Below are 56289 nucleotides of genomic sequence, written 5' to 3'. Positions count from 1 at the left end.
TCAGGCTGACATCGCCGAGTGTGAGCGGGCCACTGACTTCGATTTCCTGGGTGATCCCACCGCGTTCGAATTCCCACCGGTACATCGCGCCGCTGGGGAAGCGGTGGCGGATGCACGGCAGGCCATGCAAGTCCTCGGGTTTGTGTGGTGCGACATGCCGTTCGAAGAATGCCGGTGAGCCCACGACCACCGAGCGCATGTTCGGCCCGATGGGCAGTGAAACCATGTCGGCTTCCAGGCGATTGCCAAAGCGTACCCCCGCGTCAAAACCGCCGGCGACCACGTCCACCAAGGCGTCGCTCTCGACGATCTCCAGGCGGATATCCGGGTACGCCTGCAGGAACTGGCTGACAATCGGCAGCAACACCAACTCACACGCCTGTCGACCTGCGGTAATGCGCAGGTTGCCTGAGGGCTTGTCGCGAAAGTTGTTGAGGTCTTCCAGTGCATCGTCGATGTCACGAAAGGCCGGTTTCAGCCGGGCGTAAAGTCGTTCCCCGGCGTCAGTCAAGGCCACGCTGCGGGTGGTGCGGTTGAACAGCCGTACGCCCAGGCGATTCTCCAGGGCGCGCAATGAGTGACTCAAGGCTGAGGGCGTGAGACCGAGTTCCACTGCCGCACGACTGAAGTTCAGGTGCCGGGCGATGCACAGGAAAATCGACAGGTCGGCGGTGGAGGGGGATTTCATTTGTGAGCGCCTTTCACTAAGACATGCAAAATTGCTGGGATTATCACATCAGTAGCACGCGCTTAAAGTCGCATCAACTCATCGAGAAGGCCCGGCAATGTCGCACGGGTCGCTGACAGGAGGAGTTGAAATGCGTACCTGGTTCATTACTGGCGCTTCCCGTGGTTTTGGCACCCTCATCGCAGAACACGCCTTGCGTGCCGGCGACGCCGTTATCGCCACTGCCCGCAATCCACAAGACATCACTGATCGCCTGGGTGATTACCCGAACCTGCTCGCCGTGCGGCTGGACGTCACTCGCGAGGAAGAGGCGCATCAGGCTGTCGCAGAAGGCATCAAGCGTTTCGGGCGCATTGACGTGCTGATCAACAACGCCGGTTTCGGTGTGCTGGGCGCGGTGGAAGAAACCAGTGCCAGCGAAACGGAGCGTCTGTTCGCCACCAACGTGTTCGGTGTACTCAATGTCACCCGCGCCGTACTGCCGCACATGCGGCGCCAGCGTAGTGGTCATGTCATCAACATCTCATCGATCGGCGGCTATCAGGCCTACATGGGCTGGGGTGTCTACGGCTCCACCAAGTTTGCGGTGGAGGGCATTACCGAAGCGCTGCATCAGGAACTGGCGCCCTTGGGCATCCATGCGACGGTTGTCGAGCCCGGGTTCTTCCGCACCGACTTCCTGGACGAGCAGTCGCTGATCAAGACCGCCCTGGAACTGCCGGACTACGAGGAAACCGTCGGCAAGATGCGCCAGTTTGCCGAAGGCGCCAACCATGCGCAGCCTGGCGATCCGGTGAAGTTTGCCGAAGCGATGCTCGCGCTGGTCAACGCCCCAGAGCCACCACAACGCCTGGCGCTGGGCAGCGACACCGTGGCCCGAATCGAGGCGAAAAACCGCTTTGTGCAGGCGGAACTGACCGAATGGAAAGCGCTGGCGCTGTCCACCGACTTCAAGGTCTGACGTGGCGGCCCAACGCTGGTTTCAACAGGTGCGTAAAAACCGGGCGAGTCCCGGTTTTTGCGTTTGTGCAGATAAGCTCACGCCGCTCTTTATTCCATGACCGGTGCCGGCTCTTTCTGTGTCTGGGGGCTTGGGGCTTTGATAATCAGCAACAATGGCATGACCGCCAGTGACAACAGCATCAGCAGCTTGAAGTCGTCCACGTAGGCGATCCAGCTGGCTTGCACGTTGACCAGGGCGTCCAGGGTGGCGCGGCCGGAGGCGGCCATCGGGTCCAGGTAACTCTTGATCGACCCTGCGTCGAAGGCCCGGTTGAAAGGCGTGACGTAGGCACCTATCTGCTCATGGTTAGCCTGGATGTTCTGGGTGAGCAGCACGGTCACGATGGAGATCCCGACGCTGGAACCGACATTTCGCGACAGGCTGTAAAGCCCGGTGCCTTCGGCGCGCAAGGAGGCGGGCAGGGTCGCGAAGGCAACCGTGGTCAGTGGCACAAACAGCATGCCCAGGCTGGTGCCCTGGATGAAGCCCACCCAGATGACGGTTTGCATCGACACATCAGGCGTCCAGCCGGTCATCAACCCCATCGACAGCGCTGACAATCCCAGGCCCGTCAGCAGTAACAGGCGGGTATCGACTTTGCCCAACAGTCGGCCGGCGAGGAACATGGTCAGCATCGTGCCCAAGCCTCGCGGGCCCATCACCATGCCGGCGGTCAGCACCGGATAGCCCATCAGGGTTTGCAGGTAAGGCGTCATCAGCGCCAGTGAGGCCAGGTAGGTAATACCGACGATGAAAATGAAGATGACGCTGATCGAAAAATTGCGATCCTTGAACAGCTTGGGACTGATAAAGGGGGTGTCTGTGGTGAAGGTGTGGACCAGGAACACATACAAGGCGACAGCGGCCACGATCGCTTCGACCAGGATTTCACCGGAAGCGAACCAGCCCAGTTGCTCACCCCGGTCGAGGAACAGTTGCAGGGCCATGATCGCCACGCTCAGCGAGCCGAAGCCGAGCCAGTCCAGGCGGGTCGTGGTGTCGGTGGTCGTTTCGCTGACGTAATAGACGATCCCGGCCAGCGCCAGCATTCCGATGGGCAAATTGATGAAGAACACCCAGCGCCAACTGAAGTGCTCAGTCAGCCAGCCACCGAGCATCGGCCCCAGCACGGGGCCGACCATGACCGACACACCGAACAGCGCCATGGCCGAACCGCGCTCCTTGAGGCTGTAGATGTCCAGCAGAATGCCTTGGGACAGAGGCACCAGCGCCGCGCCCGCCAGGCCCTGCAGCAGGCGGGCGAGAACGATTTCTTCCAGCGACTGCGCCAGGCCGCAAAGGATCGACGAGACCACAAAACCGATAATCGCCCACAGCAGCACGCGTTTGCGCCCGAAGCGTCGGGCCAGAAAGGCAGACGGCGGCGTCATGATTGCAGCGGCGACGATGTAGGACGTCAGCACCCAGTTGATCTGGTCGGAACTGGCCGAGATGCTGCCTTGCATGTAGGGCAGGGCGACGTTTGCAATGGTAGTGTCGAGCGCTTGCATGATCACGGCCAGCACGACGCACGCGGTGATCATCCCGCGATGGGCCACGGGTTCGGTCGCTGCCGGGTCATTCATGGGCCAGAGCCGGGGCAGAGACCTTGTCCGCCAGCAGCCCCGAGAACAGGTGCGGCAGGCCACGGGCCGAGCCAGTGTCGATTTCTGCCTGCACGCTCATGCCGGTGCGCAGCGGCGGTTTTTCTCCGGCGTCATCGATGCTGATGCGCACGGGAATCCGTTGCACGACCTTGACCCAGTTGCCCGTGGTGTTTTGCGCGGGCAGCAACGAGAAGCTCGAACCCGACGCCGGGCTGATGCTGTCGACGGTGCCGTGCCACTGCACGCCGGGGTAGCTGTCGACGCTGATCTGGACGGACTGGCCGGGTTTCATGTGGGTCAGTTCGGTTTCCTTCGGCGACGCCGCGACCCACAGGTGGTCGGCCGACACCAGGCTGATGCCCGATTGTGGTGGTTGCAGGTACGAGCCGACTTGCAGCGAATCGACGTTGGTCACGACTCCGTCAAACGCAGCCCTGACCACCGAGTTGTTCAGGTTGCGCTGTGCTTCGTCGACGGCGGCCTGGGCAACCAGATACGTGGACTGTTGTTCGACGGGGGTTGCGATATTTCCACCGAGTTGCGCCAGCACCATTTGTGCAGTGGCCTTGGCCACGGTGATTTTTTGCCGGGTGCTGTCCAGCGCATGCCTGGCATCGTCGTAGTTGGTTCTGGAAACCGCGGATACGCTGAGCAGGGTTTGCTGACGCTGGAAGCTGGCCTGGTAGTAGGCAAGGTCGATTTGCGCCTGGTCGATTTCGGCCTGCGCCTGCTTGTAATTGGCCTGGAGATTGAGGATCTGGTTACGCACATTGCTCAGTTGCGCCCTGGCACTGGCCAACGCAATCTCAAAGGGTTCGGGCTTGAGGGTGAACAGGACCTGGCCCTTGACCACCCGCTGGTTGTCCTTTACATCAACCGAGGCGACAAGCCCCGAGACATCGGTGGAGACGCCGACATGGTCGGCTTGTATGTAGGCATTGTCGGTGGAAATGATCTGCCCGCCCGTTACATACAGATAGCCGCCGACCACCAGCACGATGGGGAGCAAGGCGAAGAGCGTGGTGCGCACGAGTTGCCGTCTCTCAATCATGACGATGCTCCTGTTCTTCAACGGGAAGATTGCAGGCTTCGATCAGGTTGGACCTCATCCGCTTCATCATCTGCAGTAGCAGTTGTTCCTCCTCGGCAGAGAATCCGCGCGTGGCTTCCTGACGGGTAACCCGGCCCATGTCCCGCATGAGTTGCAGCAGCGGATGAGCCTGCTCCGTCAAGAACAGCAGGGACAGGCGTCGATCCGTGGGGTGCCGACGTCGCTCGACCAAACCGCGCTCGGCCATTTTGTCCAGCAGACGCACGAGGGTGATCGATTCCAGCTCCAGCAGATCCGCGAGCCCTTTTTGATGGATACCTTCATGGGTCGACAGCATGGCCAGCACTTGCCACTGCGACCGGGTGAGGCCGACATGCCGCGCGCGCTGCTCAAACCGCTTGCGCATCAGCCGGGCGCTGTCATGCAGGGCAAAACCAAGGGTCAATGGGTCGGTCATGTTGAAATCTGCTGCTGATGAGTTAACTCATCATAGTTGAGCTTGTAATTAGTGAGCTATCTATATTTGCAAAATAATTGAGGTGAATCGATTCTCTCGACGGAGCCAGGGTGGCTGGCAGTGAGCGGCATCTTTCAGTACTCCGTGAGCGTGCCTTTCGAAGTGCCTTACGGCCGGTAAACCCGACCTCAGAGCAGGCTCCACGACACCCCGACGTACATCGCCATGCCTTCTCCGGGTGTGGATCGTGCCGCGTCCAGCCCTTTGTCGTCGTAGCCCGGCGTGACGGTGGCGGCATAGTGCTTGTCGGTCAGGTTGCGCAGGTCCAGCCAGGTCTGCCAGTCGCCCTTGGGGGCGTTGTAGCCCAGGGTCGCACCGAATATGGCGTAGGGATCGGCGTAGTAGCTGTTGGCGTAGTCGACGGCCACTTTGGACGCCCATTGCGTGTTGAGTGTGGCGAAAAAGCCTTGTGGCCAGTCGTAGCGCAGTTCGCCCTGGTAATAGTGCATCGGCAGGCCCGGCAGGCGGTTGTCGCCAAAGCGGTCATCGTCGCGATAGTGGAAGTCACTGAAGGTATAGCTCTGGCGCAGGCTCAATTGGCCGCCATCATCCGGTGACCAGAGCGGGCTCAGCAGGCTGGCTTCCACGCCCTGGTGCACGGTGGGGCTGGCGTTGAGCTCGTAGGGCGTGGTGGCATTGGCATCCGGCAACACCGAAAGCAATTCATGGCGCACCTGGGCGTAGTACCAGGCCAGGCTCCATTGCCCCAAGGTGCTGTCACCGCGGCCACCGATTTCCAGGGTGGTGGCGGTCTGGTTTTGCAGCTTCACCGGATCGCGCTGGGCTCCGGTGGCGACGCCGCTGCCTGCAGGGAGTCGAATGTTGGAGCTATAGATCAGCGACCAGGGGTGTGGCGCCTCGACCGAGCGGCTGAGATTGCCGAACAGTTGCAGGTCAGGTGTCAATTGATAGCGCAGGCCCACGCGCGGGGCGTAGTCCCAGTCGTGCAGGCTGGTCTTGCCACCTTCCTGCGGGTAGGTGACGTCGCTTTCACGGCGGGTGTAGATCGCAGCGAGGCCGGTGGTCAGCCACAGGTCGTCGGCGATCTCCAGGTCATTGCCGGCATGCAGGACGGTGTCCGAGCCCTGATAGGTGAAGTTGCGAATCGGCGTGCCCGGCGCGTAACCGGCAGTGTTGCCGGTGGGGATGCGCACGAACTCGCTGGCGCCGGCATTGGGCAGGTGTCTGGTCACGCGCAGGCCCAGCGTGCTTTGGCTTTGCAGACCCCAGAGCGTGTCGCGACGCTTGTAGTCGAAGGTGCCGCTGACGTCGGTGTATGCCACCTTCAGGCGATTTGGTCCCTCGCTCAAGTCCATGGGATAGTCGTGGTAGACCAGGCCGGTCTGGATGCTCGAATCGTCATCGATGTACCAGGTGGTCTTGTTGCCGATAAACGTGCTGCCCGGCTCGTCGCGGCGGTCATCCCGCGCCACGTAGGCGGGGTTGGCCGCCCGAGGGTCGTGCTCGATGGAGTGCTTGGTCACGCGTCCCGCGAGCTCGTTGTCGGTCTGGCGGTGGCGCAGGTAGAAGCGTGTTTCCAGGTCGGGATTGAGGCGATAACCGAAGTTGGCGATGACGCCTTGGCTCTCGCTGGCCGTATGGTCCTGGTAGCCGTCGGCGTTTGCCTCGGTCATGGCCACGTAGTAATCGAAGTCGCCGAGCACTTGCCCGGAACTGACCTGGCGCTGGAGGTAGCCGTGGCTGCCGGTCGCGTAGCGCACCTGCAACAACGGTGAGTCGTAGCCAGTGTGGCTGACGTAATCGATGGCACCGCCCAGGGCCAGTGCGCCCCGGTCGAATCCGTTGGCGCCGCGCAGCACTTCCACATGGTCGAGCCACAGCGGTTCCAGCAATTCATAGGGCGTGCCGCCAAGGCCGGTCAGAGGCAGACCGTCGAGCATGGCGTACAGTCCCGAGGCGTGGGCACCCGGTGCACGGTTGATGCCCGATCCGCGGATCGAAATCTTCACCCCTTCGTTACCCGCCGACTGGGCATGGATCCCGGGCTGGTAAGCCAGCACATCCTGGTTGCTGGCCACGCGCCCCTGCAGCGGGCGGCGCAGGTCGACCACATTGGTACCGCCGGGCACCTGGGCCAGCCGCGCCTTGGCGGCCTCGATCGTCTGGTCTTCGTCGCTCCGGTCCTCAGCCCCGATCAGCACTTGTCCCAGTTCCAGGCTCTGAGCCTCGGTCATGGCCGGACAAACAAGGGCCAGGCCCAGCAAGGCAGCGGGCAAGGATTCAGGCGAGGGCATTGGGGAAACTCCAGACATACGGCAACGGGCAATGAACAGTGCGACGCATGAAAGGACGAAGGAAACACATGGCAATCGCAGGAATCATTCCGGGCTATGCCGGCCTGACAACGCAGCAGATTCATGAAAAGGGGGAGGGAGCAGGAGGCCGCATTCTTGCTGCGGTGATTCGGGACGTGAAGCAGCCCTTCGCGAAAGGCTGCTTACTATTGTGGATTCAACGGGGTGATTCAACGAATTGGATTCTTGTAACCAGGATCCCGGCTAAACCCACACAGCGGCACCTTGGGTGCAGCATTTGAAGCTTGAGGCCGCACATTTCCGACGGCCTCGGGACTTGCTACACGGATCAGCTATTGCTGTGATCGGCGGCCTTGGCTTTGCTTTCGGCTACAGCGGCTTCAGCTTTCTGCTTCTGGGCAACCTGGAAGGCTTCCATCGAGACTTTCCGGGCCGACTCCATGCGAGTGAAGGTACGATCACCGCCACCTGTGGCCATTGCCAGGGAAGAAGCGGTCAGGGCGGCGACTACGAAGAGAACTTTCATGGATTTCATTTGGGTTTCCTCAAATTGAGAGTTGGTAAATAACTAGAATTTGTAAATAACGAATAGCGGTATGTATCTGCTAACGCAGAACCTGCCTGTTCAACCTGGCTTTACCATCAAGCCAGGGCGGCGTGTCGTGCGCTCCAGGTGTCTTGTTCCAGACGTCCTTCGCTGCCTTTGTTTTTTGCATAGGCGGTGAGCAGTACCATCGTCGCGAATCCACCGACGATGAGAACCGGATAGGCTGCCAGCAACTCGACCAGCGAGTATTTCCAGGCCAGCGGACGACCAACACCCAGCATGGCGGCATAGAACCACGACACCGCAGAGAGCGCACCGGAGAACAGCGCCAGCATGCGCAGGTTGAAGGAAAGATTAAGTAACGAACCGGCTTTTTTCAGCGCCGGCAATACAGCGCTATGCAACACGAAGCCGTTAAAGGTCAACAGTACAACGATCCCGATCTTGGCTTGCAGTTTTGGATTGAGGAAATACTCCATCCCCTTGCCGGCATAATCGATCCCGACAATACCAATGCCCGTAATCCAAAGGGCCCAAAGTGCAAGTACTACGGTTTTTTGCAGGCTTTCCATGTGTGCGTCATCATGGTGACCTGACGCATCTCCCTTCAGGAGTTGCTTGACCATTGCGACGTCACTGGTCAATACCAGGCCGATTGCCACACAGCAGGCGATAAGGTGGAAATACACAACGCCCAAACGAACATATTCCACGGCTGGCGAAGAAAGAAAACTAAGATCCATGGTTGCCTCTTTGTTTTAATAGTGAATCAACATGACGCTCGGCACGGATTAATTGGAATTTTCCGTTGCGGATGGCAGTCAATATCCACTCATTACTATTAATTAATCTTGCGGCGTTACGCGGCCAAGATAAATGTGAGTTTCACGAATGAACTATTAGTTAGTCATTCGACACTTCCATTTTTAGGTAACAAAAAACCCCAATCGCACTTGGTGCATATGAGGTTTAACTTCCGCTTCTGGGGGTCAGGTGAGGGTCAGAGCCGGTGTCACCTGCTGCGTATTCTGAACGGAAAAACCCGTCTCCGTTCATTTTTTGATCAGTTTTACTGACCAACGGCAGTGTCCATGGCTGATTGTACATTGCCATCTTTGGCGACGCGGCCCGCGTCGTTACTGGCTTTTCGACGAGTCGGAAGGTAGTCGATAGCACCGCCGATTTTTTCGTCTTTTTTTCCGGATTGCATGGGGAAAATCGGAGAGGTATGACCAAATCAGCCATGAAAAACCCCTTGGTCTGGTTAACCAACCAGTTAAAAGCACTGCCATTTTCCCCTCGAAAAAGCACATTTTCGGCATGGCCACAGTGGATGATTTTATATTGTGACCGGCAGCAATCGACCAATGGTCAGACATTCGCCTGGCTTTACCCGATGATGCACCGTTGTTGCCCCCTATTGAACATTGCGCTGCTCAAGCATTCCGTTCGATTGAAAAACTGAGTTGGCTGGCGGCCGCCGCTACGATGACTGTCGATCGTCATGACAGGTCAAGAATCGGACCCGCCACGAGGGCGGGTCCAAAGGGGGTCAGAGTTTCGGCAATTGCCCGATGCGGCCCATCATCTCGGTCACGATCTGCAAGTCCAGCAGGAACTGCCCGGTGGTCTTGAACTCGTTGTCGTTGTGACCGGTGTATTTGACGTCCGGCATGGCCAGGCCGAATTGCACGCCATTCGGCAGTTCGTGCACCGATGTGGCGCCGGCGGAGGTGCCGAACTTGTGTTCCATGCCGAGGTTTTCGCTGGCCGCCGCGAGCAGGGCCTTGACCCATTCACCCTCGGGGTTGCGGTACATCGGTTCAGCAATCGACAGGTCGAAGGCCGGTGCGATCCCGGTCTTCTTGCTCCAGGCGTCCAGCTTTCCGGCGATTTCGGATTTGAGTGCTTCAGGTGACTTGCCCTTCGGCACGCGCAGGTTCACCGCGAGCTTGAAGGCTTTGTCATTCATCCCGACATAGGTCAGGGAAGTGGTCAGCGGGCCCATGAACTCATCGGAAAAGCCGACACCCAATTTGCCACCCAGGTAATCCAGCCCCCAGTTGTCGGCGGCGTAGCGGGCAGCATCAGTGATCTGGTTGTGCTTGAGCGCCACCTTGCCGTCGAGGCTATTGATGAAGTCGAGCATCCTGGCCACCGGGTTCACGCCGGACTCGGGTTCGGAGGAGTGCGCGGACACGCCGGTGACCGTCAGTTTGACGTCCTTGCCGTCGACCTTGGCAGCCACCTCGAAGTTGCCGCCGTTGCGCTTGGCATACTCGGTGCCGGCCTTTTGCAGACTGGCGGCCAGTTCGGCGGGCTTGTCGGTCACCAGGGTCGCAACCGATGTCGACGGAATCTGGTTGGTGGCCAGGCCGCCGGTCATTGCGGTGATTTCCGCGCCCCGGCCTTGGGCGTTGCGCTTGGCGAAGCTGGCCATGACGGTGCCGTAGCCTTTCTCGGCGATCACCACCGGGTAGCCACCATCCAGCGCCAGGTTGTAGTCGGGGGTCGGGTTACGTTCGAAGTAGTAGGGGATGGCGTCGCCCGTTGTTTCTTCGGTGGTGTCGACCAGCAGCTTGAAGTTCCTGGCCAGCGGCAGTTTCTCTTCCTTGATGATCTTCATGGCGTAGAGCGCCACCACGATGCCGTTCTTGTCATCCTCGGTCCCGCGGCCATACATGCGATCGCCGACCAGGGTGACCTTGAATGGATCGAGGCGGGTGCCGTCCTGCAGCACCCAGTTCTCTGGCGTCACTGGCACCACATCGGCATGGGCGTGAATGCCCACGACTTCATCGCCGGTGCCTTCGAGGGAGATCTCATAGACGCGGTTGTCGATGTTGCGAAAATTCAGGTTGAACGCCTGGGCGAGGCCCTTGATCTTCTCGGCAATCCTGATGAATTCGGGGTTGTCGTGCTGGGCAACGCCGTCCACGCGCACGGTCGCAATGGCCACCAGCTCCTTCAGGGTTTCGGTGGCTGCGCTGCCGTATTTCACCCGGGCATAGAGGCCAAGCAAACGATGGATCTGGTTTTGCTGCTCGGCGGTAAGCGACTTGTTGTCGAGGAACGCACGGATGGCCGGACCGAGGTCGTCGGTTGTGGCTATATCGCTCTTGGCCAAACCTTCCAGGAACTGCCTGAAATCCTTGACCGACGCATCACTGAAGGACTTCAGGATGAGTGCGCTCTGTTGTGGCGTGATGTTGGCGTGGGCAGCGGTGGTGAACGATGAAAGGCTGGCGAGCATGAGAGTGGTCGCAGCCAGGTGCTTGAGTGAAAAATCCATTGCTGGGGGCATTCCTTTGCAGGTGGTTTGTAAGAAATATCTGATCGTTTGATCAGAAACATTTGCAAACTAACACCACAAGCGTGTGAAACGGGAGCCCCTGAAGTGGGATCTGTCGCACAGAAATGCAAAAGCGGCGCAGAAACGAAAAACCGCTCTATCAATGCTTACATTCCGAGAACGTCACTTTGCAGGTACCCGGCGTGCCGCCGGATCGGCCGGAATAGCGTATGCAATTATCCAGGGATTTCTGGCGAGCGATGTCCAAAGTGTCACCCCAGGCGAGGCCACCCTCGCCGACGGTGGGGAGTGCCTTTGCAAAGCAGACCGAGCCGATGTTTGCGGCTGGAGTTGGAGCTTGAGCCGTAACCGTAGCCGTGCTGGCTTTGCCTGAACATCCGGCCAGCAGCGCCAGATTGGCGGCGAGCAGGGAAAACAGGATCCATGACGAGCGTCGGCGCGCAGTTTGTCCTGTCATCCCGGTTCCCCCTGTCTCAAGAGGCGTGTTCAAGTTTGTGTCTATTCAGATTAGGCCCCTGTCAGGACATCATCCAACCTCGGCTGGTTTTTTCCTCAATCAAAAGAGTCATGTGTTTTTTAGCATTGGTCCTGTCCGATTGGCTCTATAGACCACTGAACATACTGATGATCACGGCATTGACCAGGTCAATGAAAAAGCCACACACCAGCGGCACGATCAGGAAGGCCTGGTGGGCCGCACCGTACTTTTGCGTCACGGTCGACATGTTGACGATGGCGGTCGCCGTGGATCCGAGGGCAATCCCGCCGAATCCGGAAGCAATCACGCTGGCTTCGTAATCGCGCCCCATGCAGCGGAAGACCACAAAATACGTATAGAGGACCGTCAGCAGAATCTGCAGGGTCAATGCGCACAGAATGAACATCAACGCGCCGCTGAGTTGCCATAGCTGAAGCCCCATCAGGGCCATGGTCAAAAACATGCCCAGACAGATATCGGAGATCAGCGACAGGCCCAGGCTGGCGCCGCTCCAGGTTTTCAGTCGTTGATCGCCCACAAAGGCGAGAACGAGGTGGTGAATGACGATGCCCGCGAACAGGCAACTGACAAATTTCGGCAAGGTGACGCCGGCTTCGACCAGCAGCAGGTTGAGCCCATAGCCGAGCATCAGGGTCAGGTTGAGCCACATCCAGGCCCAGAGCACGTCGTAATAGTCCAGTGGTTTGCTCGGTTGTTGCTCGAGAATGCCGACTTCCAGGTCCGCATCCCGCGACGGCGTCAGTTGATAGCGACGTATCAGTCGGTTGGCGATAGGGCCGCCGATGACGCATGCGGCAATCAGGCCGACGGTGTTGCTGGCGATGCCCAGCTCGTGCGCGTTACCGATGCCCAGTTTATCGACGAAAAGCGGTGCCCAGGCCAGGGTGGTGCCGACCCCGCCCGTGAGGGAAATGGAGCCCACCATCAAGCCGGCCTTGGGATCGAGCCCAAAAGCCTCGGCCACACCCATGCCCAGCGAGTTCTGCAGGAGAATGAACACCGCGGCGAGCAGCAGCAGGATCAGCAGCGGGCGCCCACCCTTGAGCAGTTGGCGCATGTCCGATTTCAAGCCAATGCCGGCAAAGAAATAGAGCAGCAGGGTGTCGCGAACTTGCAGATCGAATTCGATCTGGATATTCAGGCCGAAGTAAAGCAGGGACGTAACCGCCGCACAGACGAAGCCGCCGACGACCGACTCGGGGATGCAGTATTGACGGAGAAAGGCGTTGTGCTGGACGAGGGTTTTACCGAGGAAAAGCAGGAGGATGGCAAGGGTAAAACTCACGAGGCCGTGAACTTGCAAGAGCTGTGAAGTCATTTAAGGCCTGCCTAAAAACTGGAAAATCATTATCAGGATTCGGTCAGTCAATGTTTGGACCTGTATCAATGAATCGGTCGATACAGCAAATGCCAGCCTAGATTTTCCAGATGGCTGTCCGATTATCAGCTACGTCTGCGCGCCAGGAGTGAGGACAGCCTAGCCTAAATGGGAAAACCCGGCTGCGTTGGCATAGGCCGCCATAACGCTCCCAATGGCCAATCAAATATCTGACTTTAGCCGCTCGATCAGACTTGTAGGAGCGAGCTTGCTCGCGATGGACTCAAGAGCGCTGCGTTTAGTCAGTAATCACGCGGCATCGTTAACGACCATCGCGAGCAAGCTCGCTCCTACAGTAAGTAGATTGTTATCAATGTACGGCCGGAAATATGTTGACCTGACTGTTTCGTACCAACAGACTTTCGTTCTCTTGTGTATTTCCAATAGGTCTGTTTGATGCGTAAATCATTTTCCGTCGTAGCGTTAAGTTTTCTTGTATCGCAGTACTCCCTTGCCGGCGAAGCCACCAACACGGCGGTCGGTGGCGGTCTCGGCGGCGCCCTTGGAAGCGTGGTCGGCCAAGCCATGGGAGGTAGCACGGGCGCCGCGATCGGAGCCGGTGTAGGCGGCGCGGCTGGGGGCGCAATGACGGCGAAGAGCGGCAAGAAGACTGAATCGGCTATTGGTGGTGGTCTCGGTGCAGCGGGCGGTCAGGTCATCGGCAACAGTGTCGGCGGTTCCACTGGTGGCTTGATCGGCGCCGGACTGGGCGGCGCAGCAGGTGGTGCTATCGGCAACAATATGGCCGATGACGATGACCACCACAATTCCGACTACAAACATAAGAACAAGAATAAATATAAGCACAAACACAAGCATGACGACTGATTGCCGGTACTGAGATAGAGCTATCGAGACAGTTGTTTCAAAAGGGGGCGAGCATAACGCTCCCCCTGATTGCCGCCAACAGCGCAGGCCGGCGACCCGGCTACATTCATCTTCCACAGCAATGACCATCTCCATGTGTAAACACCGTCGTATTGCGATTGGTGCAGCACATGTTGATGAAAGCTTATCTTGAAAACGCAAATGCTAATTTGTATCATTAGTTTTCAAAATCAGCGAAGCAGGGAACGCAGCGCCCAAACAATAATAAGGTCAAGGCAATGCTCAAAATGCTTCTCGTATACGGTCATCTGCTCGCTACGTGTATTGCCCTGGGGAGGGTGTTGCAGGCGGATCACAAGCTTTGGAGTTGGCGCAAGGAAACACTGGATCAGGTGCGGCTTGAGTACGTTGAAGAAACTCAGAGGATCGTCAGCCTCGCCCTGCTGGCCCTTTGGGCAAGCGGATTGTTGCTGGTGCTCCAGGGGTATCTCAATGAAGGCGACGCGTATCTGCTCAATCAGAAACTCTGGGCCAAGGTGACTGTCGTCGCGCTACTTAGCCTGAACGGTGCATTGTTGCATCGAGTCGGCTTCCCGTTGCTGCAAAAGGCTCCATTCGTCGCACTGCGCAGTGCAGGCCGTACGCGGCTCGCGTTGTTGGGCGCGTTTTCCATGAGCGGTTGGCTGTTCGCCGCTTTCCTTGGGGTAGCTCGAGCCTGGAATCACGTGCTGCCTTATCAACATGTGATGGGCGCATTCGCTGCATTCTCGTTACTGGCTTGTTGCGTGGCACTTGCAGTCGCCGGCAGGGCGGGCAGTGTCGGTGCGCAAGAAAACTCGGTCCCGGGGTAGCTATCAATGACGTGCAGCCGGTTCGTTGGCTTAAACGAACTCCGTCGAATTGTGGCGGGCTTCAACGAATCGGGCTGCGGTCACGGGGCATTTGCGTAATCAAAGGATGCCTTCGTCCGGGAAGCAGAGGGCGAGTCCATCGACTGTTTGCAGACCTGCGGCTGTGCAAGAACTGCACCGGGATGTTCCTGGCCTGTGCCTCCAGTCGAAAAGGCTGATCAGCTGATGCTGGCAGTACTCCCCCCATTTCGGTGTTGCCCCAGCCGCCGTCACTTCCCGGTGATCGCCTGTGGTAGAGGCTTCTCGACCACTCGTCCTTTTTCCATGGCCAATTGGCCGTCCCCCGATAATTCGATGGCGTCCCCAACCGCCGGTCGGCTTTTTCCTGTGCCGGTTGACCCTGAGCCAGAAAGGGCTAATTTCAATACGTGGGAAAAAATCCCACGCGGAATATTCAAGATAGACTGTAAGTCTGACGGGTTGCTCCCTTGCCGCTCCCGGTTTGCAGCGCGGATAGCGTTGGCACTGCTCGCGGCAAATCATCAGGAGAATGCACGATGAACACTTACCTGCTTTTCAAGAAAGGTTTACTGGCGCTGGCCATCGGCGGCGTCCTCTCGGCTTCCATCGTTTTGGTACCGGATTTCGTTTCCCATGATTCGAGTGCCTATGCCAAGGATGGCGGCGGCGGCGGTGGTGGCGGTGGCGGTGGCCACGGCGGAGGCGGTAGCGGCGGTGGTGGCGGTGGTGGCAACGGCGGTAGCGGCGGTGGCGGCCACGGTGGCAACGGCGGTGGCGGTAGCAGTGGTGGAGGCCACGGTGGCAACGGCGGTGGCGGTAGCAGTGGTGGAGGCCATGGTGGCAACAGTGGTCACAGTGGCAGCGACCATGGGAATGGGAACTCAGGCAATTCCGGTCCTGGAAGTTCGAACTCCGGTCGCGGTGGCACCCATGCAGAAGCAGGTGACGATCACGGTGTCCACGTCGGCGGCGAGCCGGGTGATGACCGCGGTGTCCATGTCGGCGGCGAGCCGGGTGATGACCGCGGTGTCCACGTCGGCGGCGAGCCGGGTGATGATCGCGGTGTCCATGTCGGCGGCGAGCCGGGTGACGATCGCGGCGTCCATGTTGGCGGCGAACCCGGCGACGACAACAGCCAGATGTGAGGCGGGCTGATGACCTCATGCAAAACCCGGGGGACGGGCTTTGCATGAGGCACGGCAGAAATACATGCCTGCATTCATGGGATTATTTCCCACATGGCTATACTGGGGTTATCTGACCAGGAATGCACTGAATGCAATCGTCTACCTTGCCCACCTCGCTCCTCAAAGCCTTGCGGCATGTCATGCGGCCGCTGGTACGCTTGATGCTGCGTAAAGGTGTCACCTATCTGGTGTTTGCCGACCTGCTCAAGGAGGTTTTCGTCGAAGTGGCGGACCGTGAGTTTCGTCTGGGCGACAAGGCACCGACCGACAGCCGCATCAGCTTGCTCACTGGCGTGCACCGCAAGGATGTACGGCGTTTGCGCAACATCAGCGATCCCGCCTCCTCTACGCTTCCGGAAAACATCACCTTCGGTGCGCAACTGGTCAACGCCTGGACCAGCGCACCCTTCTGCAATGACGCCGGCCAGCCACTGCCGCTGCCTCGATTGGCCAGTGCTGGCGGCGACTGTTCCTTTGACGCCCTGGTGGCGAAGGTCAGCACGGATATCCGGGCGCGGGTAGTGCTGGACGAGTGGCTGCGCCTGGGCGTCGTCCGCCTGGACGAACAGGAGCGCGTGCATCTCGAAGCCCAGGCTTTCGTGCCGCAAAAGGGCTTCGATGAGAAAGCTGCGTACCTGGGGCATAATCTGCACGATCATGCCTGCGCCGCGGTCCATAATCTGAGCAGTGAAGGTCCGGCCTTTTTTGAACGCAGTGTCCACTATGACGCACTGGCCCCGACGAGCGTCGAGGCACTGCGCGAGGCCGTTGCCAGTGAGGGGATGCAGGCCCTGCTGAGCTTCAACCGACTCGCCGCCGAACTGGAGTTCCAGGACCTGCCAAGTCTTGAACCGCGCCAGCGCATCACGGTCGGCCTGTACTTCTACACTGAAGCTTCAGATCCCGATTCACCAACGGCCCCTAAGCCATGACAGTCAATTTGCGCCTGATTCGAGCAACCGCCCTCGCTCTGGGCCTCGGACTTCCGATTGCGTTGCAAGCCGCCCCAGCCTGTGTCAGCCAGAATGATGTGGGCACAATTGGAGTGCCGGTTATCCAGGCTCCTGGTGGCACCGGCGGTACGGGTGTGGCGCCTGGCGGCATGGGCGGTACTGGCATGGGCACCGACGACGGCGGGGTGGGCGGTACCGGCGCACCGCTCACAAAACGCCCCGGCGGCATTGGCGGTACCGGTGCCGTTGCAGGCGGCGTGGGTGGCACGGGCATCAGCGACGACAACGGCGGGATCGGTGGCACCGGCATTGTCGGCACCATCACCGGGTTCGCCTCGATCTGCGTCAATGGCGTGGAAGTGCACTTCAACAACAATGTGCCTGTCAGCGAGAACGGCATTGTCGCGACCAGCACCCAGTTGGCAGTAGGCCAAGTGGTTGCCGTGGAAGCGTTCAAATCCCGGCGCGGTCTGGAGGCCGGGCGCATTTCCATCCTGCACGTCTATGAGGGCCCCTTGACAGCCCTGCCACGCGCTTCCATGCCCATGCGCGTCATGGGGCAACCGGTACGCCTGGCCAGCGGTGCTCAAGTCGCTGCCGGTCTGCGCCTGGGTGATCCCGTACGGGTCAGCGGGCTGCGCGATGCCCGCGGTGAAGTGGTGGCCAGCCGCATCGACCGGGCGCCCGGGCTCAAGGAGGCCAGTGCCATCGGGCCGGTGGATCGCAGCGGTTACCTCCAGGGGCTCAAACTCAGCAATCACTCTGGCCCGGCGCAGGAAATGCTGGTGCGCGGCCAGTGGTCCGGTCGCGAGCTGGATGTGACCCAAAGCCGCCCCGACCCGAGCCTGCCCTTCATTGGCCGGGTACGCAATGCAGTGATCGAGGGCCTGGTACAGGGCCGGCAGGACCGCCATTTGGTGGTGGGTGGCTTTAATGTGACGCTGGCGCGCGACACCGTATTTGTGGGTGTGCAGCCTTCGCAGCTGGCGCTGGATCGACGCGTGCGGGTCACTGGCGTGTTCAGCGGCGCGCGGGATGTGCAGGCCACGCGTATTGAAATGCCCCGCGAGCGTTCCGATTCTCCAGCCGGCAACCAACACGGGAAACTCCGGGCCGGCGAGCAAAACACGGACGAGTCAAGTGGATCGAGTAACTCGGGCAGCTCCAACAGCCCGGACAACTCGGGTAACTCCGACAATTCCGGTAATTCCGCCAGTTCCGGCAGCTCGGGGGGCTCGGGCATTGACAGGAGCGGCCGCTCCGGCAGCGAAAACAGCGTCGGCGACGATACTCGCCGCGGGGGCAGTGACAGTCATGGCGGCGGCGACAGAACGGAAAGCGTGGACAAGTCCGGCAAGTCGGAGCGTGTCGAGCAACCCGACAAAGTCGAGAGGGTAGAGAGGGTAGAGAAAGCGGAAAAGGTCGAACGACCCGAAAAGGTTGAAAAGGTCGAACGCCCGGAGAAAGTCGAGAAAGTTGAACGGCCAGAAACAGTCGAGAAGGTAGAGAAAGTCGAAAAGGTCGAGCCGGTTGAAAAAATCGATCACTCTGGCAGGCCGGGTTAAAAGTGCAGTCGTGATGCACTATCGTCATAAGTGACTAGGCTGGGTAAGTCACACTACAAAACATGCGTGTGAACTTCGATGACGCAAGACACGAGGTGAACATGGACCGCAAGCGCATCCTGCTCGTCGGTTTGCTTGCCAGCCTGGCCTCGCCAGCCCAGGCCGATACTTTCTCGACCTCGATCGGCACCGACTACTCTCGGGGCGATTATGGCACCGGCACTACTTCCGAAACCTGGTACGTCCCGCTGGTGGGCAAATACCAGACCGGCCCCATGACCTACAAGCTCACCGTGCCCTGGTTGCGGATCACCAACCCTTCGGTCGGCCCTGACGGCGAGCCGCTGCCCGGCGGCTGCGGCAAAGTTGAAAGTGGTTTGGGCGACACTATCGCCGGTGCCGACTATGCCGTGTTTGAGGACAGTGTTGGCGGGCTGTTCGTGGACCTGATCGGCAAGGTCAAGTTGCCTACCGCCGACGAAGACAAGTGCCTGGGCACCGGCAAAACCGACTATTCCGCCCAGGTCGATGTCACCAAATCCTTTGGTTTTGTGACCGGATTTGCCACCCTGGGCTGGAAAAAATTCGGCGACCCGTCGGGATCCGACTTCGACGACCCGATATTCACCAGTCTGGGCTTCGCCATACCCGTGTTTGCGCGCACCTCGGCGGGCGCATCCTACGACTGGCGGCAGAAGGTTGTTTCCACGGGCGACCCGATCAAGGAACTCACCCTTTTCCTGACGCACAAGCTCAATCAGCACTGGAAGTTCCAGTTGTATGCCGTCAAGGGCTTTTCCGATGCCAGCCCGGATGGCGAGGCTGGACTGTTGTTCAGCCACACCTTCTGATACCCACCTGTTTTCCTGCACTGATCAGGCCGGGGCCGGCTGCACGCCCCGGTTCGGTGATGCCGGCCAGTAAGTTTTCATGTCCGTTAGAATCAGTCCCGATGTTCGGTCGTTGACACTCGGGCTGACAGCACTAATCTAAATATGTGGGAATATTTCCCACGCAACATTGCTAACTGGCTCTGAGGGATCATGCGGATACCGCAGGTGCTCGTTATTGCTGCAGATTTATGTTCGTGCCGGTTGGCTGGCCGCTCCAATGGGCGGCCGGGAACTCACTAGACATTGCGTTCGATACGGAGATGACGACGCAACTCCAAGTGGAGGTGCATCATGCTGCTCAAGAAATGTTTGTTGGCGGTGGCGATTGGCGGAGTCCTGTCGGCATCGACTGTCCTGGTGCCCGATTACATCGGTAGTTTCTCCAGCGTGTATGCCAAAGATGGCGGCAGCGGTGGAGGCGGTGGTGGTCACGGTGGCGGTGGCTCCGGAGGCGGTGGTCACGGTGGTGATGGCGGAGGTGGCCATGGCGGAGGCGGTAGCGGAGGCGGTGGTAACGGAGGAGGCGGTGGTCACGGCGGAGGTGTCGGTGGCGTTGGCTGAGGTGGTTCCGGAGGTGGTGGTCACGGTGGTGACGGCGGTGGCGGCCATGGAGAGGGAGGCGGCCATGGTGGTGCTGCAGGCCATGGCGGTGACGGCCATGGTGCTGACGGTCATGGAGGTCCAGGGCGCGGCGATGCCGACCATGGTATGGCCGGGAACCGCGGCCCAGGCAATGCGCGGGACAATGCGCGAGACAATGACGACGACAACGACAACGCCGCCGATGCAGCCAGGAACGACGCCAATGCGGCCAGGAACGCTGCCAGAGCTGATGCGGATGCAGCCAGGGATGCTGCCAGAGCTGCTGCGGATGCGGCCCGGGACGCCGCCAGAGCTGATGCGGACGCAGCTCGGGACGCTGCAAGAGCTGCTGGCGTAGTGGGCGCCGATGCAGCCCGGGACGCTGCCCGGGCCGCGGCAGATGCAGCCAGGAATGCCGCCAAGGCAGACGCCGATGCGGCCAGGGACGCTGCCCGGGCTGCTGCAGATGCGGCTCGGAACGCTGCCAAGGCTCAGGCGAAGGCAGCCAGAGAACCTAGAGAGGCTAGAGAAGCTAACGAGGAGGCTAACGAGGCGGCCAGAGAGGCAGCCAGAGAGGCTAACGAGGACGTTGGACAGGCGGCCAGAGAGGCTAACGAGGAGGCCAGAGAGGCAGCCAGAGAGGCTAACGAGGAGGTTGGACAGGCAGCCAGAGAGGCTAACGAGGCGGCTAGAGAGGCGGCCAGAGAGGCTGGAGAGGACGTCCCCGGTGCCCCGGACGCGCGTGATGTCGATGTAGTTGAGGTGCAAAACTAGGCCTGCACGTTGCGCAATGAACACGGCAGGCATACCTGAAAAATACGTCCCGGGGGGCTGAGGGACGTATTGGCAATGAGTCGCAAACCCTGTTGAGTCACGGGGTTTGCGACTTGTTTTTTGAACTGTTTGAAGTTCGTTTGGTGGTTAGGAAATGCCCGGCAAATCGCCGGGCATTTTCATTCCTGAAACCTTGGTCGCGGGGATCAGTTCGCAGTTTCCGGTCGTGACTCGGCGTTCACCCCTTGGCCGCCAGTGGCTTGCGTCTGGTGTTGACCCTGGCCCGACAAATACGTGAGCACAATCTGCGTTATGGGGGCAGTCCAGGCAGGCAAAAACGGTCATGGCTGCCGTCGTGAATAACGGTGGCAAATTAGTCGCTATGCTTGCTCAGGTACCTGTACGCGTTGGAGGGGAACACCGTCCAACAGGCTCGTGAAAACGTGATCACCTCTCTTCAGGCGTCATCACAATTTGCCCTTGTGCCACGGAGTCGTTACTGATATGAACAAAAAAAGAAGCTAAAGCCAAAATAAAAGACCTGCTCTCGTCCGGAGTCCCCAGATCGGAAGTATTCACTCAGCTTTCAGGCCAAGGGATCAAGGACAGTCTGCTTGCTCGCTTGATAGCTTCAACTGCCGACCCCTACCTCTGCGATATACATGACCGCAAGGTTAATGCCGCTATTACACTAATGTTTATCCAGGCTGCACTCGCTCTTCTAATCGGCTTTGGTATAGGTTCAGCTATTGGGCCTAACGCCAGATGGACAATTGGCTGTTTGAGCGCACTTGTTCCGCTCTTGTTCGCCTGGGGGTTCTACAATCATCTGGCAGGTGCTTACAATGCATACATTGTTCTATCAATGGGCTCGGCAGCGAGGCAAGTGGGAGGGTTGATTTCAGGCTCCATCTCAATGTTTATCGGCTCGGTTATAGGCATCGGAATGTTTGCTTTCGTATGTTACGTTCGCCAGAAGATATTTCCGGATTTGGTTTTTTTCACACCAAGAAAAATCAAGGGGCGATACGTGTTTTCCAACTAAAAAAACGGCTAAAGCCGTTCGGTTATCCCTGGCATTCAGCCGGCCCGATGCGCGCGGCTATCGGTCCAACAGAGGTGCCAGCAGTGCACACATGCCGCGCCAGTGCGAACCCTCCCAGTAAACCCGTTGGCAGGCGTCGCAGCGCAGGAAGTGTGAATAGAGAGTGCCAATGCGTGGTGGTACCTGCAGCCGGGCCAGTTCCGGGCTGATCTCGTGCAGCGGCAGATTGCAATGGAGGCACAGGCTGAATGGCCGCGCGCTACGCGCCAGATCGAGGCGCTCGTACAATTCGCGCAGTTGCAGTGAAGGTTTCAGGGCATGCACGTAACAGCCGTGGCTGATGATCCGCCGCTTGAGCAGTTCGCGGTCGCGGGTTAGCACGATGCGTCCTTGCTGCGCAGCGATCTCGGCGATTTCGCTATCCTCGAAGCCATTGTCGTAGAGGGTGTCGAAGCCGCTCATGCGCAGCAGGCTGGCCAGCCCGCCAAGGTGCGCATCAGCGACGAAGCGCAGCACCCGTAAAGGTTGTGCGCGAACCTTGAGCAGCGGGCTGATGTCCAGCGCTTCGAACTTGGGATACACCGCCAGCCGGTCACTGTCGAAGATCGCCCGCTCGAGGCCCACCGACTCGCCGTTGAGCAGCACCAGTTCGACCTCCGTGTGCGGTACTCCGAGCGCCTCGATCATGTGCTTGACCGTCGCCCCTTGCGCGCATTCGCAGGTGAAGGACTGCCGCCGTCGCTCGGCCGGCAGGAAATCGTTGAGCTCCTCGTAGAAGCGAAAAGTTGCACTGGTCATGCTGAACAGTATGGCAGGGCTGCAGGATAAGCGAGTCTGGTCCTGACATCTTGTCCGGCAGGCCCAAAACTACGAAACGCCCGCTGAAAGATTAAGCCGATCTTTCAACGGGGGGGGCAGATTATTTTTTCTTGATCAGTTTGCTCATGTAGTACTTTAGGCTTAAACGATCTTTGGGCCTTGGTTTATAGTGGGTTTTGTTTCTTTGTGTGGGGTCGATCGCCATGGTTGCAGCGGTGTAGTAATAAAGCGCTATGGACTTGCGGGTGATGTGCTCTGGAGTCGTTAAAGGCTCTGGGTGCCCGTGATTACTGTCTTTGTCTGTGTTGAAAATGACACAGCGATTGTAGATTGGCAGGACTTTTTTAAGGCAGGTCTTCATCTCGACATCCCAGAGCTCCAGGTTGCCGCCGTATTCCTCTCGCCAGTCTTCGCTCAGGTAAATGATGACATTCAGTCTGCGCTCGACATTAAGCTTCTTGTTGAGCCTGAAGTCCGAATGCACACCCAGGAAACCACCGCTTTTCGTTTCATGCAGGCCGCCGCCGGTAAAGTAGGGGTCGGGTATCAAGCCTTCGATGCCTGTGAGCTTTTCAAGAAACTGCAACATGGGAGCCGAATTGAACGCGTTGAAGATAGTCTTCAGATAGGGGGTGCATTCGTTGGGACTGATTTGACGTTTTCGTTGACCTTTATAGCCGCGCTCATAGAGCATTTCGTTGTTGGTTGGCTCGATTGGGAAGTGCGAGCAGATGCTCGCAATCAGGTCTTCGTGCAAGAAGTTATCGATGACGATGTGCGGAAATGGCGTAGCCTGAACATAGCGACTGGTCAATGAGCCACCAAAGGCGCTAGCAGCGTGTTGGTCGAAATCAAGCTCCGGGGACAGGGTCATAGGTAGTGCTTGAGTGATGGGTGCCATTACCGCTCCAATAACTTGATATAAAGACTTGTGGGTGACATCAAACAGAATTGAATGCACTGCTCGTTGCGTCAATTCGTAGCTTAACTTTTTCTGTCATCCTTGTTCAGGCGCTTAAGGATGTTGTTGTACATTTTGGTTCGTCTGTGAGTCTTTCCATAACCGCCAGCCGCTGCGACAGTGCCGGCCTGAATATGATCCAGATAGCTGAAGATTTTACGCGGCGATAACATTTCAACGGCATAGCCAAGCTCGGTCATGCGGTCCTGGAGAGTATAGCCTGGCACGCGATCATCCATTGAAAAGTGCATGTTGTGCTGCTTGACAAGTTTGCAGTTCCACAACGTGCAGAAACTTTTCAAGTAGGCTTCTTTGTACGGTTTTGGTTCTCTGGAACGCAATCCCATAGAGATTTTCAGGCGTCTGTAGTGGTGTTTGAATAGTCGTGAGCTAAAGCGCCAAAGCGTTCTCGTGGTGCCACGGTTTATTTGCTCGACACAACCGACGGCTACGACTTTTGGGTTTTTTGTGCATTTATTGAGCATCATCGGAAAAACATTTTTATCGAAAACAAATGTATCAGTGTGCATCAGGAATAAATAATCAGTTTCAACTCGCTCTAAAACCAGGTCAAGTGCCTTGCCATGCGCGATATGGCCAGCTTCCGGTTTGGAAACAGAGCGCTCGATTAAATTGATCCAGTCAAGCGTTCGTAAATACTCAGTGCTTTCATCGGCGGAATAGTTGTCGACTACCCAGACTGGCACGCCGTTACTGCCAAAATGCTGGTGCAATAAGTCCAGGCATATCTTGGTGATTTCTGGTGTTTTGTAATTTACTATAACTATGCTGAAAGTTTTAGGGTTTTCGGCCGAAAAATCAGGGTTGCTCATTGTTTAGGTGCTCAATATTATTGTATTTAATTGCAGTAATAATTTAACCTGCATGCAGCTTTTACTTGTCTTTTTGCACAAAATTTTGCGTGGATATAGAACATAATTTGTTAAGTCATTTTGTCTTGCATAATAACAATGGCTTGCTCAGGCCTGATGGAGAACCGTAGATGCGGACTTCATCGTATAAGGATCTGCTCTATAGGTAAACATCCGTGACTTGATTCGTTATATCCGGAGGCGTCAGGCGAGCGTCTTGGGGGGCGGCGACATAGACTGATCCACGCTGCTCGACCCGGTTCGAAAGCTCCATGATGGCGGCTTCGAGGGCGAGTTGATTTTCGTTGATCCTGAACAGTAGGGAAGGGCGCAGATCTGAGTTTGGCATCGCCAATCCTCGGTTATGAGGTCTGCGTAGTACCAGGTTCCAAGAAGGGTTTTTCACGATTGACGGAGCGCGGGGAGGGGGTAACCGGGCCTGGTTCTGGAGCGCCTTTCGTGTGGCAAGCTTTTTGCCAAACCCCGGAAACGACAAAGCGCTGAAAAATCAGGGCTTTGTCGTATAAAGATGGCGGAGGCGATGGGATTCGAACTCATGGACCTGTTACAGTCGACGGTTTCAAGTTCGAGATGCAAGCGTCCGAAATTCGTGGCCTGTAGCTTGATTTCGTTCTAATACGAGCATTTTTTGGCCCCGCTGCAGGCCGCATTCTACAAGGGGTGGCACTAACGCTTTGTAACACTTTTTTGGCTACTTTGAGGGCTTGGCAATGGTGCCTACACGACGGTTAGCCGATTGCTGCCTGTCGCGACAGGCAGAGAGCGACCGAATATAGATAGTCCGTCCCACCAAAGTAAGGTTGCAGCATGAGGCCTGACCTTTCGTTCAAGCGGGCCGGAGTCAACCGAACTGAATCTTGCATCCATTGATACGGGGCGGCGGTCACTGGTGAGGGGGTAACCCATGAGTAACCCCAACCCGAAACGCCAAGGGCCTGCGATCATGCAGGCCCAGTACACCGCGATGGGTAACCGCTGTGGTAACCCAACAGCGGCATTCTGCTTGGGGCCAGTATCTACGCGGCCTGCAGGCATTCAGTGTGCGACCTGTCAAGCGGCACTCGCCTCATTGGCAGGATTCAAATAGCAGGCCATCTCCCGTTCGACAACGTCGATCTCATTTAGCCCCCAGTTTGTCAGGGGCGCGGAAGGTTTGCCGGTCGACGCAAAACTCGCCGCCAGCAGACGGGTCATCAGCGTCTTTGCCAAGTCCAGTTGCTTCTGAAGCTCCTGAGTCGTGCGATCAGCCTTGTCCAGGCGCTGTTGCAGGGCATCGCGCCCGGCAGTGATCTGTCCGATACTGGCCATCGTTTCATGTGGGGCGACCATCACTGCCGCTTTTTCTTCCAAAGATTTATCACTCATCAATGTGCTCGTTCGCTCAGGTTCAAGGTCAGGCGCGCGCAGGCCTTGCCTCACTGATATCGGCACGAGAGTTTATTCCTATAGTTTTCTATCGCACCTCTGCGCAAGGCGCCGACCAACGGCAGCGTAACCCATCAGCGACCCCAGCCTGGTTGCGAACAAGCATCTCAGCTGGCACTGGGTTAAGTGCTCGTATCTATAAACGTCCGTTCCTGGCCGATTCTGTCGGTCGAGATCGGCAGCCATGGGTTGATCAGGGCTGATCGCAATAAGGACTGTCTGGAGTGCTCTGTAGGTGTTGCGCCTGGCACAGAGCGACCAAGGCGGATGTTCACGGGGACAGCGCTCTGACCGCAGGCAACGGCCGTACTATAATTAGTTTCTGTCAATGTTTGCGTGGCGAGCGTTCCAAAACGAATCAGGTATCCATAGCGTTCACCTGACAGGCAGAGGGCAGCACAGCTAATGGGATGGACAGTACGTCTGATTACGCGAGAGAGGGTTCAGCCATGAAAATTCACTCCTTCCAGCATTACTCTCATGGTCTGGAAATGGCCGTTCACGATGCATGGATTACCGCCAGGGTGAAGTCGGCCCTGGCATTTTCCGATCCGACCCTTAGCCTGCATATCAATGTCAAAACCCATGCGGGCAGAGTGGGGTTAAGCGGCCGCGTCAACACTCATAGACAGTGTGAACAGGCCATTGGTCTGGCCCGTTCGGTTCATGGTGTCGCCGAAGTCGATGCCAGCGACTTGCAGACCCATGTGTTCACGCCAGGGAGTTTTCCAGAAGCGCCCAACGCCGAAGAGAGCACAGAGCGCCGGCCACAATCGTCAACAAAGATGGACGACAAATGATAATGGCAACTTTGCAGGCGCCGCGCTCCCAGTCGGAAACCGAGGGCGGACGGAAGTTGATTTCCCGGGGCCTGATGAAGTCCACTCAGTTCGCAATCCCTAAGGGGGCAGGTCTGAGTCTGGCATCGAGAATCCTCGGTTATGAGGTCAGCGTAGCACTGCGTTTCATGAAGGATTTTTAACCGTTGGCAGGACGCCGGGGGAGAGGGAAAGTCAGGAAAGTTTTGTAGCGGTTACCAAATAGCTTTGTAACGCCCTCCAGAGGCTGCACGGATTCACAGACTCCAGAAACGACAAAGCCCTGAATAATCAGGGCTTTGTCGTATAAAGATGGCGGAGGCGATGGGATTCGAACTCATGGACCTGTTACAGTCGACGGTTTTCAAGACCGTTGCCTTAAACCACTCGGCCACACCTCCGTTTGCGTTGCGGGCGCCATAATACCTGAATGAAACACACTGTCAAACTCTCTGCATGGCTTGTTACAGAGCGTCTGTTATGATCTTTGCGACTGAACGTTTCAAACCAACAGGAGTGTCGCCATGCGCGAACAGGATTACGCAGTTAATAACAGCGTGCAGGCTGAGCAGCTAGAGGTTAGCCGCGTCCTGCGCAATACATACGGCTTGCTCGCCCTGACCCTCGCATTCAGCGGTGTGACGGCCTACGTTGCCCAGCAGATGCGTGTTGGCTACCCGAATATTTTCGTGGTGCTGATCGGCTTCTACGGTCTTTTCTTCCTCACCAACAAACTCCGTGATTCGGCGTGGGGCCTGGTGTCGGCATTTGCCCTGACCGGTTTCATGGGTTTCCTGCTTGGCCCGATCCTCAACCGTTACCTGGGCATGCAGGGCGGCGCTGAAGTGGTCAGCTCGGCGTTCGCGATGACGGCGCTGGTGTTTGGCGGCCTGTCGGCGTATGTGCTGATTACCCGCAAGGACATGAGCTTCCTCGGCGGTTTCATCACGGCAGGCTTCTTCGTGCTGCTGGGTGCAACGCTGGCGGGCATGTTCTTCCAGATCAGCGGTCTGCAACTGGCGATCAGCGCAGGTTTCGTGCTGTTCTCCTCGGTCTGCATCCTGTTCCAGACCAGCGCCATCATTCATGGCGGCGAGCGTAACTACATCATGGCTACCATCAGCCTGTATGTATCGATCTACAACCTGTTCGTCAGCCTGTTGCAGCTGTTCGGCATCATGGGGCGCGATGATTGATCGTCGGCCTTGAAGTAAAAAACCCGCTCAGGCGGGTTTTTTTATATTCGCAATTCAGGGCTATTCGACAATGACGATGCTGCCGTCGGCTTGCTGGCGGTAGATGGTGTAGGGCAGCAACAAGGTATCGAGTGCGCCGGAGATGACCACATCGATCAGCACAATAGCGGGGGCAGGGCCATGTACCTGCGCATCCCGGCCCTCTTCGAGGGGGGCATTCAGGAAGCAAAAATCGTAGGTCACGCCACTGTAGATGCGCGGTACCGCACCGCAGTAACTTTTTTGCTTCTTGAGGCTTTTTGCGGCCGCTTCGTCACTGCGCACAACTGTCTGAATCGTGCCGCAACCCGCAAGCATCAATGCCGCGAGTAGCATTACTGTGGTTTTCATACCGTCAATCCTTCGCCGGAAACCGTCAATCTACTTCAGTCTGAAACAAATATCACTCACGCCATGGGCGGCAACCGGCGCTTGACCGGAGTTTTCTTGACGATTGCCGTATTGGTTTCAGCGAGGGTGTTGAGGCGGTCGAGCAGGGTGTCCAGTTGTTCCATCGAGCGCACATGCAGGCGCGCAATGAAACAGTCGTCGCCGGTGACCTTGTCGCACTCGGTGAATTCGGGAATGGCCATGATTTGCCGTTCCACTTCCTGCAATTGCCCCGGCAACGGGCGAACGCGCACGATGGCCTGGAGTTGATAGCCAAAGCATTTCGGGTCGATTTCAACGGTGTAGCCCTTGAGTACTCCACGCTCTTCCAGGCGGCGCAGACGCTCGGCAACGCTGGGGGAGGACAGGCCACTGATTTGCGCCAGGGCCTTGAGCGAACGTCGCGAGTCTTCCATCAGAGCCGTGATCAGCACCTGGTCGATGTCATCGGTCATGGCAAAATCCTCTGTTAGGCACTTTTTCAAAACGGCCTTGATAAAAAAGGTCGATCTCGAGTTTAGCCTGCTTTTTGCTATGGAGTAGCGCCTGAGTGCATTGGCATACTTTGCCCACAAACACAGGAGTCTGATGATGGACAAAACCCTACGCCGCGGTTCGTTCGAAATGACGGCCGCCATGCTGATCTCCGGCACCATCGGTTGGTTCGTGCTGGTGTCCGGGCAACCGGTGCTGGATGTGGTGTTCTGGCGTTGCCTGTTCGGTGCCGGCACCTTGCTGCTGATTTGTGCCGCCTTCGGCTTTTTGCGCCCCGGTATTTTGACCCGCACCACCTTCTTGCTGGCGGTGCTCAGCGGTGTGGCGATTGTCGGCAACTGGGTGCTGTTGTTCGCCTCCTATTCCCGGGCGTCGATTGCCATCGGCACTGCCGTCTATAACGTCCAGCCGTTCATGCTGGTAGGGCTGGCGGCGCTGTTTCTCAATGAAAAGATCACCGCGCAGAAACTGGCTTGGCTGGGCGTGTCGTTTCTCGGAATGCTGGCGATTGTCAGCGCCCATGGCAGCCAGGGCGAGAGTGGCAACGATTACCTGACGGGTATTGCCCTGGCGTTGGGTGCGGCATTTCTCTACGCGATTGCCGCGCTGATCATCAAGCGCCTGACCGGCACTCCACCGCATTTGATTGCGCTGATCCAGGTCAGTACTGGTGTGTTGTTGCTCGCGCCATTCGCGCATTTTTCGGCATTGCCGCAGGCGCCGAGCGCGTGGGCCAGCCTGATGACGCTGGGCATGGTGCATACCGGCGTGATGTACGTGTTGCTGTACGGCGCCATTCAAAAGCTGCCGACGGCGTTGACGGGGGCGCTGTCCTTCATCTACCCGATCGCGGCGATTTTCGTCGACTGGTTTGCCTTCGGTCACCGCCTGGAGCCGCTGCAGTGGATCGGTGTCGCCGCGATCCTGCTGGCCGCGGCCGGCATGCAACAGGGCTGGTCGCTGAAGTTTCGGCGCACAGTGACGCCGTAACCCGCTACGTCGGCGTCAGATGTTCCAGCGCGGCGCGCTCCCGGCCAGTCGCTGGCGCATCTCGCCGACGTTGGCGGCCAGTTGTCGGGTCAGCAAGCTATACCCGTCCAGACTGTTGTAGATCGGCGCATCAAGGCTGACCAGCGGCAAGTCCATGGGCCGATTGAGCCGCTGGGCGGCACCTGATTTCAACGCCCGGGCCATGCCGATCAATTGCACGCGAATCTGTCGGTGCTCAGCTTTCAATGCCGTTTGCAGGAGCGTCATCGCCTCGGGGTCATTGGCATCCGGTCGGGTGTTGCCGAGGATTTCCAGGGTGCTGACGCACATGCGCAGGTTGCGCTGGATGGCATCCAGTTCGGTCATGGAAATCTTCACTTCCTTGGACACCGACGGCATCAGTGAGCGAAGTTGCACCATCACCGCGTTCAGGCGAGTCATGAGTTTGAGGTGTTCGTCGGCGGTGATGGCCTGGCCGTCAATGATGCGCCCGTAGGTTTTCGCGCAATCACGCAGCGCATCGGCCAGGTTGTAGCGCCAGGAATAAACCGCGTACAGCGGCAGGGCGAAGGAAAACGCCAGGGCCAGGGCAATGCCGATCAGGATATCCACTCCGCGCCACAAGCCATCGGTGACCGGGTTGTCGCCGTGCCCCGCGACGATGAACACGGTAATCGCCGACAGCAGCGCGGTGTAACCACCCTTGCCGATGGCGTGATACGAGAAAAAACCGCAGACCACCGACATCGCGAAATAGGTCAGCCAGGGCATCCCGAGCCAGGCCTGTTGTGCCACCAGCGCCAGGCCGACGCCGGCGCCGATCAAGGTGCCGATGGCACGCTCGGCGGCTTTCTTGCCGATGTTGCCGTGGTGCTGCAAGCCGCCGATCACCACCAGCATCGTCACCGACGCCCACTCACCGTGGGGCAGATGGATGCCGGTGGTCAGCAGGATCGTCGCCAGCAACCCGAGCGACACCCGCACCGCATGGATCACCCGGGCATGGCGATAGCGCCGGTACGGGTCCAGCAACGGCCGCAGCAATCGGCGCAGCAGCGGTGGCAATCGTTGGGCTCTGGATGTACTCAGGCTAGCTCTCCTCAGAAGATGTAGTCGGTGGTCAGGAAGCTCGAACTGCGGCCGCTGATGATCTCGCTGATCAGGTCCTTGTTGGTCTCCTGGAACTTGGTGGCCACCAGGGTGCGGATTGAAAACACCCGCAGTGCGTCATGGACCGACAAGGTGCCTTCGGCGGAGTTCTTGCGACCATTGAAGGGGTAGGTGTCCGGGCCGCGCTGGCATTGGGCATTGAGGTTGATGCGCCCGACCTGATTGGCAAAGGTATCCACCAGCCGGCCAACCGCCACCGGGTTGGTGCCGAAGATGCTCAATTGCTGGCCGAAGTCCGACTCCAGCACGTAATCGATCACGGTATCCAGATGACGGTACGGCACGATGGGGATGACCGGGCCGAACTGTTCTTCCTGATAAACGCGCATCTGCGGCGTGACCGGGTATAGCACCGCCGGGTAGAAGAACGACGCACGCGCCTCACCGCCGTTGGGGTTGACCACCTTGGCGCCTTTGCTTTCGGCGTCCGCCACCAGTGCATGCAAATAGTCGACCTTTCCCGATTCCGGCAGTGGCGTCAGGGATACGCCGCTTTCCCAGGGCATGCCGGGTTTGAGGTTGGCAAGTCTGGCATTGAATTTGTCGATGAAGGACTCGACCACGTCTTCGTGGACAAAAAGGATTTTGAGCGCTGTGCAGCGCTGGCCATTGAATGACAGCGAGCCCGTCACCGCTTCACTGACCGCATTGTCCAGATCCACTTCCGGCAGGATGATGCCCGGGTTTTTCGCATCCAGGCCCAGCGCTGCGCGCAAGCGGTGTGGTTTCGGATGGAGTTTTTTCAGGTCGCTGGCGGCCTTGTTGGTGCCAATGAAGGCAAAGATGTCGATCTTGCCGCTGGCCATCAGCGCGCTGACCGTCTCGCGGCCGCTGCCATAGATGACGTTGATCACCCCGGCCGGGAAGCTGTCGCGGAAGGCTTCCAGCAACGGGCGAATCAACAGCACGCCCAGTTTGGCCGGTTTGAACACCACGGTATTGCCCATGATCAGCGCCGGGATCAGCGTGGTGAAGGTTTCGTTCAACGGATAGTTGTAAGGACCCATGCACAGGGCGACGCCCAGCGGCACACGACGGATCTGGCCGAGGGTGTCCTGCTCCAGTTCGAAACGGCTGGAGCGGCGGTCGAGTTCTTTCAGCGCGTTGATGGTGTCGACGATGTAGTCGCAGGTTCGGTCGAATTCCTTTTCCGAATCCTTGAGATTCTTGCCGATTTCCCACATCAGCAACTTGACCACGGCGTCGCGCTGCTCGCGCATGCGCCCCAGGAAGGTTTCGACGTGCTGGATGCGCTCGGCCACGCGCATGGTCGGCCACAGTCCCTGGCCACGGTCGTAGGCGCGCACGGCAGCGTCGAGGGCGGTCAATGCGGTCTCGGCATCGAGCAACGGCGTGCTGCCCAGGATCACTTGCTCGTCGCCATTGGCGCCGGCCAGATACACCGGGCTGCGAACCTGGGCCAGTGGCCCGTTCCAGGTTTTCAGCACGCCATCGACCAGGTACTCACGCTGCTCGGTCTGGCCATCAAGGCGGTACTTTTCCGGGATGTCAGCGGGGCTTGGGAACAGGTTCTCGAGAATCTTGGCTGTGGTCATGTCGCTACCCCTCTGGATTGGATAATGCACTGATGAATCGTTTTAGCAGACCTCAGCGATGCTTGTCATGACTCATCTCAGCGTTTTGTCGCATAGCGTGATGGATGGCGGATTTATCGACGCCTTCCGTCATGGCCTCAGAAGCTCCCCTTGTTGGCCCCCAATGCCCTCAACCCGCCCATGCGGGGTGCCTTAGTGTTGACCTCTGCTTGATCACAACAAAAAAGTGCACCCGGCAGACCGGGCACCCAATGAGAGGACAGCCATGCAGGCAAGCCGGTTAACTGAAAAGCCTAGTCTTTGTTTGGCCTTGGCGGGGTGCGTCTTTGCTGCGTTGCTTGCGGGGTGCGGCGAAGAGCCGAAAAACCCGCCGAGCCGCAGTGAAGCAGGCGCCGCGAAGCCCGCCGACGCCGAGTTGGCGCAGGTTTACGACAACAGCTGCAAGCTTTGCCATGCCAACCCGGCGGCCGGGGCGCCGCTGACCGGCGACATAAAGGCCTGGGAGCCACGGGTGCAGCAGGGCGCCGACACACTGCTCGATCACGCGATCAACGGTTACAACGGCATGCCGCCGATGGGCATGTGCATGCAGTGTTCGCAAGAGCAGTTCCTGGCGCTGATTGCCTTTATGTCCGGCCAGCCAATCCAATAACAAGAAAGCAGGGTGCGATTCATGACGATGGACATGACACGGCGTCAGCTGTTGCAACGGGCGAGCGTCATTGGCGCCTTTACCGCGCTCGGCTCGACACCGGCATTGGCCGAACTGCTGCGCGCGCCACGGTTGATTCCCTGGCGCAACTGGTCGGGCGGCCAGAGTTGCCTGCCGGCAGCAAGGCTGGCGCCAAAGAACCTGGATGAGTTGACGCAAGTGGTGCGCCAGGCACCCGGCAAGATTCGTCCGGTGGGCTCGGCACACTCCTTCAGCGCGCTGGTGCCCACTGACGGGACTTTGCTGTCGCTGAGCTATTTCTCGGGTTTGCTCGATCATGATGCGAAAACCCTGCAAGCCGAGTTCGCCGCCGGTACGCCAATGTCACGCATGGGCACACCGCTCAAAGACATTGGCCAGGCCCTGCAAAACATGGCTGACATCGATTACCAGACCCTTGCCGGTGCGATCTCGACCTCGACCCACGGTACCGGCAAGAACTTTCAATCGTATTCGGCGCATGTCTGCGGCTTGCAATTGGTGGCCGCCAACGGCGACGTGCTGGAGTGTGACGCCAATCGTCACCCTGAAGTGTTCAGCGCCGCCCGGGTGTCGCTGGGGGTGTTGGGCGTGGTAACCAGGGTGCGCCTGCAAAACCGCCCGGCGTATCGCTTGCGGGAGCGGCAGTGGATCGCCAGGACTGAAGAGTTGCTGGAAGACCTGGACAAGAACACCCGGGAAAACCAGCACTGGGAAATGCTCGTGGTGACCCATTCCGACTACGCCTTGTCGATCGCCCTGAACGAAACCAGCGACCCGGCTACACCACCGGTCCCGGCAGATGAGGAGGGCGGCAACGAGTTCGTCACGCTGATCGAGAAAATCGACAAGTACGGCAGTGATTTCCCGGACCTGCGCCGCACGATGCTCAACAGCCTGCGCCACCTCGCCAGTTTCGATGATCGGGTGGGCGACTCGTTCGATATCTACGCCAACGTGCGCACGGTGCGTTTCAACGAAATGGAATATTCCGTGCCGGCCGAATACGGTCCAGCGTGTTTGCGCGAGATCCTTAAACTGATCCAGGACAAAGACCTGCGCACCTGGTTTCCGATTGAATACCGTTACGTCAAGGCCGACGACATTCCCCTGAGCATGTTCGAAGGCCGCGACAGCTGTTCGATCTCGGTCCACCAGCATTACCAGATGGATCATCACAACTTCTTCGCCGCCGTCGAGCCGATTTTCTGGAAGTACAACGGCCGGCCGCACTGGGGCAAGTTGCATACATTGAACGCGAAAAACCTGCAGCCGCTGTACCCGCGCTGGCAGGAATTCATCCAGGTACGGCAGGAACTCGACCCCAGTGGCAAATTCCTCAATGCGCATTTGTCATCGATTCTGGGGGTGAACTGATGGCCGTCAATCGCCGCAATTTCTTGCTTGGCAGCGCAGGCGTCGGCGCCTTGTTGGTGGGGCTCGGGGCATGGCTGCGGCCGGGGGACCGAGGTGCGCCGTACAGCGATTACTTCCGTACGCTGAACCGCGAACTCAAGGATCACGGCCCGATGCGACCGGTGATGCTGATCGACCTTGATCGGCTGGATCACAACATCGATGTGGTGATGCAATCGGTCAAGCGCGGCGGCAAGCACCTGCGGCTGGTGGAAAAATCGCTGCCGGCACCGGGGCTATTGGCCTACATCGCCCGGCGCGCCGGCACGCCACGCCTGATGTCCTTTCACCAACCCTTTCTCAATCATGACGCGGTGCAGTTTCCCGAGGCCGACATTCTGTTGGGCAAGCCGCTGCCGGTGCGTTCGGCCGAGTTGTTTTATCGTTCGCACAAGGGAGCTTTCGACCCTTCGAAGCAATTGCAATGGCTGCTCGATACGCCGCAACGCTTGCAGCAATACCTCGCCCTGGCTCAGGGGCTGGGCACGCGATTGCGGGTGAACATCGAACTGGATGTCGGACTGCATCGCGGTGGCGTCAGCGACCTTGGCGTACTCGGGCAGATGCTGACGCTGATCAGCCAGCATCCACAGCACCTGGAGTTCGCCGGGTTCATGGGCTACGACCCGTTCGTGGGCATGGGTGTACCGGGGATTCTGGGTTCGCCCGAGGAGTTGTTCGCCAAGGTGATGGTGATCTACAGCCGCTGCGTCGATTTCACGCGTCAGCAATACCCCGCTTTGTGGCATGGCGGGCTGACCCTCAATACGGCTGGCAGCCCGAGCTATCGCATGCATGAGCGCGAACAGCTCAGCAGCGAAGTGTCGGTGGGGACGGCGATGCTCAAGCCCGTTCACTATGATTTGCCGTCACTGGTGGAACATGTGCCAGCCGCCTACATCGCCACGCCGGTGTTAAAGAGCACCGGGGCGGTGAATATTCCGGCGCTGGATGACAAGTCCGGGTTATTTTTCTGGTGGGACACCAATCAGCGCCAGACGTTTTTTATCTATGGCGGTCACTGGATGGCGGAGTTCGAATCGCCGCCGGGGTTGCAGAGCAATGCTGTGTATGGCCGTAGCTCGAACCAGGAAATGGTCAATGGTTCGGCGGCGGTGGGGCTGACGGTTGAGGACCAGGTGTTTTTGCGGCCGACCCAGACGGAGTCGGTGTTGTTGCAGTTCGGGGATTTGCTGGCGGTTCGGGGTGGGAAGATTGTGGATAGCTGGCCGGTGTATTCCTGAAGGATTTTCAGTGCATTTGCCGCCGCCTTCGCGAGCAAGCCCGCTCCCACAAGAGCAACGCTGCACCCTGTGGGAGCGGGCTTGCTCGCGAAGGGGTCAATCAGAACGCATAGGGAATACTGACCTTGGCCCAAAGCATTTCCCCTTCAGGCCGGTTTTCCACGTCGAATTCCTTGGCCCAGCGAATCTCCGCGCTGGCGTATTTGAGAAAGGTCCAGTGCAGCGCCGGACCAATCGCAAACACCTGGCCGCGCACCCCGTCGTTCACGTCCTGGCCATTGAACTGCACGGTGTGGCCGAACTGTTTGTCATCGGTGGTTTGCTTCAGGTAGTAGCCGTTCAGCCCGAGCATCAGGTCGTCGGTGATCTTGAAACTGGCCGAATAGTCGAAGTGGAAAATCTGCCCCGACTTGTAATCGGTGTCCTTGTTTTTCTCGTTGAAACTGTAGGTGGTCTTCATCGACACCTCGGTTCTGTCCGTCGGCAGCCAGGTGAAGGAGAACAAGGGTTTGTAGGTGTAGAAGTTGTTGCTGGTATTGGCCAGGCGATCAACGCTGTATTCGCCGGTCGGCACGGTGACTTCAATGGCGGCGCCGAGGGTCAGGTTCGGGCCCATGTCCCAGAGAATGATCGGCGCGATCGTGGTGTCGCCCATGCCTTCGCGGGTGTCCTGCAAGCCGAACACCGCGACTTCCTGCTTGAGCCACGGTTGCGCGATGTAGCCGGCCAGCCGGCCGCCGAATACCCGCACCGGGCTGAGGTAATCCAGGCGCGGAATGACCGCCGTGGATTCGATCTCGACGTTTGGCACCTTGCCGCCGAGCGAGCTGATGTTCAGCTTCGTGGCTTTGTAGTGGTTGTAGTAGAGGTTGAACGCAACCATGTTGTCCGGAAGGCTGTCGGGCGAAAGCGGCAACATGAAAAAGCCGTCGGTGCCGGGGCCGATGTTGTCCACGCCAGCCTCGGTGGCCAGTGCCGGTTGCGGGGCGCAGACGCCGGCCAGGCCAATGACCAGTAGGGGAAGAGTCGTGCGGGTCGGGATCATGGGTGTCCTCATTATTATTGTTAGCGGGCTTTCCGGCGTCCATACGAGGGCCGCAACATAGAAATATGCTGTCTGTGCCCCGCAAGGTAGGGTATTGGCGGCCATTTAGGGGGGCATCTGCGGACAGCCTTCGAACCCTGTGCTAACTTCTTCCGACATAACCGGTTACAAAAATAAGAATGCAGCTCGACCCGGAATGTACAGTCCCATGCAAATGAAAGTGACCGACCCCACCTTTGAACTGGCGCTGGTGTCGCCGTTCCTCCTGCACACCCTGGCCGAAGTCGCCGAGCAAAAAGGCATCGACCCCGAGAGCCTGTGCCGAGGGTTGGGATTTGACTTTGAAGACCTTCAGGACCCGGCACAGCGCATTTCCTATCGCCAGGCCGTGGCCATGATTCAGCGAGCGCTCAAAGTCCTGCCCAATCAGGGGCTGGGCTTGTGGGTCGGCGCGCAGAATGTACTCGGAACGCTGGGGTTGTTGGGGCATGTATTGTCGCTGTGCAAGACCTTGCGCGATGCCTTTGAACTGGGCATCCGTCATCAACACACTTCCGGCAGCATTGTCGTGTCGAGCGTGGAGGAGGCGGGTGATCGGGTGTTTGTCGACGTTGAATGCCGCTTGCCGTTCGCCGACGTGCAGTTGTTCGCGGTCGAGGAGTTTTTCGCCAGCCTGCTGGTGTACGGCCGGGCGCTGGTCGGGGCGGATTTCAAGCCGATGGCCGTGGAGTTCATGCATGCCGCGCCGGACTATCTCAGCGAATATTCGCGCCTGCTGGGGCCGGACGTGCGTTTCGGTTGCCTGCAGAACCGCATGGTGATCGATGCGTATTGGCTGGACGTTCACTTGCCCAATCACCATTCCCTGGCCCTGCGTCAGGCAGTGAAGTTGCTCGAACTGGAAGCTGCGCAGGTGCACCGGAAAATGGATTTGATCCAGGCGGTTGAACGGGCGATTGCCCGGGACCTGACCGAGGGCAGCCACATCGAGAAAATCGCCGGCGACCTGAACATGAGCAGCCGCACCTTGCGCCGCCGCCTCACCGAACATGCCCTGACGTTCGAGACACTGCTGGAACAAGTGCGCCAGGCCCGCACCATGAGCCTGCTGGCCAACCCGGACATGTCCATCGAGCGCATCACCGAGGAAGTCGGCTACAGCGACGTGCGCAGCTTTCGCCGGGCTTTCAGGCGCTGGACCGGCATGAGCCCGAGTGCGTTCCGCAACGAAAGCCCCAGCGCGGTTTGATCTCCTTGTAATGAGAGGGGCTTGTGTGGCCTCTGACAGCACACAAACCCTCGTACTCCGGTTAAACTCCGAGCTCTTTTTCGAGGAGTTCATATGAGTCATTACCAGCCGGGCATTCTCGCCACCCCCGTTCCGCCTCAAGCCCGCCATATGTTCTTCGCTCTCGAATCCGTCGCTGCTCTACCGACCGCGCTCGATAACCTGCAAGGCTTGGTGGACGGCAAATCGGTGGTGGTCGGCTTCGGTGAATCCCTGGTCAAGGCGCTGGACGGGCAGATCGAAGGCCTGCGCGTTTTCCCGGCACTGACCGGTGTCGGCGTCGATAATCCATCGACCCAACAGGCGCTCTGGTGCTGGCTGCACGGTGAAGACCGTGGTGAGTTGCTCAACCGCAGCAACGCCATCGCAGCGGCATTGGCCCCGGCGTTGCGCCTGGTGCAGATGAACGAAACCTTCCGCCACATGAGCGGCCATGACCTGACCGGCTACGAGGATGGCACCGAGAACCCACACGACGAAGCCGCCGTGAGCGCCGCCGTGGTCGGTGAGGGCGCGGACGGTACGGTGGGTGGCAGCTTTGCCGCGATCCAGCAGTGGCAGCATGACTTGAAAGGTTTCCATGCGCTGTCGGCGGATGAAAAAGACAACATCATGGGCCGGCGCTTGAGCGATAACGAGGAGATCGACGACGCGCCGGTTTCCGCCCACGTCAAACGCACCGCCCAGGAAAGCTTTGCGCCTGAGGCCTTCGTGGTGCGCCGCTCGATGCCGTGGATCGAAGGTGACCGCGCCGGCCTGATGTTCCTGGCCTTCGGTTTTTCCCTCGATGCCTTCGAAGCCCAACTGCGTCGCATGAGTGGCCTGGAAGACGGCATCACCGACGGCCTGTACCGCATCAGCCGTCCGGTCACCGGCGGCTACTACTGGTGCCCGCCGCTCAAGGACGGTCGACCGGACCTGCGCGCATTGCGCATCGGCTGAGAAGCAGGGAGAGCCTATGAACGTGGTGCGCTGGGGCATGATCGGTTGTGGCAGTGTCGCTGAACGCAAAAGCGCACCGGCCTTCTACAAGGCATCCGGATCGGCGTTGGTGGCGGTGATGGGCCGGCGCCTGGAAGCCGTCACCGACTACGCCGCGCGCCACGGCATCGCTCGGGTCTACACCGATGCGCAAGCGCTGATCGACGATCCCGAGGTCGACGCGGTGTACATCGCCACGCCACCTGACAGCCATCACGCTTATGCCTTGCAGGTGGCCGCCGCCGGCAAGCATTGCTGCGTCGAGAAACCGATGGCGCTGAACGCCGGGCAAAGCCGCGAGATGCAGCAGGTGTTTGCCGATGCGGGGCTGCACCTGTTCGTGTCCTATTACCGACGTTCGCTGCCACGCTTCCGGCAAGTGCGGCAATGGCTGGAGGAGGGGCGGATCGGCGAGGTCCGGCACTTGAGCTGGACGCTCACCAAAGCCCCGTCGGCAGCGGACCGAAACGGCACCGATAACTGGCGCACTGACCCGACGATTGCCGGTGGCGGCTACTTCGCCGATCTGGCCAGCCATGGCCTGGACCTGTTTCAGTACCTGCTCGGCGATATCGTCGAAGTCGCCGGGTTCACCGCACGGCAGGCCGGCTTGTACGCGGCCGAAGATGCCGTCAGCGCCACCTGGCGGTTTGCCAGCGGGGCACTGGGGATGGGCTGCTGGAACTTCGTTGCCGATCGCCGTGAAGACCGGGTCGAAGTGATTGGCAGTAAAGGCCGGATCACGTTTTCAGTGTTCGACGAGCACCCGGTCGAGCTGCACACTGATGAACATCTCAGCCTGAACATCGAGCATCACGCGCACATCCAGTGGCACCACGTATTGGGCATGAATGCGCACATACGTGGTGACGCGCAGCATCCGGCCGTGGCCGGGCAGGCGTTGAAGACCGATTGGGTCATGGACCAGATCCTCAAGCGCCACTGATTCTTCAGACCGCACACAATCCCTTGTAGGAGCGAGCCTGCTCGCGATGGTCGTCAACGATAACGCTGGAAGCCTGACACCCCACGGCGTTCTCGGGTTTATCGCGAGCAGGCTCGCTCCTACAGTTTTGGATTGCGTTGTGCATCTAACCTTATGCGCATTCGGTATTTCTCAAGCTTGTCATTACCTCTCTAAGATCACGTCATAACTCGTTATAACAAGCGATCTGCCATGACCGATAACGTTCTATCCCTGAGCAGCGTCCCGTTGCACACCCAGCTGCGAGACGTGCTGCGCGCGCGCATCCTCGACGGTGAATACCCGCAAGACAGCCAGATGCCTTCCGAAAGCGAGCTTGGCGCGTTGTTCAAGGTCAGCCGCATCACCGTGCGCCAAGCCTTGGGTGACCTGCAAAAGGAAGGGCTGATTTTCAGGATCCACGGCAAAGGCACCTTCGTCGCCAAGCCGAAAACCTTCCAGAACGTCAGTACCCTGCAAGGCCTGGCCGAGTCCATGACCGGTCGAGGATATGAGGTGATCAACCGCCTGCGCAGCTTCAGGTTCATTGCCGCCGACAAGCTCGTCGCCGAGCGTTTGCAGGTCGCCGAAGGCGAGGTCGTGGCGCAGATCAAACGGGTGCGCCTGATCAATCGCGAGCCGATTTCCCTGGAAATCACTTACCTGCCCAAGGCCGTTGGCGAGCGCCTGGAAAAAGCCGACCTGGTCACTCGCGACATTTTCCAGATCCTGGAAAACGACTGCGGCCTGACCCTGGGGCACGCCGACCTGGCCATCGATGCGGTACTGGCCGACAGCGACCTGACTCGGGCGCTGAACGTCGAACCTGGCTCGCCGATCATGCGTATCGAGCGCCTGACCCACGATGCCGAGGGTCGGCCGCTGGACTTCGAACACCTTTACTACCGTGGCGATGCCTTCCAGTACCGCCTGCGGATCGACCGGCACAAAGGGGCTTGAACATGACACGCAACACCCTCGAACAGGAATACGACATCGTCGTGATCGGCGGCGGCACTGCCGGCCCGATGGCAGCGATCAAGGCCAAGGAACGCAACCGCGACCTGCGGGTGCTGTTGATCGACAAGGCCAACGTCAAGCGCAGCGGCGCGATCAGCATGGGCATGGACGGCCTGAACAACGCGATCATTCCCGGCCACTCGACGCCGGAGCAATACACCAAGGAAATCACCATCGCCAACGACGGCATCGTCAACCAGGCTGCGGTGTACGCCTACGCGACCCATAGCTTCGAAACCATCGAGCAGCTGGACCGCTGGGGCGTGAAATTCGAGAAGGACGAAACCGGCGACTACGCGGTGAAGAAGGTCCACCACATGGGCGCTTATGTGTTGCCGATGCCGGAAGGGCACGACATCAAAAAAGTCCTGTACCGGCAGCTCAAGCGCGCGCGGGTGACCATTACCAACCGGCTGGTCTGCACCCGATTGCTGACGGATCAAGAGGGTACGGTCAACGGCGTGATGGGCTTCGATTGCCGAACCGCTGACTTCCATGTGATCAAGGCCAAAGCGGTGATCCTCGCCTGCGGTGCCGCCGGACGCCTGGGGTTGCCATCCTCGGGCTACCTGATGGGCACCTACGAAAATCCGACCAATGCCGGCGATGGCTACTCAATGGCCTACCACGCCGGGGCCGAGCTGGCGAACCTGGAGTGTTTCCAGATCAACCCGCTGATCAAGGATTACAACGGCCCGGCCTGCGCCTACGTCACCGGTCCCTTGGGCGGCTACACCGCCAACAACAAGGGCGAGCGCTTCATCGAGTGTGACTACTGGAGTGGACAGATGATGTGGGAGTTCCATCAGGAACTGGAAAGCGGTAACGGTCCGGTGTTCCTCAAGCTCGATCACCTGGCCGAGGAAACCATCCAGAACATCGAGGAGATCCTGCACAGCAACGAGCGTCCGAGTCGCGGCCAGTTCCATGCCAATCGCGGCACCGACTACCGCACGCAGATGGTCGAGATGCACATCTCGGAAATCGGCTTTTGCAGCGGGCATTCGGCGTCGGGGGTGTGGGTCAACGAGAAGGCCGAGACCTCGGTCAAGGGCTTGTACTCGGCCGGTGACATGGCCGCGGTGCCGCACAACTACATGCTCGGCGCGTTCACCTACGGCTGGTTCGCCGGCCACAACGCGGCGGATTTTGTCGCCGGACGTGAGTTTTCAGCGCTGGATGCCCGGCAGATCGAAACCGAAAAACAACGGGTCTATGCGCCACTGGATCGCGAACACGGCCTGCCACCCGCGCAGGTCGAGTACAAGCTGCGGCGCTTCGTCAACGACTACCTGCAACCGCCGAAAGTGACGAAGAAGATGCAGATCGGCCTGCAACGTTTCAGCGACATCCAGCGCGACCTCGACCAGATCAAGGCCCACAACGCCCACGAGCTGATGCGTGCCATGGAAGTCAGCATGATCCGCGACTGCGCCGAAATGGCCGCCCGCGCTTCACTGTTCCGCGCCGAAAGTCGCTGGGGGCTGTACCACTATCGCGTCGATCACCCGCAGCGCAACGACAACGACTGGTTTTGCCATTGCCACTTGAAGAAAGGCGAAAACGGTTTGATGACCAGTTTCAAGAAAGCCGTCGAGCCCTACATCATCCCGCTCGACGCCGATGAAATGCAGGCCTACGACCGATTGCGGGTCGGCGCCGACGCGGCGTGATGCCGTCAACGAAAGAGAGAGTGAACATGGCCTATCAACCCCAGGAAATCTTCTTCCGCTCCAACGCACCGGTCACGGTCGACGAGGACCTTTGCATCGCCCACAAAGGCTGCACCGTCTGCGTCGACGTTTGCCCGATGGACCTGCTGGCGATCAACCCGGCCACGCAGAAGGCCTATATGGCGTTCGACGAATGCTGGTACTGCATGCCCTGTGAAAAGGACTGCCCGACCGGGGCGGTGAAAGTGGAGATTCCTTATTTATTGCGTTGACTGACAGGACGCCTTCGCGGGCAAGCCCGCTCCCACAGTGATTTGTGCTGTCCCTCAGATTGTGAAAACAACCACGAAACCTGTGGGAGCTGGCTTGCCAGCGATGAGGCCAGTAAATACGACACAAAAGCCATCCGGCCACCACCGGACGCCTGCTTCAAAACACCCCTCGTTTCCCACCGCGCCCTGATCGCGGCGGAGACGAACATCCAATAAATGATTCGAGGGGAAACACTCATGATGTTGCGTGCAGCTTTGGCCGGTCTGGTACTGGCTTCCTTCACCTTGTCGGCGTCAGCCGAAACCATCCGCATTGCCATCGGCACCCAGGACACCACCATCAACTGCGCCGCCGGTGGCCTGTTGATTCGTGAGTTGGGTCTGCTGGACAAATACCTGCCCCACGAGGGCCCCTATAAAGACGCCCAATACGACGTGCAGTGGAAAAACTTCACCAGCGGCGCACCCCTGACCAACGAGATGGTGGCCGGCAAACTCGACTTCGGCGCCATGGCCGATTTCCCCGGTGCGTTCAATGGTGTGGCTTTTGAAACGGCGGGCAAGCACAGCCTGTTTATCAGCGTGCTGTCGGGCAGCACCAAGGGCAGCGGCAACGGCATCGTGGTGCCGAGTGCATCCGGCGTGCAGTCGCTGGCCGAGCTCAAGGGCAAGAGCATCTCCGTGCCGTTCGCCTCCACCGCCCATGGCATGTTGCTGCGCGCCGTCGCGGCGCAGGGCTGGGACCCGCTCAAGGACGTGAACATCATCGCCCAGCCGCCGGAAGTCGCCGGCTCCGCGTTGCAGGCCGGCAAGATCGATGCTCACGCCGACTTCGTGCCCTTCGCCGAACTGTTCCCGAGCCGTGGTTTCGCCCGCAAGATTTATGACGGCTCCCAGGCCAACGCGCCGACCTTCCACGGTGCGCTGGTCGATCAGGCCTATGCCAGGCAGTACCCTGAAATCGTCGTCGCTTACCTGCGGGCGAGTATCGAAGCCAACCAGTTGCTGGCGGCTGAACCGGAGAAATACAGCGAGCTGATCGCCAAGGTCACCGGGGTCGATGCCGAGGTCAACTACCTGTTCCATGGCCCCCTCGGCGTGCAGACCCGTGACCTGAGCTGGAAGCCGGAATACCGTCAGGCCGTGGGCACTGCCATCGATACCCTGAAGTTGTTGAAGAAGGCCGATCGCGGTCTCGATCTGAATACCTTCATCGACGACCAATACATTCGCGCCGCGTTCAAGGCGTCGAACCTGGACTACACAGCGCAACTGGCCAACTACGCGCAGACGCCGCTTAAAGCGGTGGATGCGTCGAGCGGCAAAGGCATCACCGACTTCAGCCACGTGGCCGAGATCTGGGTCCGCGGCGAACCGAAAGTCCGCCAGTACGCGTCGGCGGAGCTGGCGTTCACGGCGTTGGCCGCCCTGAAGCAGGAAGGCAAAAACATCCGCGCGGTGTACACCCAGGCCAGCGACAGCGGGATCAAGTTGCTGGCGGATCAGGCGTGGTTTGCCAGTGATGCGAAAGGGCGACTCAGTGCGTTCCTGCTCAAGGGCCAGGCCCAGCAGTTCGCCACCGCCCAGGGCGGGAAAGTGTACGACTTCACCGATGCTACCGCACAAGCCGTGGCTGTTCGCTAACAGCCGAAACACCACAGCCCCCTGTAGGAGCGAGCTTGCTCGCTAAAAACGTCCGGACAACGCGATCCGTCAGACAGAGCGCGTAATCGTTGGCGTTCTTCGCGAGCAAGCTCGCTCCTACAGGAGGTGGGTTGAGAGGAATAATTGTGTACCGATCATATTCACGCTGGATCCCCAGAGCCGCGTCCTTGCTGCTCTGCCTGCTGTTCTGGCAACTCGCCGCCAGCCACCACTGGAACCTCGGCCTGGTGACCTTCGCCAACGTCCCGACACCCGTGGCGGTCATTGAAGCCGCCCTCGGCCTCGGCGACTCGGGCAAACTCGCGCAACACCTGGGCAGCAGCCTTGGCCGGGTATTCGCCGGCTACCTCGCCGCGCTGATCATCGGTGTGGCCCTGGGCCTGGCCATCGGTCGCTCGAAATGGGCCGAAGACCTGCTGCTGCCGCCCCTGGAAGTGCTGCGCCCGATCCCGGCGGTGGCGTGGATTCCCCTGGCGATCCTGATGTTTCCTTCGTCGGAACTGTCGATGGTGTTCATCACCTTCACCGGCGCACTGTTCCCGATCCTGCTCAACACCGTGCATGGCGTCGAAGGCGTCGACCCGCGGCTGATCGCCTCGGCGAAAAGCCTCGGGGCAGGGCGCCGGGCAATCCTGCTGGAGGTCGTACTTCCCGGGGCCGGACCCAGCATCATTACCGGCCTGGCCATCGGCATGGGCACCTCGTGGTTCTGCCTGGTCACGGCAGAAATGATCTCCGGCCAGTTCGGCATTGGTTATTACACCTGGGAGTCCTACACCATCCAGAACTACGCCGACATCGTCGTCGGCATGTTGCTGATCGGCGTGCTCGGCATGGGCAGCAGCCTGCTGATCAAACGTCTGGGCGGGCTGTTCACGCCCTGGCATCGACCACGAGGAAAAGCCTGATGAGCGTTTTTCAACACCTGCAAGGACGTATCGATATTCGCGGGCTGTCAATCAGCCTGGGCGAGGGCCAAGCGGCCTTCGAAGCGGTGCAGGGTCTCGATTGCCAGATCGAACCGGGACAGTTCGTGTGCATTCTCGGGCCGTCCGGCTGCGGCAAGTCGACTTTGCTCGGCGCGTTGGCGGGGCACCTGCAACCGCGCACCGGCACCTTGAACGTGGATGGCGCGCCGGTATCGGGGCCATCGCCACAACGCGGCATGGTGTTCCAGCAGCACACCTTGTTTCCGTGGCGCACGGTGCGTGACAACGTGGCGTTCGGCTTGAAAATGCGTGGCGTCGGCAAGGCCGAACGGCACAAGGCGGCGGATGAAATCCTCGCCCTGGTGGGGCTCGAAGGGTTTGCCGGGCGCTGGCCCGATCAGCTCTCCGGCGGCATGCAGCAACGGGTGGAAATTGCCCGGGTGCTGGTCAACCGCCCGCGCCTGTTGCTGATGGATGAACCCTTCGGTGCCCTCGATGCCCTGACCCGGTTGAACATGCAGGAACTGCTGCTGGACATCTGGACGCGCATCCGCACCACCGTGGTGTTTGTCACCCATGACATCGACGAAGCGCTGTTCCTCGCCGACCGCTTGCTGGTCATGAGTTCACGCCCCGGGCGGATCATCGAAGACCTGCGCCTGGACTTCCCCAGGCCGCGCAGCACGGAGCTGGTGACCCGCCCTGAATTCTCGCACCTGAAGCGTCATTGCCTCGAACTCCTGCGCCACGAAGACGGCCGGCAGCTGCCGCGCCTGAATCCGCTCGGCCTTCCCCCTGAAAACAAACTGCCGCGATTTGCCCTATGACCTCACTATTCGATGTAACCGATAACGACGACATTCTTGCCCTGCAGCCGCGCCTGACCGATGACGACCCCGGTGTACGCCGGATCGCGTTGATCGAGTTGGCCGATCTTGAGGAACCGGACGGCCTGCTGTGGTTGATCGATCGACTGGCCGAAGACCCGATTGCCGACGTTCGCGCCGAAGCCGCGCGGTTGCTGGAAGCCTGGGAGGACGAGCCCGTGGTCGAAGCGTTGTGCCAGGCGCTGACTGATCCATCCCCGGCGGTGCAGGCGGCCGCTGCGCAAAGCCTTAGCCTGCTCAAGAGCGAGGCGGCGGGCCGGGTCATACTGCCGTGGACCGGGCACGCCGACACTGGCGTACGCATTGCCGCGTTCAGGGCCTTGCGCGAGTTGCGTTGCCCCGATGCCGCCGATGCGGCTGCACGGGCATTGGACGATGAAAGCGCCGGTGTGCGCCGCGAAGCGGTAGGTGTGCTCGGCTGGCTTAAGCAACTCGAGGCCTTGCCGGCGCTGGCGCGGTTGGCCAGCGATGACCCGGACACCGACGTACGGCGTGCCGCCACCGGGGCGTTGGGCCTGGCGTCTGACGCGCAGGTGCTGCCGGCCCTGCGCCAAGCCTTGCGGGACACCGCCTGGCAAGTCCGCGAAGAAGCCGCCACCACCCTGGGCAAGGTCGGCCACCTCGACGCCGGCCCGGCCCTGATCGATGCCTTGGGTGACGATTACTGGCAAGTGCGCCTGCGCGCCACCCGCAGCCTCGGTCGCTTGCGATTTGTACCTGCGCTCGATGCGCTGATCGACACCCTCGGCCACCGCATCAGCAACCTGCGCAAGGAGGCCGCGCTGGCCCTGGGCGAATTGAACGACCCGCGGGCCATCGCGGCATTGCAGGCCGCACAGGACGACGGCGACCCGGAAGTGCGCAAGGCCGTGCGCATTGCCTTGAGTCAACTGCAATGAATCCGCTGGCGGTGGGTAATTCACGGAGCAAACAGCAGTTGCGACTGAACTGGCCGGATGGTCGCGAGCAGTGGCTGGACCACGCCGAACTGCGTCGGCAGTGCCCGTGTTCGCAGTGCCGGGCGTTTCGTATGCGGGGGATGACGCCGATGGTCGATGCGCGGGTTCGGGTTATTGAATTGCACTCGCAGGGGTATGGACTGCAACTGGTGTTCAGCGATGGTCATGAGCGCGGGATTTATCCGTGGGCATATCTTTCCGGTCTGGCCGGCCCCTCTGTAGGAGCGAGCTCGCTCGCGATGGACGCGAACGATAAAGCGATGCAATTGGAGGAACCGGTGCGCCTGGACGGTTTTCGCGAGCAGGCTCGCTCCTACACGGTCCTTGCCAGGCAAAAGCCAAAAGAGTACAAATGTACTCCATGACGACTCTGACTCCCCGCCGTACCGCCATCCTGACCTTCATCCGCGATCGCATCGCCGAGCATGGTCAGCCTCCGAGCCTCGCTGAAATCAGCGAGGTGTTCGGTTTTGCCTCCCGTAGCGTGGCGCGCAAGCATGTGCTGGCGCTGACCGAAGCCGGGTTTATCGAGGTCAACCCGCACCAGGCCCGGGGCATTCGCCTGCTCGGGCAGCCACCGCGTCCCGAGTTGCTGGACATCCCGGTGCTCGGCCGGGTTGCGGCCGGTGCGCCGATCGGGGCCGATGCGGAGGTCCATAGCCGCTTGCTGCTCGATCCGTCGATCTTCTCGCGGGTGCCGGACTACATGCTGCGGGTTCGGGGTGACTCGATGATCGAGGACGGTATTCTCGACGGCGATCTGGTGGGCGTGCACCGCAATCCGGAGGCGCTCAACGGCCAGATCGTCGTGGCGCGGCTTGACGGCGAAGTCACCATCAAGCGCTTCGAGCGGGTCGGCGATGTGGTTCGCCTGCTGCCACGCAACCCGGCCTACCAGCCGATTATTGTCGAAGCCGACCGGGACCTGGCCATCGAAGGCGTGTTCTGTGGCCTGGTGAGGCAAGGCTGATGGGTGCCGTCGTTGCGCTGGATACGCTGTTCAATGCTGGCCAGGTCTGGAAGGGCAGGCCTGCGCCAGCGGCCGCCAGCCCGCAACCCACCGGGCATGCCGCGCTGGACGCCGCATTGCCCAGCGGAGGCTGGCCGGAGGCGGCGCTGACGGAAATCCTCTTGGCCGGGCAGGGCGTGGGCGAGTTGCAACTGGTGTGGCCGACACTGGCACGGCTGTCGGCGGCGGGCGAGCGCATCGTGCTGGTGGCGCCGCCTTATTTGCCGTATCCCCAGGCGTGGCAGAGCGCCGGGGTCGATCTGCGTCAGTTGTCGATCATCCAGGCCGGCGAGCGCGATGCGCTGTGGGCCGCGGAACAATGCCTGCGCTCGGGCAGTTGCGGTGCGGTGCTGTGCTGGCCGCACAAGGCCGATGACCGCGCCTTGCGCCGCTTGCAGGTGGCGGCGGAAACCGGCCAGACCCTGGCCTTCGCCTATCGTCCCCTCAGTGAAGCGATCAACCCTTCGCCGGCGGCCTTGCGCATCGCCATCGATGCCCGACCGGCACAACTGCGTGTACTCAAGTGCCGTGGCGGCCTGGCCCGTTCGGCGCCGATTGCCTTCGCCGTGGGGCATTGAGGTTGCCATGCGCTGGGTCTGCATTGTTTTCCCGCAATTGGCGCTGGACGCGGTACTGCGTCAGCGCGCCGATCCCGAGGAACCCCTGGCGTTGCTGACCGGCCCGGCCCAGCGCCGGGTGCTGCAGGCAGTCAACGGTGCGGCGCGGGCGCTGGGCTTGCGTCCCGGCCAGTCCATGAGCGCGGCACAGGCCTTGAGCAAAGGTTTTGTCACGGCCGAATACGATGCCGCTGAAATCGAACACTGGCAGCAGTTTCTCGCCGCCTGGGCCTATCGCTTCAGTTCCCAGGTCAGCGTGCATTACCCCCGGGCCGTGGTGTTCGAGATCGAATCCAGTCTCGGCCTGTTCGGTGCCTGGCCGCAATTCGAAGCGCTTTTGCGCCGTGAGCTCGGTGAGCTGGGGTTTCGGCACCGCATCGTGGCCGCGCCCAACCCGGTGGCGGCGCGGGTGCTGGCCAACGTCTATGACGGTCTGGTGGTGCCGGACGATCAAGCCTTGCAGCATCATCTGGGGCAAATGCCCGTCGACCGGGTCGGCCTCGACGCATCGGTCGCCACGGCCTTGTCGCGCATGGGCCTGCGCACCTTGAGCCAGGTGCAGGCGTTGCCCAGGCACAGCCTGGCCCGGCGTTTCGAGGTCCAGGTGCTCAAGCATCTGGATGCCCTGTCCGGTTTGCGGCGGCTGGCGCTGGCGTTTTACTTGCCGCCGGACCGCTTCGATGTGCGTATCGAGCTCAATTTCGATGTGCAGTCCCATCAAGCCTTGCTGTTTCCGTTGCGCCGGTTGACTGGCGACCTGTCGGCGTTCCTCTGCGGTCGCGACAGCGGCGTACAGCGTTTCGACCTGCATCTGGAGCATGCCGGGTTGCCGGACACGGTCATCAAGGTCGGCCTGCTCAGCGCCGAGCGCGATCCGGCGATGCTCTTCGAGCTGGCCCGGGGGCGGCTGGAGCAAGTCCAGGTCGAGGCGCCGGTGCGCGGCTTTCGCTTGCGCGCCGAGGATTTGCCGGCCTTCGTGCCCCAGCATCGGGAACTGTTCGACGATCGCCCGCAACAGTCCCTGCCCTGGGAGCAGTTGCGCGAACGCCTGCGTGCACGGCTGGGGGATGACGCGGTGCATGGCTTGCGTTTCCAGGCCGATCACCGCCCCGAGTGCGCGTGGCAGGCCAGTGCCGACAGCCAGCCTTGCGCGGTGCCGGCCGCCGTGAAACGGCCGGGCTGGCTGCTGACTGAACCGCTGGCCGTGCATCAGGGCTCGGCGCGCATCCTCATGGGGCCGGAGCGTATCGAGTCCGGCTGGTGGGACGGTGACGACGTACGTCGTGACTATTACCTGATCGAAACCCGTGCCGGCCAACAGGGCTGGGCCTACCGGGCGGTCGGTGAGGACGGCCCGTTGTGGCTGCAGGGCTGGTTCGCATGAGCATCGAATATGCCGAATTGCACTGCCTGTCGAACTTCAGCTTCCAGCGCGGGGCTTCCAGCGCCCTCGAGCTGTTCCAGCGTGCGAAAGAACAGGGTTATCAAGCCCTGGCGATGACCGACGAGTGCACCCTGGCGGGCATCGTTCGCGCCTGGCAAGCGGCGAAGTCCGTGGAGTTGCCGCTGATCATCGGCAGTGAAATACGCATCGAGAACGGTCCGAAGCTGGTGCTGCTGGTGGAGAACCCCGAGGGCTATCAGGCGCTGTGCCGATTGATCACCCACGCCCGGCGGCGCACGCAGAAAGGCCAGTATCAGGTGCTGCGCGAGGACTTCAGCGAACCGTTGCCGGGGCTGTTGGCGTTGTGGGTGCCGGACGCGGTGGATGACTTCGAACAGGGCTGCTGGCTGAAGCAGGTTTTCGCCGAACGCCTGTGGCTGGCGGTGCAACTGCACCGCGGTCAGGACGATACCCAGCGTTTGAATAATCTGTTGACCCTGTCCAGGGAGCTGCGGATTCCCCCAGTGGCCAGCGGCGATGTGCACATGCACGCTCGCGGCCGGCGCGCCTTGCAGGACACCATGACGGCGATCCGTCATCACCTGCCGGTGGCCGATGCCGGGTTGCGCCTGCATCCCAACGGCGAACGCCATCTGCGCAGCCTCGACGTGCTGCAGGCGCTTTATCCGCCAGAGTTGCTGGCAGAAACGCTGACCATTGCCCGGCGCTGTACCTTTGATCTCGGCCAATTGCGTTATCAATATCCCCGCGAACTGGTACCGCAAGGGCACAGCGCGGAATCCTGGCTGCGGGAGTTGACCGAGCGCGGCATTCGCGAGCGATGGCCCGACGGTGCAAGCGACAAGGTTCGCGGGCTGATCGACAAGGAGCTCGGGCTGATCGCCGAGCTGGGTTATGAAAGCTATTTCCTGACCGTTCAGGACATCGTCGCCTTCGCCCGGCGCGAGAAGATTCTCTGCCAGGGCCGAGGCTCGGCGGCCAACTCGGCGGTGTGTTTCGCCCTGGGCATCACCGAGATCGACCCCGAGCGAATGAACATGCTGTTTGAACGATTTCTCTCCAGGGAGCGCAACGAGCCGCCGGATATCGATGTGGACTTCGAGCACGAACGCCGCGAAGAAGTCTTGCAGTACGTGTTCCAGCGCTATGGTCGAACCCGTGCGGCACTGACGGCCGTGGTCAGTACTTACCATGCAGCCGGTGCAGTGCGTGACGTGGCCAAGGCGTTGGGTCTGCCGCCAGACCAGATCAATGCCCTGGCCGATTGCTGTGGTCACTGGAGTGATGAAACACCGCCCGTGGAGCGCCTGCGTGAAGGCGGTTTCGACCCCGAAAGCCCGGTGCTGCGCCGGGTACTGAGTTTGACCCGGCAACTGATCGGGTTCCCCCGGCACCTGTCCCAGCACCCCGGCGGCTTCGTCATTTCCGAGCAGCCGCTGGACCACCTCGTGCCGGTGGAAAACGCCGCGATGGCCGAACGCACCATCATTCAGTGGGACAAGGACGACCTGGACGCGGTCGGTCTCCTGAAGGTCGATATCCTCGCTCTGGGTATGCTCAGTGCGATACGCCGTTGCTTTGATCTGTTGCGCCGTCATCGCAATCTGGATTTGAGTCTGGCGACGGTCCCCTCTGAAGACTCGCAAACCTACGACATGATCGGCCGCGCCGACACCATCGGCGTGTTCCAGATCGAATCCCGGGCGCAAATGTCGATGCTGCCCAGGCTCAAGCCCCGCAAGTTCTATGACCTGGTGATCGAGGTGGCCATCGTTCGCCCCGGACCTATTCAGGGCGGCATGGTGCATCCCTATCTGCGGCGACGAAACAAGGAAGAACTCGAAAGCTACCCCTCCGAAGAGTTGCGCGAGGTGTTGAAACGCACACTGGGTGTACCGCTGTTTCAGGAACAAGTGATGCAGATCGCCATCGTCGCCGCCGACTACAGCCCCGGCGAGGCCGATCAGTTGCGCCGCTCCATGGCCGCCTGGAAGCGCCATGGCGGGCTGGAACCGCACAAGGATCGACTGGCCGCCGGCATGAAAAAAAAGGGCTACACGCCGGAGTTTGCCGCGCAGATCTTCGAGCAGATCAAGGGCTTTGGCAGCTACGGTTTTCCCGAGTCCCACGCCGCCAGTTTTGCCTTGCTGACTTACGCCAGTTGCTGGTTGAAATGCCATGAGCCGGCGGCCTTCGCCTGTGCCCTGATCAACAGTTGGCCGATGGGGTTCTACAGCCCGGACCAGATTCTGCAGGACGTTCGCCGTCATCATTTGCAGGTTCGCCCGGTGGACGTGCGCGCCAGTGACTGGGATTGCAGCCTGGAACCGGTCAGTGGTGCGCAGCCGGCGATTCGCCTGGGCATGCGCATGATCAAGGGCTTTCGTGAGGACGATGCGCGGCGCATCGAGGTGGCCCGCTCGAAAGGCGCGTTTGCCGACATCGCCGACCTCGGCGAACGGGCGCGACTCGATGCCCGCGCCCGGGAGCAACTGGCCGATGCCGGCGCGTTGCGTGGCCTGGCCGGCGACCGGCACCGGGCACGCTGGGAAGTGGCCGGGGTACAAAAGCAGCTGGGTTTGTTTGCCGGCCTGCCGAGCCGGGAGGAGGACGCGGTGTCGTTGCCCAAACCCACCGTGGGCGAGGACCTGCAAGCCGATTACGCCAGTGTCGGCACCACCCTCGGACCGCATCCGCTGGCCCTGTTGCGCAGTGAGTTGAAGGCGCGGCGCTGCCGCAGTTCGCAGGAGTTGCTGGACGTCGAACACGGTCGGCCGGTCAGCGTCGCCGGGCTGGTCACCGGCCGACAACGCCCGGCCACCGCCAGCGGCGTGACGTTCGTCACCCTTGAGGACGAGTTCGGCAACGTCAACGTGGTGGTCTGGCGTGACCTGGCCGAGCGACAGCGCCGGGTGCTGGTCGGCTCGCAGTTGCTCAAGGTCGATGGGCGTTGGGAGAAAGAGGGCGAGGTCCGGCACCTGATTGCCGGGCGCTTGAGTGATTTGAGCCCGCTACTGGATGGCATCACTGTGCGTAGCCGGGATTTTCACTGACCCCCCCCTGTAGGAGCGAGCTTGCTCGCGATGAACCTGAGAGCGCCGCGGGGTGTCAGGTTACCAGCGGTATCGTTGACGACCATCGTCGGATCGCCGCCCGGAGCAAGCTCGCTCCTACAGGTTTATGTGTAACTGGCTACTTGCCCAGCGGCCAAAACCGTTCCCCACCGCCCGGTGCTTCCGTCCATGCCTGCAATGAGCGTGTCGGCAAATCGAAATAATCCCGCGTGCGTGAATAGCCATGCCCACCCATGCGTCCAATCGCATCCAGCCCCAATTGATCGATGTACAGGGTTTTCGGATCGATCAGTTCGTCGCGCACATGGGCCATCAGCACTTCACCGAAGATGATTTCCCGCGACTGGCCGATGGACAGCGCCATCATCCGCCGGCACTCCAGCGCCACCGGGGCTTCGCCGATGCGAGGGCATTTGACCGTGGTGCCTGGGATGGCGGTGAGGCCGGCGGCGGTCAATTCGTCGAAGCCGGGGGCGAAGGGCACGGCGCAGACGTTCATGGCTTCCACCAGTGCATCGCTGACGATATTGACGGTGAATTCCTGGTTGAGCTGAATGTTGCGGGTGGTGTCCTTGGGGCTTTGGTCGTCGTAGTTTTCCACGCCAAGGGCGAGGATGGGCGGGTCGGCCGACAGCGCATTGAAGAAGCTGAACGGTGCTGCGTTGACCCGGCCTTCGCCGTCGACGGTGGTGACCAGGGCAATCGGCCGTGGCACGACGCTGCCGATCAGGATCTTGTATTTGTCCCGGGGGCTCAGTTGGCTGAAGTCGAAGCTTTGCATGGGCAGAATTCTCTAAAAAAGGGGATCAATCGCGCTCAGTGGCGCCTGTGCGCTGTAGTCGTCGGCGAACGGGATGGCCGGCCGGAACAGGCTTTTCCAGTCCGGTTGGCCAAAGGCCCGGTCGCTGTGGCTGCGCATCAGCCTTTCGAATTGCCGTTGGGCCTGACGTTGCAGGGCGCAGTAGTCGATGCCCTTGACCTGGCCGTCCTGCATCACGCAGCGGCCATCGATGTAGCTGGCGATGCAGTCGTCACCGCGACCGGCCAGCACCAGATTTTTCAGCGGATCGAATAACGGTCCCAGGTGCATTGCGCGCAGGTTGAACACGGTGATGTCGGCCTTGCACCCCGGCGCCAGACGTCCGAGATCGTCGCGCCCCAAAGCGGTGGCGCCGCCGAGTGTCGCGGCGTTGTACAGGTCCAGCGTGCTGGTCAGGTCATTACCGCCCTCCATCAGGCGGGCGATGTTCAAGCCCTGACGCATGTTGTCCAGCAAGTCCGCCGGCCAGGTGTCGGTGCCCAGGGCGAAGTTGATGCCCTTGGCCCGATAGCGTCCGAACGAGTTCAGCGCCTCGCCATCGCGGGCGAACACCACCGGGCAATGCACCAGACTGGCGCCGCCGTCCACGACTCGCTGCAAGTCGTCATCGCCGTGGGTGTAGATGCCGTGGGGCAGCAGGCTGCGTGGGTTCAAAAGCCCAAGCTGCTGCAACCAGCCCAACGGTGAGGCGCCGCGCAGTTGCTCGACCATCGCCATTTCGCCCAGACCCTGACAGCAATGCAAACGCATCGGTGCATTCATTTCCTGGCTCAGCTTGGCGGTGCGCTGCAGCAGCGCCGGGGTGCAAGTCTGGATGCGGTCCGGCAGTAGCGCCCCGCGAATCAGGCCGTCATTCGCGCCGTCGAAATCGCGGAAAAACTGTTCAGCGGCATCCAGTCCCGCCATGCCCCGGGCTTCGTCCCAATGGTGCGCCAGCGTACCGTCGGCCTGCCAGTAACTCATGCCGCTCATGTAGCTGGGGCCGAGGTATGTGCGTAGCCCCAGCTCGGCCGACACATCGGCTACGGCCGCAAACTCGTCGTAGGTCTCGGCCCACTCGCGGTAATACATCGAGGTGATCGGCATGGCCGTGGTGATGCCGTTGCGGATCAGTTGCGTGAAGGCGTAGCGGTATTTGAAGACTTCTTCTTCGGGGCTGTAACTTTCCCGCGATCCACGCGCCAGATACTGCGCCGACCACATCCGGCCTATGTCGCGCTCGTCGCCGTTGTCCAGGGTCAGCACCGTGGAATCGAGGTCGCCGAGGGCATCCAGATCGATGAAGCCGGGGCCGATCAGCGCATTGCCGTAATCAACCCACTGATCGACCGGGCCCGGATAACCGCGCCCGACAAACTCAATGCGCGAGCCCGCGAACACCACTTCGCCGTCGCGCCACAGCACATGCCGGGTGCCGTCGAAGCCGACCACACAACTGGCCCGCAAGCCGATGCGCTTCACAGCCGGCTTTCCAGCAAACGGCCACCCGCAGCAATCAATTGACCCGTGCGATAGACCTGACGCAGCGGCCGCGAAACCACCGCTTCACCCAGTGTTTGCACCGGCATCAGCAGGAAATCCGCTGGCTGGCCGATCGCCAGGCGATTGGCTTCGCAACCCAGTGCCTGGGCGCCATTGGCGGTTGCCGCCGCGAACGCCGCCGCCAGTTCGTCGTCCTTGCTCAGGTCGAAGCGGAACGCCAGCAGCATCGCCCGTTCCAGCATGTCGCCGTTGCCCATGGGCGACCAGGCGTCGCGAATGCCGTCGGAGCCCAGGCACACATTCACACCGGTTTCGCGCAGGGCCAGGAACGGCGGCACCGCGCAATCGGCCGGGGCCGAACTCATCAGCGAAATACCCAGTACCGCCAGGCGCCCGGCCACCGGTTTGACCTGGCTCCACGGCAACATCCCCAGGCAGTACGCATGGCTGATCATCACCCGGCCCTGGCGAGCGAAGCGCTCGGTGTAGTCGGCGATCAGCGCGATCTGCCACAGGCC

Annotated in this window: 53 protein-coding genes, 1 tRNA gene and 1 pseudogene (2 of these 55 only partly in view); 31 read left to right on the top strand and 24 right to left on the bottom strand. The window is 60.2% G+C overall.

Translation table 11 applies throughout. The features are described 5' to 3' along the window. A protein-coding gene (locus ACEN8Q_RS09375; protein ID WP_413428176.1) for a LysR family transcriptional regulator crosses the window boundary here: on the bottom strand, nt 1-688 show its 5' portion. 215 nt of this gene lie to the left of the window's left edge; 688 of the gene's 903 nt are visible here — the first part of the coding sequence; the start codon lies at nt 686-688; the stop codon falls past the left edge of the window. Nucleotides 689-818: 130 nt separating this feature from the next. On the opposite strand from ACEN8Q_RS09375, the gene ACEN8Q_RS09370 reads away from it, so the two are divergent. Then, nucleotides 819-1649, top strand: a complete 831-nt coding sequence (locus ACEN8Q_RS09370) for an oxidoreductase (protein WP_413428177.1) — start codon at nt 819-821, stop codon at nt 1647-1649. An 89-nt stretch (nt 1650-1738) separates the two neighbouring features. Here the strand turns inward: ACEN8Q_RS09370 and ACEN8Q_RS09365 are convergent, their stop codons facing one another. From ACEN8Q_RS09365 to ACEN8Q_RS09340, 6 genes are all read right to left on the bottom strand, one after another. Beyond that, complete coding sequence (locus ACEN8Q_RS09365) at nt 1739-3277, bottom strand: DHA2 family efflux MFS transporter permease subunit (protein ID WP_413705040.1); 1539 nt, start codon at nt 3275-3277, stop codon at nt 1739-1741. Then, nucleotides 3270-4349, bottom strand: a complete 1080-nt coding sequence (locus tag ACEN8Q_RS09360) for an HlyD family secretion protein (protein WP_413428179.1) — start codon at nt 4347-4349, stop codon at nt 3270-3272. Before ACEN8Q_RS09360 ends, ACEN8Q_RS09365 begins: the two co-directional genes overlap by 8 nt. Continuing rightward, entirely contained in the window at nt 4342-4806 is a 465-nt protein-coding gene (locus ACEN8Q_RS09355; RefSeq protein WP_413428180.1) for a MarR family winged helix-turn-helix transcriptional regulator, read from the bottom strand. Before ACEN8Q_RS09355 ends, ACEN8Q_RS09360 begins: the two co-directional genes overlap by 8 nt. Nucleotides 4807-4994: 188 nt before the next feature. Beyond that, a complete protein-coding gene (locus tag ACEN8Q_RS09350) occupies nt 4995-7121 on the bottom strand; it encodes a TonB-dependent receptor family protein (RefSeq protein ID WP_413705039.1) in 2127 nt (708 codons plus the stop codon). 349 nt (nt 7122-7470) lie between these two features. Then, on the bottom strand, nt 7471-7677 hold the full coding sequence (locus ACEN8Q_RS09345; RefSeq protein ID WP_413428182.1) for a co-regulatory protein PtrA N-terminal domain-containing protein: 207 nt from the start codon (nt 7675-7677) through the stop codon (nt 7471-7473). Nucleotides 7678-7784: 107 nt separating this feature from the next. Further along, nucleotides 7785-8432, bottom strand: coding sequence for a hypothetical protein (locus tag ACEN8Q_RS09340; protein WP_413428183.1), 648 nt, complete (start codon nt 8430-8432; stop codon nt 7785-7787). A 485-nt stretch (nt 8433-8917) separates the two neighbouring features. On the opposite strand from ACEN8Q_RS09340, the gene ACEN8Q_RS09335 reads away from it, so the two are divergent. Continuing rightward, nucleotides 8918-9154, top strand: a complete 237-nt coding sequence (locus tag ACEN8Q_RS09335; protein WP_413428184.1) for a hypothetical protein — start codon at nt 8918-8920, stop codon at nt 9152-9154. Nucleotides 9155-9241: 87 nt separating this feature from the next. On the opposite strand, the gene ACEN8Q_RS09330 is transcribed toward ACEN8Q_RS09335, so the two are convergent. The 3 genes from ACEN8Q_RS09330 to gltS all read right to left on the bottom strand — a co-directional run bounded on the left by ACEN8Q_RS09330 (nt 9242) and on the right by gltS (nt 12819). Then, nucleotides 9242-10981 (bottom strand): dipeptidase, encoded by a 1740-nt coding sequence (locus ACEN8Q_RS09330; RefSeq protein WP_413705038.1) that lies wholly within the window; start codon nt 10979-10981, stop codon nt 9242-9244. 160 nt (nt 10982-11141) lie between these two features. Then, entirely contained in the window at nt 11142-11459 is a 318-nt protein-coding gene (locus tag ACEN8Q_RS09325) for a hypothetical protein (protein ID WP_413428822.1), read from the bottom strand. Nucleotides 11460-11604: 145 nt separating this feature from the next. Next, nucleotides 11605-12819, bottom strand: coding sequence for a sodium/glutamate symporter (gene gltS, locus ACEN8Q_RS09320; RefSeq protein WP_413428823.1), 1215 nt, complete (start codon nt 12817-12819; stop codon nt 11605-11607). Nucleotides 12820-13275: 456 nt separating this feature from the next. On the opposite strand from gltS, the gene ACEN8Q_RS09315 reads away from it, so the two are divergent. The 8 genes from ACEN8Q_RS09315 to ACEN8Q_RS09280 all read left to right on the top strand — a co-directional run bounded on the left by ACEN8Q_RS09315 (nt 13276) and on the right by ACEN8Q_RS09280 (nt 20533). Continuing rightward, complete coding sequence (locus ACEN8Q_RS09315) at nt 13276-13707, top strand: glycine zipper domain-containing protein (RefSeq protein WP_413428824.1); 432 nt, start codon at nt 13276-13278, stop codon at nt 13705-13707. A gap of 278 nt (nt 13708-13985) precedes the next feature. Further along, nucleotides 13986-14558, top strand: coding sequence for a hypothetical protein (locus ACEN8Q_RS09310; RefSeq protein ID WP_413428825.1), 573 nt, complete (start codon nt 13986-13988; stop codon nt 14556-14558). 557 nt (nt 14559-15115) lie between these two features. After that, nucleotides 15116-15724: a hypothetical protein gene (locus ACEN8Q_RS09305; protein ID WP_413705037.1), complete on the top strand. Its 609-nt coding sequence runs from the start codon at nt 15116-15118 to the stop codon at nt 15722-15724. Between the two features lie 131 nt (nt 15725-15855). Then, on the top strand, nt 15856-16698 hold the full coding sequence (locus ACEN8Q_RS09300; protein ID WP_413428865.1) for a DUF6502 family protein: 843 nt from the start codon (nt 15856-15858) through the stop codon (nt 16696-16698). Continuing rightward, nucleotides 16695-18284, top strand: a complete 1590-nt coding sequence (locus ACEN8Q_RS09295) for a DUF5666 domain-containing protein (protein ID WP_413705036.1) — start codon at nt 16695-16697, stop codon at nt 18282-18284. The genes ACEN8Q_RS09300 and ACEN8Q_RS09295 overlap by 4 nt, the downstream gene beginning before the upstream one ends. A 101-nt stretch (nt 18285-18385) precedes the next feature. Further along, on the top strand, nt 18386-19135 hold the full coding sequence (locus ACEN8Q_RS09290; protein WP_413428863.1) for a hypothetical protein: 750 nt from the start codon (nt 18386-18388) through the stop codon (nt 19133-19135). A gap of 433 nt (nt 19136-19568) precedes the next feature. Then, nucleotides 19569-20117 (top strand): hypothetical protein, encoded by a 549-nt coding sequence (locus ACEN8Q_RS09285; protein ID WP_413705035.1) that lies wholly within the window; start codon nt 19569-19571, stop codon nt 20115-20117. Beyond that, the gene (locus tag ACEN8Q_RS09280) at nt 20117-20533 is read left to right on the top strand and encodes a hypothetical protein (protein WP_413705034.1); all 417 of its coding nucleotides are present in this window, start codon (nt 20117-20119) and stop codon (nt 20531-20533) included. Before ACEN8Q_RS09285 ends, ACEN8Q_RS09280 begins: the two co-directional genes overlap by 1 nt. Before the next feature lie 1102 nt (nt 20534-21635). On the opposite strand, the gene ACEN8Q_RS09275 is transcribed toward ACEN8Q_RS09280, so the two are convergent. The 5 genes from ACEN8Q_RS09275 to ACEN8Q_RS09255 form a co-directional block, all read right to left on the bottom strand. Then, complete coding sequence (locus tag ACEN8Q_RS09275; RefSeq protein WP_413428320.1) at nt 21636-22376, bottom strand: Mut7-C RNAse domain-containing protein; 741 nt, start codon at nt 22374-22376, stop codon at nt 21636-21638. 121 nt (nt 22377-22497) lie between these two features. Next, on the bottom strand, nt 22498-23298 hold the full coding sequence (locus ACEN8Q_RS09270; protein ID WP_413428321.1) for a 2OG-Fe(II) oxygenase: 801 nt from the start codon (nt 23296-23298) through the stop codon (nt 22498-22500). 83 nt (nt 23299-23381) lie between these two features. Further along, complete coding sequence (locus tag ACEN8Q_RS09265; RefSeq protein WP_413705033.1) at nt 23382-24191, bottom strand: glycosyltransferase; 810 nt, start codon at nt 24189-24191, stop codon at nt 23382-23384. A 199-nt stretch (nt 24192-24390) separates the two neighbouring features. Continuing rightward, the gene (locus ACEN8Q_RS09260; protein ID WP_413428323.1) at nt 24391-24579 is read right to left on the bottom strand and encodes a hypothetical protein; all 189 of its coding nucleotides are present in this window, start codon (nt 24577-24579) and stop codon (nt 24391-24393) included. A gap of 722 nt (nt 24580-25301) precedes the next feature. Beyond that, a complete protein-coding gene (locus tag ACEN8Q_RS09255; protein ID WP_413428324.1) occupies nt 25302-25616 on the bottom strand; it encodes a hypothetical protein in 315 nt (104 codons plus the stop codon). 509 nt (nt 25617-26125) lie between these two features. Here ACEN8Q_RS09255 and ACEN8Q_RS09250 point away from each other — a divergent pair. Then, on the top strand, nt 26126-26476 hold the full coding sequence (locus ACEN8Q_RS09250) for a BON domain-containing protein (RefSeq protein WP_413705032.1): 351 nt from the start codon (nt 26126-26128) through the stop codon (nt 26474-26476). 331 nt (nt 26477-26807) lie between these two features. Here ACEN8Q_RS09250 and ACEN8Q_RS09245 read toward each other — a convergent pair. Next, nucleotides 26808-26895, bottom strand: a tRNA-Ser gene (locus ACEN8Q_RS09245). A gap of 123 nt (nt 26896-27018) precedes the next feature. On the opposite strand from ACEN8Q_RS09245, the gene ACEN8Q_RS09240 reads away from it, so the two are divergent. Beyond that, on the top strand, nt 27019-27690 hold the full coding sequence (locus ACEN8Q_RS09240) for a Bax inhibitor-1/YccA family protein (RefSeq protein ID WP_007995889.1): 672 nt from the start codon (nt 27019-27021) through the stop codon (nt 27688-27690). 60 nt (nt 27691-27750) lie between these two features. On the opposite strand, the gene ACEN8Q_RS09235 is transcribed toward ACEN8Q_RS09240, so the two are convergent. Together ACEN8Q_RS09235 and ACEN8Q_RS09230 are read right to left on the bottom strand one after the other, a co-directional pair. Beyond that, complete coding sequence (locus tag ACEN8Q_RS09235) at nt 27751-28080, bottom strand: YceK/YidQ family lipoprotein (protein WP_413428326.1); 330 nt, start codon at nt 28078-28080, stop codon at nt 27751-27753. Nucleotides 28081-28136: 56 nt separating this feature from the next. Next, nucleotides 28137-28574: an Lrp/AsnC family transcriptional regulator gene (locus ACEN8Q_RS09230; protein ID WP_413428327.1), complete on the bottom strand. Its 438-nt coding sequence runs from the start codon at nt 28572-28574 to the stop codon at nt 28137-28139. Nucleotides 28575-28710: 136 nt separating this feature from the next. Between ACEN8Q_RS09230 and ACEN8Q_RS09225 the strand changes: the two genes are divergently transcribed. Next, nucleotides 28711-29604, top strand: a complete 894-nt coding sequence (locus ACEN8Q_RS09225; protein WP_413428328.1) for a DMT family transporter — start codon at nt 28711-28713, stop codon at nt 29602-29604. Nucleotides 29605-29619: 15 nt separating this feature from the next. Here the strand turns inward: ACEN8Q_RS09225 and ACEN8Q_RS09220 are convergent, their stop codons facing one another. Both ACEN8Q_RS09220 and ACEN8Q_RS09215 read right to left on the bottom strand, forming a co-directional pair. Beyond that, on the bottom strand, nt 29620-30660 hold the full coding sequence (locus ACEN8Q_RS09220) for an FUSC family protein (RefSeq protein WP_413428332.1): 1041 nt from the start codon (nt 30658-30660) through the stop codon (nt 29620-29622). A 44-nt stretch (nt 30661-30704) separates the two neighbouring features. Further along, nucleotides 30705-32330 carry an NADP-dependent glyceraldehyde-3-phosphate dehydrogenase gene (locus tag ACEN8Q_RS09215; protein ID WP_413428329.1) on the bottom strand — a complete coding sequence of 542 codons (1626 nt, stop codon included), beginning with the start codon at nt 32328-32330 and terminating at the stop codon, nt 30705-30707. Between the two features lie 265 nt (nt 32331-32595). Between ACEN8Q_RS09215 and ACEN8Q_RS09210 the strand changes: the two genes are divergently transcribed. The 3 genes from ACEN8Q_RS09210 (at nt 32596) to ACEN8Q_RS09200 (ending at nt 35681) form a co-directional block, all read left to right on the top strand. After that, entirely contained in the window at nt 32596-32982 is a 387-nt protein-coding gene (locus ACEN8Q_RS09210; RefSeq protein ID WP_413428330.1) for a c-type cytochrome, read from the top strand. Between the two features lie 21 nt (nt 32983-33003). Continuing rightward, on the top strand, nt 33004-34398 hold the full coding sequence (locus ACEN8Q_RS09205; protein ID WP_413705031.1) for a D-arabinono-1,4-lactone oxidase: 1395 nt from the start codon (nt 33004-33006) through the stop codon (nt 34396-34398). A gap of 74 nt (nt 34399-34472) precedes the next feature. After that, a complete protein-coding gene (locus tag ACEN8Q_RS09200; protein WP_413705483.1) occupies nt 34473-35681 on the top strand; it encodes a DSD1 family PLP-dependent enzyme in 1209 nt (402 codons plus the stop codon). Nucleotides 35682-35781: 100 nt separating this feature from the next. Here ACEN8Q_RS09200 and ACEN8Q_RS09195 read toward each other — a convergent pair whose 3' ends face one another. Then, complete coding sequence (locus tag ACEN8Q_RS09195; RefSeq protein ID WP_413428595.1) at nt 35782-36726, bottom strand: transporter; 945 nt, start codon at nt 36724-36726, stop codon at nt 35782-35784. 208 nt (nt 36727-36934) lie between these two features. Between ACEN8Q_RS09195 and ACEN8Q_RS09190 the strand changes: the two genes are divergently transcribed. From ACEN8Q_RS09190 to ACEN8Q_RS09120, 15 genes and pseudogenes are all read left to right on the top strand, one after another. Next, entirely contained in the window at nt 36935-37975 is a 1041-nt protein-coding gene (locus ACEN8Q_RS09190; RefSeq protein WP_413428596.1) for an AraC family transcriptional regulator, read from the top strand. Between the two features lie 93 nt (nt 37976-38068). Further along, a complete protein-coding gene (locus ACEN8Q_RS09185) occupies nt 38069-38956 on the top strand; it encodes a Dyp-type peroxidase (protein ID WP_413428597.1) in 888 nt (295 codons plus the stop codon). A gap of 16 nt (nt 38957-38972) precedes the next feature. Then, entirely contained in the window at nt 38973-39941 is a 969-nt protein-coding gene (locus ACEN8Q_RS09180; RefSeq protein ID WP_413428598.1) for a Gfo/Idh/MocA family protein, read from the top strand. A 231-nt stretch (nt 39942-40172) separates the two neighbouring features. After that, a complete protein-coding gene (locus tag ACEN8Q_RS09175) occupies nt 40173-40919 on the top strand; it encodes a GntR family transcriptional regulator (protein WP_413428599.1) in 747 nt (248 codons plus the stop codon). 2 nt (nt 40920-40921) lie between these two features. Beyond that, entirely contained in the window at nt 40922-42652 is a 1731-nt protein-coding gene (locus tag ACEN8Q_RS09170; RefSeq protein WP_413428600.1) for a fumarate reductase/succinate dehydrogenase flavoprotein subunit, read from the top strand. Between the two features lie 26 nt (nt 42653-42678). Continuing rightward, complete coding sequence (locus ACEN8Q_RS09165) at nt 42679-42924, top strand: ferredoxin family protein (protein ID WP_007946457.1); 246 nt, start codon at nt 42679-42681, stop codon at nt 42922-42924. A 237-nt stretch (nt 42925-43161) separates the two neighbouring features. Further along, nucleotides 43162-44568 carry an ABC transporter substrate-binding protein gene (locus ACEN8Q_RS09160; RefSeq protein WP_413428601.1) on the top strand — a complete coding sequence of 469 codons (1407 nt, stop codon included), beginning with the start codon at nt 43162-43164 and terminating at the stop codon, nt 44566-44568. A 146-nt stretch (nt 44569-44714) separates the two neighbouring features. Then, nucleotides 44715-45497 (top strand): ABC transporter permease, encoded by a 783-nt coding sequence (locus tag ACEN8Q_RS09155; protein ID WP_413428602.1) that lies wholly within the window; start codon nt 44715-44717, stop codon nt 45495-45497. Continuing rightward, complete coding sequence (locus tag ACEN8Q_RS09150) at nt 45497-46345, top strand: ABC transporter ATP-binding protein (protein ID WP_413428603.1); 849 nt, start codon at nt 45497-45499, stop codon at nt 46343-46345. Before ACEN8Q_RS09155 ends, ACEN8Q_RS09150 begins: the two co-directional genes overlap by 1 nt. After that, the gene (locus tag ACEN8Q_RS09145) at nt 46342-47304 is read left to right on the top strand and encodes a HEAT repeat domain-containing protein (protein WP_413705030.1); all 963 of its coding nucleotides are present in this window, start codon (nt 46342-46344) and stop codon (nt 47302-47304) included. The genes ACEN8Q_RS09150 and ACEN8Q_RS09145 overlap by 4 nt, the downstream gene beginning before the upstream one ends. Continuing rightward, nucleotides 47301-47570: pseudogene (locus tag ACEN8Q_RS09140) on the top strand (DUF971 domain-containing protein); the annotation flags it as partial. The gene ACEN8Q_RS09145 and the pseudogene ACEN8Q_RS09140, both read left to right, overlap by 4 nt. Before the next feature lie 146 nt (nt 47571-47716). Next, nucleotides 47717-48334 carry a transcriptional repressor LexA gene (lexA, locus tag ACEN8Q_RS09135; protein WP_413428921.1) on the top strand — a complete coding sequence of 206 codons (618 nt, stop codon included), beginning with the start codon at nt 47717-47719 and terminating at the stop codon, nt 48332-48334. Further along, complete coding sequence (imuA, locus tag ACEN8Q_RS09130; RefSeq protein ID WP_413705029.1) at nt 48334-48951, top strand: translesion DNA synthesis-associated protein ImuA; 618 nt, start codon at nt 48334-48336, stop codon at nt 48949-48951. The genes lexA and imuA overlap by 1 nt, the downstream gene beginning before the upstream one ends. Nucleotides 48952-48958: 7 nt before the next feature. Then, nucleotides 48959-50374: a Y-family DNA polymerase gene (locus ACEN8Q_RS09125; protein WP_413705028.1), complete on the top strand. Its 1416-nt coding sequence runs from the start codon at nt 48959-48961 to the stop codon at nt 50372-50374. Continuing rightward, entirely contained in the window at nt 50350-53448 is a 3099-nt protein-coding gene (locus tag ACEN8Q_RS09120) for an error-prone DNA polymerase (protein WP_413705027.1), read from the top strand. The genes ACEN8Q_RS09125 and ACEN8Q_RS09120 overlap by 25 nt, the downstream gene beginning before the upstream one ends. Before the next feature lie 139 nt (nt 53449-53587). Here the strand turns inward: ACEN8Q_RS09120 and ACEN8Q_RS09115 are convergent, their stop codons facing one another. The 3 genes in view from ACEN8Q_RS09115 to ACEN8Q_RS09105 are tightly spaced (at most 12 nt apart) and all read right to left on the bottom strand, a layout consistent with a single transcriptional unit that may run on beyond the window. Then, the gene (locus tag ACEN8Q_RS09115) at nt 53588-54250 is read right to left on the bottom strand and encodes a flavin reductase family protein (protein WP_413705026.1); all 663 of its coding nucleotides are present in this window, start codon (nt 54248-54250) and stop codon (nt 53588-53590) included. Between the two features lie 12 nt (nt 54251-54262). Continuing rightward, on the bottom strand, nt 54263-55750 hold the full coding sequence (locus ACEN8Q_RS09110) for an amidohydrolase family protein (protein ID WP_413705025.1): 1488 nt from the start codon (nt 55748-55750) through the stop codon (nt 54263-54265). Continuing rightward, nucleotides 55747-56289: the final stretch of an amidohydrolase family protein gene (locus tag ACEN8Q_RS09105; protein WP_413705024.1), read on the bottom strand. Its footprint extends 654 nt past the window's final position; 543 of the gene's 1197 nt are visible here — the last part of the coding sequence; its start codon lies beyond the right edge, outside the window; it ends in the stop codon at nt 55747-55749. The genes ACEN8Q_RS09110 and ACEN8Q_RS09105 overlap by 4 nt, the downstream gene beginning before the upstream one ends.

The organism is Pseudomonas sp. Pseusp16 (assembly GCF_047324915.1).
Taxonomy (GTDB): domain Bacteria; phylum Pseudomonadota; class Gammaproteobacteria; order Pseudomonadales; family Pseudomonadaceae; genus Aquipseudomonas; species Aquipseudomonas fluorescens_CD.
This window is presented reverse-complemented; position numbering and strand designations above follow the sequence as displayed.

Bases quoted from the DNA above. Each gene is read 5' to 3' on its own strand.
- ACEN8Q_RS09370 (WP_413428177.1), top strand. From the start codon at position 819: ATGCGTACCTGGTTCATTACTGGCGCTTCCCGTGGTTTTGGCACCCTC.
- ACEN8Q_RS09365 (WP_413705040.1), bottom strand. From the start codon at position 3,277: ATGAATGACCCGGCAGCGACCGAACCCGTGGCCCATCGCGGGATGATC.
- ACEN8Q_RS09360 (WP_413428179.1), bottom strand. From the start codon at position 4,349: ATGATTGAGAGACGGCAACTCGTGCGCACCACGCTCTTCGCCTTGCTC.
- ACEN8Q_RS09355 (WP_413428180.1), bottom strand. From the start codon at position 4,806: ATGACCGACCCATTGACCCTTGGTTTTGCCCTGCATGACAGCGCCCGG.
- ACEN8Q_RS09350 (WP_413705039.1), bottom strand. From the start codon at position 7,121: ATGCCCTCGCCTGAATCCTTGCCCGCTGCCTTGCTGGGCCTGGCCCTT.
- ACEN8Q_RS09345 (WP_413428182.1), bottom strand. From the start codon at position 7,677: ATGAAATCCATGAAAGTTCTCTTCGTAGTCGCCGCCCTGACCGCTTCT.
- ACEN8Q_RS09340 (WP_413428183.1), bottom strand. From the start codon at position 8,432: ATGGATCTTAGTTTTCTTTCTTCGCCAGCCGTGGAATATGTTCGTTTG.
- ACEN8Q_RS09335 (WP_413428184.1), top strand. From the start codon at position 8,918: ATGACCAAATCAGCCATGAAAAACCCCTTGGTCTGGTTAACCAACCAG.
- ACEN8Q_RS09330 (WP_413705038.1), bottom strand. From the start codon at position 10,981: ATGGATTTTTCACTCAAGCACCTGGCTGCGACCACTCTCATGCTCGCC.
- ACEN8Q_RS09325 (WP_413428822.1), bottom strand. From the start codon at position 11,459: ATGACAGGACAAACTGCGCGCCGACGCTCGTCATGGATCCTGTTTTCC.
- gltS (WP_413428823.1), bottom strand. From the start codon at position 12,819: ATGACTTCACAGCTCTTGCAAGTTCACGGCCTCGTGAGTTTTACCCTT.
- ACEN8Q_RS09315 (WP_413428824.1), top strand. From the start codon at position 13,276: ATGCGTAAATCATTTTCCGTCGTAGCGTTAAGTTTTCTTGTATCGCAG.
- ACEN8Q_RS09310 (WP_413428825.1), top strand. From the start codon at position 13,986: ATGCTCAAAATGCTTCTCGTATACGGTCATCTGCTCGCTACGTGTATT.
- ACEN8Q_RS09305 (WP_413705037.1), top strand. From the start codon at position 15,116: ATGAACACTTACCTGCTTTTCAAGAAAGGTTTACTGGCGCTGGCCATC.
- ACEN8Q_RS09300 (WP_413428865.1), top strand. From the start codon at position 15,856: ATGCAATCGTCTACCTTGCCCACCTCGCTCCTCAAAGCCTTGCGGCAT.
- ACEN8Q_RS09295 (WP_413705036.1), top strand. From the start codon at position 16,695: ATGACAGTCAATTTGCGCCTGATTCGAGCAACCGCCCTCGCTCTGGGC.
- ACEN8Q_RS09290 (WP_413428863.1), top strand. From the start codon at position 18,386: ATGGACCGCAAGCGCATCCTGCTCGTCGGTTTGCTTGCCAGCCTGGCC.
- ACEN8Q_RS09285 (WP_413705035.1), top strand. From the start codon at position 19,569: ATGCCAAAGATGGCGGCAGCGGTGGAGGCGGTGGTGGTCACGGTGGCG.
- ACEN8Q_RS09275 (WP_413428320.1), bottom strand. From the start codon at position 22,376: ATGACCAGTGCAACTTTTCGCTTCTACGAGGAGCTCAACGATTTCCTG.
- ACEN8Q_RS09270 (WP_413428321.1), bottom strand. From the start codon at position 23,298: ATGGCACCCATCACTCAAGCACTACCTATGACCCTGTCCCCGGAGCTT.
- ACEN8Q_RS09265 (WP_413705033.1), bottom strand. From the start codon at position 24,191: ATGAGCAACCCTGATTTTTCGGCCGAAAACCCTAAAACTTTCAGCATA.
- ACEN8Q_RS09260 (WP_413428323.1), bottom strand. From the start codon at position 24,579: ATGCCAAACTCAGATCTGCGCCCTTCCCTACTGTTCAGGATCAACGAA.
- ACEN8Q_RS09255 (WP_413428324.1), bottom strand. From the start codon at position 25,616: ATGAGTGATAAATCTTTGGAAGAAAAAGCGGCAGTGATGGTCGCCCCA.
- ACEN8Q_RS09250 (WP_413705032.1), top strand. From the start codon at position 26,126: ATGAAAATTCACTCCTTCCAGCATTACTCTCATGGTCTGGAAATGGCC.
- ACEN8Q_RS09240 (WP_007995889.1), top strand. From the start codon at position 27,019: ATGCGCGAACAGGATTACGCAGTTAATAACAGCGTGCAGGCTGAGCAG.
- ACEN8Q_RS09235 (WP_413428326.1), bottom strand. From the start codon at position 28,080: ATGAAAACCACAGTAATGCTACTCGCGGCATTGATGCTTGCGGGTTGC.
- ACEN8Q_RS09230 (WP_413428327.1), bottom strand. From the start codon at position 28,574: ATGACCGATGACATCGACCAGGTGCTGATCACGGCTCTGATGGAAGAC.
- ACEN8Q_RS09225 (WP_413428328.1), top strand. From the start codon at position 28,711: ATGGACAAAACCCTACGCCGCGGTTCGTTCGAAATGACGGCCGCCATG.
- ACEN8Q_RS09215 (WP_413428329.1), bottom strand. From the start codon at position 32,330: ATGACCACAGCCAAGATTCTCGAGAACCTGTTCCCAAGCCCCGCTGAC.
- ACEN8Q_RS09210 (WP_413428330.1), top strand. From the start codon at position 32,596: ATGCAGGCAAGCCGGTTAACTGAAAAGCCTAGTCTTTGTTTGGCCTTG.
- ACEN8Q_RS09205 (WP_413705031.1), top strand. From the start codon at position 33,004: ATGACGATGGACATGACACGGCGTCAGCTGTTGCAACGGGCGAGCGTC.
- ACEN8Q_RS09195 (WP_413428595.1), bottom strand. From the start codon at position 36,726: ATGATCCCGACCCGCACGACTCTTCCCCTACTGGTCATTGGCCTGGCC.
- ACEN8Q_RS09190 (WP_413428596.1), top strand. From the start codon at position 36,935: ATGCAAATGAAAGTGACCGACCCCACCTTTGAACTGGCGCTGGTGTCG.
- ACEN8Q_RS09185 (WP_413428597.1), top strand. From the start codon at position 38,069: ATGAGTCATTACCAGCCGGGCATTCTCGCCACCCCCGTTCCGCCTCAA.
- ACEN8Q_RS09180 (WP_413428598.1), top strand. From the start codon at position 38,973: ATGAACGTGGTGCGCTGGGGCATGATCGGTTGTGGCAGTGTCGCTGAA.
- ACEN8Q_RS09175 (WP_413428599.1), top strand. From the start codon at position 40,173: ATGACCGATAACGTTCTATCCCTGAGCAGCGTCCCGTTGCACACCCAG.
- ACEN8Q_RS09170 (WP_413428600.1), top strand. From the start codon at position 40,922: ATGACACGCAACACCCTCGAACAGGAATACGACATCGTCGTGATCGGC.
- ACEN8Q_RS09165 (WP_007946457.1), top strand. From the start codon at position 42,679: ATGGCCTATCAACCCCAGGAAATCTTCTTCCGCTCCAACGCACCGGTC.
- ACEN8Q_RS09160 (WP_413428601.1), top strand. From the start codon at position 43,162: ATGATGTTGCGTGCAGCTTTGGCCGGTCTGGTACTGGCTTCCTTCACC.
- ACEN8Q_RS09150 (WP_413428603.1), top strand. From the start codon at position 45,497: ATGAGCGTTTTTCAACACCTGCAAGGACGTATCGATATTCGCGGGCTG.
- ACEN8Q_RS09145 (WP_413705030.1), top strand. From the start codon at position 46,342: ATGACCTCACTATTCGATGTAACCGATAACGACGACATTCTTGCCCTG.
- lexA (WP_413428921.1), top strand. From the start codon at position 47,717: ATGTACTCCATGACGACTCTGACTCCCCGCCGTACCGCCATCCTGACC.
- imuA (WP_413705029.1), top strand. From the start codon at position 48,334: ATGGGTGCCGTCGTTGCGCTGGATACGCTGTTCAATGCTGGCCAGGTC.
- ACEN8Q_RS09125 (WP_413705028.1), top strand. From the start codon at position 48,959: ATGCGCTGGGTCTGCATTGTTTTCCCGCAATTGGCGCTGGACGCGGTA.
- ACEN8Q_RS09115 (WP_413705026.1), bottom strand. From the start codon at position 54,250: ATGCAAAGCTTCGACTTCAGCCAACTGAGCCCCCGGGACAAATACAAG.